This is a genomic window from Porphyrobacter sp. TH134, assembly GCF_002855495.1.
Classification (GTDB): Bacteria; Pseudomonadota; Alphaproteobacteria; order Sphingomonadales; family Sphingomonadaceae; genus Erythrobacter.
The window spans coordinates 1-56340 of record NZ_PKRO01000007.1 but is presented as its reverse complement, the minus strand read 5'-3'; the positions used below and the strand labels follow the sequence as shown (position 1 = coordinate 56340).

The window sequence follows — 56340 nt, the reverse complement described above, 5'->3', positions numbered from 1 at the left end:
CGATATCGACGTCGATTTCGAGCATGAGCGGCGCGAAGAGGTGATCCAGTACATCTACGCCAAATATGGCCGCCACCGCGCCGGGCTTTGCGCGACCGTGATCCATTACCGCCCGCGCATGGCGATCCGCGAGGTGGGCAAGGTGATGGGGCTGTCGGAGGATGTTACCAGCGCGCTCGCCCGCACAGTCTGGGGCGGGTGGGGGCGCGAGATTTCCGAGAAACACGCGGCGGAAACCGGGCTCGACATCACCGATCCGCACTTGCGGCGCGTGCTCAAACTCACCGAGCAGATGATTGGAATGCCCCGCCATTTGGGTCAGCATGTCGGCGGGTTCATCCTGACGGAAAGCCCGCTGATCGAGACCGTTCCGGTCGGCAATGGCGCGATGCCCGACCGCAGCTTCATCGAATGGGACAAGGACGATATCGAGGCGCTGGGCATCCTGAAAGTGGACGTGCTGGCGCTGGGCATGCTGACCTGCATCCGCAAGTGCCTCGATCTGCTGGGCGCGCATCATGGTCGCGCGCTGACGCTGGCCACGGTCCCGCGCGAAGACCCGGAAACCTACGCGATGCTGCGCAAGGGCGATTCGCTCGGCGTGTTCCAGGTCGAGAGCCGGGCGCAGATGAACATGCTGCCGCGCCTGCGCCCGAGGGAGTTCTACGATCTCGTCATTCAGGTCGCGATTGTGCGCCCCGGCCCGATCCAGGGCGACATGGTGCATCCCTACCTGAAGCGCCGCCGGGGCGCGGAGCCGGTGCAAATCCCCGCGCCTGCGCCTGAACACGGCCCACCGGACGAACTCACCAGCATCCTCGGGCGCACATTGGGTGTGCCGATCTTTCAGGAACAGGCGATGAAGATCGCGCTGGATGCGGCGCGGTTCAGCAGCCTCGAAGCCAACCGGCTCCGCAAGGCGATGGCCACTTTCCGCAGCCGGGGCATGGTCGACGAGCTTCAGGACATGATGGTCGAACGCATGGTCGCGCGCGGATATGATCGCGATTTCGCGCAGCGCTGCTTCAACCAGATCAGGGGCTTTGGCGAATATGGCTTTCCTGAAAGCCACGCGGCGAGCTTTGCCCAGCTGGTCTATGTGTCGAGCTGGCTGAAATGCCATTACCCGGCGGCCTTTGCTTGCGGCTTGCTCAATTCCCAGCCGATGGGCTTCTATGCCCCGGCGCAGATCGTGCGCGATGCGGCCGAGCATGGGGTGCGGGTGCTGCCGGTGGATGTGAACGCAAGTCATTGGGATTGCACGCTGGAGGGCGAGGGCGAGCCGCTGGCCCTGCGCCTCGGCCTGCGCCAGATCGACGGTTTGCCCGAACACGTCGCGGCCACTCTGCTGGCGGAGCGCGAGGAACGCGGGCAGTTCCGCGACATTGCCGATCTGCGCGCCCGCACCGGGCTCAGCCCTGCGCATATCGAGCGGCTCGCCAGCGCCGATGCCTTTACCTCGCTGAGCCTTTCGCGCAGGCAGGCACTGTGGGACGCCCGCAGCCTCATCGCCGCGCCTGACCTGCCGCTGTTCCGCGCGGCCGGGGTGCGCGAGGAGGGGGCGGAGCGGGCCGCCATTCGCCTGCCGACCATGCCGCTCTCCGAAGAAGTGGTGACCGATTACCAGACCACCCGCCTCAGTCTGAAAGCCCACCCGATGGCTTTCCTGCGTGCCGATCTTGCCGCGCGCGGTTTTGTCTGCGCGGCTGATCTGCGGACCCGCAAGTTCCGCTCGATGGTGCAGGTGGCCGGTGTGGTGCTGATCCGCCAGCGGCCCGGCAGCGCCAAGGGGGTGACCTTCATCACGCTGGAGGATGAAACCGGGGTCATCAACCTCGTGGTCTGGCCAGACCTCAAGGAAAAGCAGCGCAAGGTGGTGATGGGGGCGCGGCTGATGGAGGTGCGGGGAAGGGTGGAATATGACGACGAGGTAATCCATGTGATTGCCGCGCACATGACCGACGCGACACAGGCACTCCATGCGCTGTCCGACGACCTGCTCGACCCCCCGCTCGCCCGCGCGGACGAGGTCAACAAGCCGATGCCCGAGCGCGGCCCGCCGCTCCCGCGTGACATGATTGATGAGCTTGCACCCCGGCCCAATGTGACCGGTCATCCGCGCGATCACCGGATTTTGCCAAAATCGCGCGATTTTCATTAGAGACAGGCGATGCCCCGTTCCCGATCAAACAAACACTTCGCGGCCGCGCGCCGAGCGCTGTTCGCGCTGGTGCTGCTCATGGCGGGGATCGCCGGGTGGCAATGGCTGCAATCGCATCCCGAGCATAACCCTTGGGCGCCGCTCGATCTGCGCGACCCGCCGGGCTGGGCGACGCAGACCAAGCTGATCGCTTTGCGCAGCGACGTGGCGGAATGCCGCGCTGTGCTGGAGCGCAGCGATATCGCCTTCACCGCACTACCGCCGAGGGGAGAGGGCGCCTGCGCGCTGACTGACCGCACCTTGCTCGGTGATTATCCGCTTGCGCCTGATACGCCCGCGGTGACCTGCCCGGTTGCAGCGGCGCTGGCCCTTTGGCGGCGCGACAGCCTTGGCCCTGCCGCGCGCGACCTGCTCGGCAGCGATGTCGCCCGAATCGAGCATCTCGGCGCCTTCTCCTGCCGCCGGATGTACGGCGGTGCGGACGGGCCTTGGAGCGAGCACGCCACCGCCAATGCGATCGATATCGCTGCCTTTGTGCTGGAAGACGGACGGCGCATCAGTGTGTTGAAAGACTGGGACAGCGATGATCCGGAAGCAGCCTTCCTGCGCGCTGTGCGCGACGGCGCGTGCGGCAGCTTTGCTACCGTGCTTTCACCCGATTACAACGCCGCCCACGCCGATCATTTCCACTTCGACCAGGATGATCGCTGGTCTGGCGTGTGCCGCTGATCTAGGTCGCTTCGAGGGCGTAGCCGGCGGAACGGACCGTGCGAATGGGGTCTTTCGCGCCGTCTCCGCCAATGGCCTTGCGCAAGCGGCGGATATGGACGTCGACTGTGCGCAATTCGATATCGGACCCGGTGCCCCACACGCCGTCGAGTAGCTGGCCGCGGCTGAACACGCGGCCCGGGCTTTCCATGAAGAACTTCAGCAGGCGATATTCGGTCGGGCCGAGCTGAAGCGGGCGGCCCCGGCGCTGGACCCGGTGCGCCACCGGGTCGAGCTTGAGATCGCCGACTTCGATGGTTTCACCGGCGAGGGCCGGGCGGATACGGCGCATGACCGCAGCCACGCGGGCCAGCAATTCGCGGGGGGAAAACGGCTTGGTGAGGTAATCGTCCGCGCCCGTTTCCAGCCCGCGCACCCGGTCATCCTCCGCCTCGCGCGCGGTCAGCATGATGATCGGCACGTGGGCTGTTTCCTTGTCGCGGCGCAACCGGCGGCACACTTCGATCCCACTGGTGCCTTCGATCATCCAGTCGAGGATGATGAGATCGGGCGTTTCCTCGGCAGCCAGCACCAGGGCTTCATCACCGTCACCGGTGCAGCGCACGGCGTAGCCTTCGTTCTGGAAACGATATTCAAGCAGTTCGGACAGAGCCGGATCGTCTTCGACCAGCAAAAGTTTGGCAGCGGACATGCAGCTGATGCCTCCTCAAGCCCGCGCCGGCGGGCGGTGCCATGCGCTATGTGTCACTTGAGCGACAATTTGATGAAACTGTCCATGGCAAATTTTGCGCCACGCCTGATGTGCCCCCGCACGAGCGGTGGTTAGCGATCACCTTCAGGCGGATAGGCTCCCGTTGCCGCGAAGTGGACCATTTCGGCCACGTTGGTCGCATGGTCGCCGATGCGTTCGATATTGCGGGCAACGAACAGCAACTGCGCCGCGCTCGAAATGGTCGAAGGGTTTTCCACCATGTAGCTGACAAGGTTGCGGAAGATCGAGTTGTAGAAGCCATCGACCTTGGCATCGGTCGCGATCACTTCGCGCGCCAGATCAGGGTCGCGGGCGGCATAGGCAGTCAGCACGTCGTGAACCATTTCGCCTGCCAACTCGCCCATGGTGGGAAGCAGGGTCAGCGGTTCAAACCGGGCGCGGCCTTCGATCATGCCGGTGCGCTTGGCGATGTTCTTGGAATAATCGCCGATGCGCTCCAGCACGCCGGCAATTTTCAGGGCGGCGATCACTTCGCGCAGGTCATCCGCCATCGGGGCGCGCAGAGCGATGATCCGCACCGCCAGCTTGTCGACCTCCATTTCGAGCGCGTCCATGCGCTTGTCACGGGCCACCACCTGTTCGGCCAGCGCTTCATCGCCGCGCACCAATGCGTCGAGCGATTCGGCAATAGCGACCTCGGCGAGGCCGCCCATCTCCGCGATCAGCCCACGCAGCCGGGTGATGTCTTCGTCGAATGCCTTGACGGTATGTTCAGCCATCAGCCGTAACGTCCTGTAATATAGTCCTTCGTCCGTTCCTCGATGGGATTGGTGAAGATTTCCGAGGTGGGACCATACTCGACCATCTTGCCGAGGTGGAAAAATGCGGTGCGCTGGCTGACACGTGCGGCCTGCTGCATCGAGTGCGTGACGATCACAATGGCGTAGCGCCCTGAAAGGTCATCAATCAGTTCCTCGATCTTGGCGGTCGCAATCGGATCGAGCGCGCTGGCGGGTTCATCCATCAGGATCACTTCGGGGTCTACTGCGATCGCGCGCGCGATGCAAAGGCGCTGCTGCTGCCCGCCCGACAGGGCGGTGCCCGAATCGTCCAGCCGGTCCTTGACCTCGTCCCACAGACCCGCACGGGTCAGCGAACGTTCGACCACCACATCCAGATCGGCCTTCTTTTCGGCGAGCCCGTGGATCTTGGGGCCATAGGCGATGTTTTCGTAAATCGACTTGGGGAAGGGGTTGGGCTTCTGGAACACCATCCCCACGCGCGCGCGCAATTGGACCACGTCCATCCGGCTGCCGTGGATGTCCTCGCCATCCAACTCGATCAGGCCCGTCACCTTGGCTGCGCCGATGGTGTCATTCATGCGGTTGAAGCACCGCAGGAAGGTCGATTTCCCGCAGCCCGACGGGCCGATGAAGGCGGTGACATAATTGGGCGAGATGTCGATGGAGACCTCGTCGATCGCCTTCTTGTCGCCGTAGTAGACGCAGACGTCGCGCGCACGGATCTTCGCGCTTTCGTCAGTCATGTTGGGATGGATTACAGTCACCAGCGTTTCTCGAATTTGTTGCGGAGGTAGATGGCAAGGCCGTTCATCGTGAGCAGGAACACCAGCAGCACGATGATAGCCGCGCTGGTGCGTTCCACAAAGCCGCGGTCGATTTCATCCGACCACAGGAAGATCTGCATCGGCAGAACGGTGGCGGGCGACGCAAAACCTTCCGGCGGCGTGGCGACGAAGATGCGCATGCCGATCAGCAGCAGCGGCGCGGTTTCGCCCAGCGCGCGCGCCATGCCGATGATGGTTCCGGTCAGCATGCCCGGCAGCGCGAGCGGCAAGACGTGGTGGAACACCACCTGCACCGGCGATGCTCCGATGGCGAGAGCGCCGTCGCGGATCGACGGCGGCACGGCCTTGATCGCATTACGCCCCGAAATCACGATAACCGGCATGGTCATCAGTGCGAGGGTCATCCCGCCAATCAGCGGCGCGGATCTCAGGCCGGGAAACAGGGCGAGAAACACTGCCAGCCCCAGCAGGCCGAAAATGATCGAAGGCACGGCCGCAAGGTTGCTGATCGACACTTCGATGATGTCGGTCCAGCGGCCACGCGGCGCATATTCCTCAAGATAGAGCGCTGACAGCACACCGATGGGGAAGGCCAGCACCAGCGTGACCAGCATGGTCAGCATCGAACCCTTGAGCGCACCCCAGATGCCAACCGCCTGCGGGTTGGTGGCATCTGAACGGCTGAGAAAGCCCCAGTCCCAGTTGCGCGCGAGCTTGCCCTTGTCCGCCAATTGCTGGGCGAGCGCCTGCATCTCGGGCGCGCCTTCGCCTTCAAGGCCTGCCGCAAGCGCCGAGGTCGTGGGCAAATAGAACGTCTGGCTGCGGGTGATCAGATCGGGATTGTCAGCCAGCGCAGCGGCGACATCGCGCCATCCGTCAGGCGAAATCTGTGTGGCCGCGTCCTTGCCCAATTGCTCTTCGGCAAAGAAGTTCACGACATCGGGCAGGCCCTGCATTTCGAGCGTCTGCATCGCGCTGGGTGCGGTCAGTGACACCGCATCGCCGGTGACCCCGCTGGCGGGAAAATCGATGGTGACTTCAAGCTCGGCGCGCTGGAAACCGGCGATGCCGTTCAGCAGCATGTTGCTGAGCAGGAACACCAGCACCGCGACGGAGAAAATCACGGTGCTCATGCCGATGCGGCGGAAATTGCGCTCTGCCCGGTAACGCTTGGCGAGGCGACGCTCGAAGCTGGGCGTCCGGGTCGGGCCAATCGCCTGCGGCGTATCATCGGTGTGGGGAAGGGCGGAACTGCTCATTCGTAGGCCTCGCGGAAACGCTTGACGACGCGCAGGGCGATGAAATTGAGCGCGAGCGTCACCATGAACAGCACAAATCCGAGCGCATAGGCGCTGAGGGTGGCCGGGTGATCGGTGCTCTGTTCGCCGGTCAGCAGTTTGACGATCTGCACGGTGACGGTCGACATTGGTTCAAGTGGGTTGGCGGTCAGATTGGCCGCCGGGGACGCGGCCATCACCACAATCATCGTCTCGCCAATTGCGCGGCTGACGGCCAGCATCACGCCGGCAACAATGCCGGGCAGGGCGGCAGGAAACAGCACGCGGCGGATGGTTTCGGACTTGGTGGCGCCCATTGCCAGGCTGCCATCGCGCATGGCGCCCGGCACAGCCGCCATCGAATCGTCTGCCATTGACGATACAAACGGGATGATCATCACCCCCATCACGATGCCTGCTGCCAGCGCGCTTTCGGTCGAGGCGCTAGTGATGCCCACGGCGACTGCCGCATCGCGAATCATGGGGGCGAGGGTCAGTGCGGCAAAATAGCCATAAACCACTGTCGGCACCCCGGCGAGCAGTTCAAGCAGCGGCTTGATCCAGGTGCGCACGCGCGGGTCGGCATATTGGGTGAGATAGATGGCGCTCATCAGCCCCAGCGGGATCGCCACAATCATGGCAATGATAGCGCCGATAAAGATCGTCCCCCAGAACAGCGGGACGGCGCCATAACGGCTCGCATCGACCGCGTCCGGACTGGCCATCGTATCCGGCCCCCATTTGGTGCCGAACAGAAAATCGACCGGAGAAACGATCCCGAAAAATCGTACGGTTTCAAACACGAGGCTGACAAAGATGCCCAGCGTGGTGAGGATCGCCACCATCGATGCCAGAAGCAAAATCACCATGACGGTGCGCTCGACCCGCGTGCGCGCACCAAATTGCGGGCGCAGACGCAAGAACGCGAGCGCGCCGCCTGCGAGCGCGATCACCACCGTCACCAGCACGCCGATGGTGTTGTAACGGTTGATGGCATCGCGGAACGGCGCGATCAGCGGCTCGGCCTCGTCATTGAATACGCCCGGCGCCTGCCCCAGTGCGACCGCGCGCGCTTCGCCGATAAAGGCGTCACGCTCAAACCCGAAGGCGGGCAGACCCTCGGCGGCAGGCGAGGCGACAACAGATTGCAGCACCAGCTGCGGCGCGATCACTGACCAGGCCACCACAAAGGCGAGCACGGGGATCACCACCCACAAGGCAACATACCAGGCATGATAGACCGGACGTGACGCCGGGCGCAGGGCCGGATCGTTCGATGCAAAGCTCCACGCCTTGGCGCGGCCGGCCAACCAGCCCAGCAAGCCCAGGCCCAAAGCAATCAGGATCAGCGTGATCGGCGACATGAAAGAGACCTGGTTTCCCTGCAGGAGATGCGCTTTTGCGGTCAGGCCGCCGATTCTCTGGTGGAGACCGGCGGCACGGTGCGGCCTCTATGCCATGAAGCGCGCATGTTGAAGAAATAAGACACTGCTATGACAGTTGTTGCGTTTCTGACTGGGGAAAAGCATCACCGCGGAGGCCGCTGTCGGAAATATCCGACACCAAATCGGGCGCGGCCAAGGGCAGACGGACCACGACCCGCGTGCCCTTGCCAAGCTCGCTGGTGATATCGAGCCGCCCGCGATGCCGTTCGACAATATGTTTGACGATGGCAAGGCCAAGCCCCGTTCCGCCCGAGGCACGGCTGCGTCCGGGGTCGGTGCGATAAAACCGCCGGGTGAGATGCGGGATCTGTTCAGGGGCAATGCCTTCGCCCTGATCGGTCACAGCGATCCGCGCATGATCCCCTTGCACCAGATCGAGCACCACGCTGACAGGCGCATCGGCGGCGCCGTATTTCAAGGCATTGTCGACCAGATTGCGCACCACCTGTTCCAGCTGCTGGCGGTCGCCCAAGACGGTCGGCTCGGCGGTGATGTCCAGCGCCAGCCGCTCGATCCGGTGCTGCCCGGCGGCGTCGCATGCGGCGCGCTCGACCAATGAGGCAAGATCGATCCGTTCAGTGGGCAAATCGTGCTTTTCCGCCTCGACACGTGACAGGCTCATCAGGTCGCTGACCAGCGCTTGCAGGCGCTGCGCCTCGCGCTCGATAATGCCGAGAAACTTCTGCGCGGTCGGCGTGTCCAGCTTGCCGTCCCCTTCTTGCAGCGTTTCGACATAGCCGAGAATTGCCGCGAGCGGCGTGCGCAATTCATGGCTGGCATTCGCGACGAAGTCGGTATGCGCCCGGCTGATGTCGGCCTCGGCCGTCTGGTTGATGAATTCGAGCAGCGCCAGACGTTCATCGATCATCTGGCGGTTGATTTGCCAGATATCGCCGCGCCGCGCGAGGCCGCGAACGATGGCCTCACCCTGATTGCCCGTATTGAGCAGCGAGATGGCCTCTGGCTGGCGCAGCGCAACGCGCGTGTCCTGGCCGATAATGTGCGGCCCCAGCATCTTGCGCGCGGCATGATTGGCGATGGCGATGGTGTTACGCTCAGTCAGGACCATCGGCGTTGAGGTGCTTTCGATCAGATCGCGGATCGATTCGAGCGTCAGGCGCTGCTTGACCTTGGCTTTTGGGGGTTCTGGGGGGCGTCCGGCTGCCACGAGGAGCGAGCCGACCCACACTGTCAGCACCGCCAGAGCGATGACGGCTTCAGTGCCGAGCAGCAGCATCGCCAGAAAGGTCACTGCCGCAAGCAGCAGGCCGGCCACAGGGATGTTCTGGCTGCTGCCCATGGCCTGCGCATTACAGCCAAGCAGCGGGAGTGGGAAGTGCCGACAGCCGCGACTGCAAACGAAAACAGCCGCGACCGCAAACGAAAAAGGGCAGCAAAGCCGAAGCCTGCCGCCCTGTTTCAACCATCGCGAAGATGGTGACCCCTACGGGAATCGAACCCGTGTTTCAGCCGTGAAAGGGCCGCGTCCTAACCGCTAGACGAAGGGGCCGTCGCGATTGCGAGAGCGGCCAACTAGGGGGGTGAATCGGATCGGTCAACCCCCGTTCGTGAACCGGCCCAGAAATTTTTATCAGCACTGTCTCAATCGGCAAAGGCGGCGTCTTCAAGATGCAGTTCGGCCGCCGGGCGATTGCCCCAGTCGTCAAGCTTGACCCGGCCTGCGAGGTGGAACCGGCGGCCCTGATGGCGGTGGAGCAAGGTCTGCGCCATCTCTGTCTCGGCAGCGCGGAAGGCAATCGCCTTGAAGCTGCGCCCGTCATTGCCGGCCGCAACGATGCGCAGGTGATCCTTGCCCACAATATCGGCCTTGATGATTCGCACCGGCCCCACTGCAATACGCGGGGCTGGCCAGCCGACGCCGTATGGCCCGGCAGCCTCCAGCGTTTCTACCAGTTCAGGGGTCAGCCCGCCCGGTGCCAAAGCCAGATCGAGCAGCATCGCTGCGCCCGCGCGCGCGCGCTCGACATCGCGGGAGAGGCGAGTGTCGAGGAACTCGGCAAAATCGGCAAGGCGTGCAGATTCGATCGTGAGGCCAGCCGCCATGGCGTGCCCGCCGCCTGCAACCAGCAGCCCTGCCTCGCGCGCGGCGATGATGGCAGCGCCCAGATCAACGCCGCTGATCGAACGGCCTGAGCCTTTGCCCTGCACATCGTCGAGCGCGATCACCACGGCCGGCTTGCCGGTCTTCTCCTTGATGCGCCCGGCGACAATGCCGATCACACCCGGGTGCCAGCCATGGCCGGAGAGCACCTGCACGGCCATGTTGTGCTGCCCGGCCAGCTGCGCCTCGGCAGCCTCCTGCACTTCGGCTTCGATCGCACGGCGTTCCTCGTTCAGCTGGGAAAGCTGGGCGGCAATGGCGCGGGCTTCGTCGGGATCGGTGGTCGTCAGCAGCCGGACGCCCAAGGTCGATTCGCCGATCCGCCCGCCTGCGTTGATGCGCGGGCCGAGCGCAAAGCCCAGGTCACTGCATTGCGGCGCGCGGGTCAGGCGGCTTGCATCCATCAGCGCTGCCATCCCGATCCGGTCGCGGCGGGCCAGCACCTTGAGGCCCTGCGCCACGAAGGCGCGGTTGAGCCCGTGGAGGGCAGCGACATCAGCCACGGTACCGAGCGCCACAAGATCGAGCAGGCCCATCAGATCGGGCTCGCGGCGATGCGGCCCAAACCAGCCCTTGGCGCGCAAGCTGCGGACCAGCGCGACGCCCAGCAGAAAAGCCACCCCCACTGCTGCCAGATGGCCATGGGCAGCGCCAAGATCGCTTTCGTCCAACCGGTTGGGATTGACTAGCGCAGCGGCCGGCGGAAGTTCGGCGGCGCATTTGTGGTGGTCGACCACGATCACGTCCACACCGGCATCCCGCGCCATGCCCAAGGCTTCATAGGCCATAGCCCCGCAATCGACCGTGACGATCAACTGCGAGCCGCTATCGGCAAGGCGCACCAGCGCCTCGCCCGAGGGGCCATAGCCTTCGAGCAGCCGGTCGGGAATGTAATAGCCCGCGTCCAGCCCCAGCTGGCGCAGCAATTCCACTAGCAGCGCCGCGCTGGTGGCGCCGTCGACGTCGTAGTCGCCATAGATCGTCACCCGTTCGCCGCTCAGCACGGCTTGGCCGAGGCGCTCGGCAGCGCTGTCCATGTCGCGGAAAATTGACGGGTCGGGCAAAAAGCCGCGGATGGTGGGCTGGGCGTGGCGCGCCAGATCATCGGCAGCAACCCCGCGGGTCAACAGCAGTTGGTCGATGATCGAATGGTCCAGCCCATGCGCCGCGCCCGCCTCCAGCTCCATGTTACCGCCGCGCCAGCGCCACGCCTTGCCAGACAACGAAACGGCGACGCCGAGAACCGGCGCGAAGCCGGGCGAAGAAAGGGGTTGGGTGGCCATGCGGGCGTGATAGCCCAAAGCCCTGTCAGCCAACAGGTGCGCGGTGTTGACAATCGACAGGCGCGCGCGGCAGCCTCTCGCGCCATGAACCCGATGCCCGCGCGGCCGCGCCTCCTGATTGTTTGGCACAGCCGCACCGGCGCGAGCGCAGCGATGGCGCGGGCTGCGGCCGAAGGCGCAGGGGATGCTGCATGGCTGGTGGCTGCCCATGACACAGCGCCGGATATGCTGCTTGCGGCGGACGGCTATATCTTTTGCGGGCCAGAAAACCTTGGTGCGATGAGCGGACAGATGAAGGAGATGTTTGACCGTGCCTATTACCCGCTGCTCGGCCGGATCGAAGGGCGGGCTTATGCAACCCTGATTGCTGCCGGGTCTGACGGGGAAGGGGCCCAGCGCCAGATCGACCGGATTGTGACCGGATGGCGGCTGCGGCGCGTCGCTGATCCGGTGATCGTCAACCTTTTCGCGCAGTCGCCAGAAGCCATTGCTGCTGCAAAGGAAGTTCCCGCTGAAGAGTTGGCAAAATGCCGCGATATCGGTGCCGCGCTGGCCGAAGGGTTGCGGCTCGGCCTGTTCTGACGATTGCTCCAAAACGGGACGGGTTGCGCCTTTGGGGACTCGACGAGTTCCGGCAAACCCGCCAAATGTGAGCACGAAATTTGGCATCGTTCGGGCAGCTTACGAGGGGGGGCTGGACAATTTCACAGTCGCCGCGCGCTCAGCACGCCGAGCTGCACTTGCTGTTTGCGAAAGGTAAGCGACCGGATCGGCAAGCGATCAGGGCGTTTGCAGACCGCCTGCCGTCAGTGTGTATCAGTCACGATCCCGGATCCGATGACGCCGCACACACGGAAGCCTTGTGGCCAAGTCAGCAGCACTGGCTTGAACTTTTGTCCGACGGGCTGACCTTTGATCTCAGCGGGTTTGCGCCCGGAATGCCGAGCCCTTTCCCCGCCCTTGGCCACCGGTTCGATCTGCCCGCAATGCCCGCATCCGGCGATCACGAGGCGGTGACCTTGCGTCCCGGCCCGCATCTGGCGGCAGCTGGCAATATCATGCCGCTGATGCGCGCGATGCTGGGGCTTGCTTGCGATCTGGTGCGCCAGTTTGATGATCTGGTTGCGGTGAGCTGGGGGCCAGCGGGGACAGCCATCGGGCGGCGATTCTTCGAATCTGTCACCGCCGCCTGGCTTGATGGCGGGCCGTTTCCCGCACTGGGGCTGACCGCCTTCATCGAGACACCCGATCAGGCCATCGAAAGCACAGGCCTTGGCTTTTGGATCGGGCAAGAGCTCAGGATCGAGCCACCCTTGAGCGCGGATCGCGTCGCCGCCACGCGCCTTGGCATCCGCCTTGTCAACCATCTCGTGATGATTGGTGGCCTTACCGAGGACGACCGGATCGTCGCCGCCGATGGCACACGTCTCGCGCTACGGCCGTCGCGCAGCCGCGCAATGATCAGTGTGTGGCGCGAATAGATGCAGACATGGGGTCGCACCAATAATCTGCCGCGGATTGCGTTTCGCTCGGTCAATACCCGGGGCGCCGCGGGGTATGACCCGGGCCTACAGCGCCATCATCTGCTGCCCCGCCAATTGCTGTCCCAACGCTGCTTTGGGCGCATGTTTGCAGCCGTAGGACGGCAGCGGGTCGGATTTGATGACTTCCGGTGCAACGGATTGCTTCTGCCGGCAACCGAGGCGGCCTCGATCCAGACCGGGATGCCGCTGCATCGCGGGCCTCACCCTCGCTACAATGAAGTGGTGATGGCCCGCGTCGGGCGGATCGAGGCTCACTGGGCGCTCGCCCGTCCATTTGATGATGACGCCGCTCTGGCCGACGCGCTGCTCCGCTTGCGGCTACTGCAAGGCGCGCTGAGGCGGCAATTGCTCGCCGAACGCCGCCGGGTGCTGCTTAATCGCAACGACCCGCTCGGCGCCGGTTTCGACTTTGGTGAGCTGGACGCAATGGCAGAAATGCTCTGGTCCGCCGGGTAGCGATTATTCCGCGGCTTCCGCCATCGCACCCCATGAGGTGTAGCCCGAATTGGCGAGCAACTGGGCCTTGGCAGCGTGATATTCGCGCTCGAACCGGGCGACCAGATCCTCGACCGTGCCCACTTCCTTGATCGGGCCGATGCCCTGACCCGAACCCCAGATGTCCTTCCACGCCTTGGCCTTGGTGTTGCCGCCGCTGCCGAAGTTCATCTTGCTGGGATCGCTTTCGGGCAGGTTGTCCGGGTCCATCCCCGCCGCCTCAATCGATGAGCGCAGGTAGTTGCCGTGCACCCCGGTGAACAGGTTGGTGTAGACAATCCCCTCGGATGAGCCTTCGACGATGCCGTTCTTGTAGCCATCGGTCGCGTTGGCTTCCTTGGTGGCGATGAAGGCGCTTCCCGCGTAGGCGAAATCGGCGCGCAGGGCTTGTGCGGCGAGGATCGTCGCCCCGTGCCCGACCGCGCCCGACAGCGCGACGAGGCCATCGAACCACTCGCGGATTTCCTGCATCAGCGCGAAGGGCGACAGCGCGCCCGCATGGCCGCCTGCGCCCGCGGCCACCGGAATAAGGCCCGTCGCGCCCTTTTCGATCGCCTTGCGCGCGAAGCGGTTGTTGATGACGTCGTGCATCGTCACGCCGCCCCAGTTGCGCACGGCAGTGTAGATGTCTTCGCGCGCACCCAGCGAGGTGATGACCATCGGCACCTGCCACTTCTCGCAGGTCGCCATGTCGGCATCGACGCGGTCGTTGGTCTTGTGGACGATCTGGTTGACCGCGAAAGGCGCGGCGGGGCGATCGGGATTGGCGCGGTTATGGGCGGCCAGTTCTTCGGTGATCTGGTGGAGCCACTCGTCCAGCTGCGATTGCGGGCGCGCGTTCAATGCCGGGAAGCTGCCGATGATCCCCGCCTTGCACTGCGCGATCACCAGCTCCGGCCCGGAAACGATGAACAGCGGCGATCCGATCAGGGGGAGGCGCAGGCGATCGAACGGGGCGGGAAGCGGCATCGGTTTCTCCTTAAAACGTGTTCGGCTTTAACCCGCGTCTCTAACGCCAGTTCCGGACCTGCCAAGCGTGATTTTGACGGGCGTGCCGCAGCTTAATCCAGCAAATGCTCCAGCCCGTAAAACCGCGCGGCTGTGCCTGCATAAAGTGCGGCTTTCTCCTCGGCGCTGGCCGAGCGGGTGAGGCGCTTGAAAGCGTTCCACAGCACCGCGTAATCCGCGCCCCAATAATCGACTGGGTAATTGCTTTCAAACATCGCGCGCTCCGGCCCGAAAGCCTCGATGCAGGTTTCGATGTAGGGCCGCCACAGGGCGGCAAGGTGCTCCGAGGTGTGGCCCGCCGCGGGGCCATTTTCGGGCAAGGCGCAAAAGGCCATCGCCAGGCCGCCGAGTTTCACGACGACGTTTTCGCAAGCAGCCAGTTCGTGGATATTGCGCCGCCACACATCGAACCGTTCGTGCAGGCGCCCCGCGTAGGCTCCGATCCCGACGGGCGTGCCGCAATGGTCGAGGCAAATCGGTTGATCGGGGAAGGCGCGCGCCAGATCGATCACATCGGGCAGTTGCGGCTCCAGCACCCAGGCATCGAAGGTCATCGCGCGCTGGCCCAGCTGGGCAAAGCCCGCACGGAAGGTGCTGTCGCGGTAGAGCCCCTCGGGGTGATGGAATGGCGGGCCCAGAACGCCTGCATCAGCGTCCCATGCGCCCGCATGCCGAATACCCTTGAACCGCCCGGGGGCCGCCGCAGCGAGCGCGTCCAGCACGGCACCCGCCTCGCTCCCCAGCATCAGGTTGGCGTGGCCGACGATCCCTGCGCAATAGCGCGACGCGCCATACAGCCCGCTTGCCGATTGGGCAGCAACGCCATTGACGAATTCCACCTCGCCCACCGGCTTCAGCGCATCGCCATAGGCCCCGTTGTAGAAGGCCCCGCACTCCATGAAGACCGTGCCGACGATATTGTGCCCGGTCGAAAGATGCGCATGGAGCTGGTCAAAGGTGTAGTGCGCATTGTCCACCAGCGCCGCGATGAAGGAGTGGTGGGGCTGGGGGAACATGCCGATCATGGGGCGCAGGTCCCACAGGTGATGATGCGGATCGATGATCGGCAGATCGGGTTCGAGGATGGCTTCCGTCATGGTCTGTCTCTCTCCCTAAGCGATCACGCGCGTATACAAATGCCAGGTCGCGTGCCCCAGCACCGGCAGCGCCACCAGCAGCCCCAAGAACCCGGGCAGCATCGCCACGAACAACAGTGCCGCGATAATCGCCGCCCAGCCCAGCATGACGGCAAAATTGGTCCAAACTGCCTTGAGGCTGGCAATAATTGCGGTGAGAAAATCGACCTTGCGCTCCACCAGCAAAGGCAGGCTGATGACGGTCATGGCGTAGAAGGCAAAAGCCATGGCGGCGCCAACGGCGCTTCCCACCGCCAGCATGGCGATGCCCGAAGGCGTAAGGAAGGCCGTCAACATTTCCCCATTGGCACTGGCGCCCATGCCACTTTCGGCCATGAAGACGGCAAAGATCGCATGTGCAACGATCATCCAGAACGCAAAAGCGACAAACACGATCACCCCCATGGAGAGGATCTGATCGTCGCCGTGCCCTTTCAATGCGCCCAGCACAGTCCGCCAGCCGACCGCTTCACCGGCTGCTCTGCGCCGGCTCGCTTCGTACAGGCCCACGGCGACAAACGGCGCGACCAGCGGGAAGCCTGCGATTGCCGGGATCAACCATGTCAGCTCGCCGCCCGAAACGGTGAACCATCCGATCGCCAACCCGGCCACCACATAAAAGCCACCGAAAAACAGGCCGAACTGCGGCATGGCGAGAAAGTCGCGCCAGCCTGCCCGAAGCGCCTGCGCCAGATCACCCCAAGCCAGATCGCTGCGGATCTGCGGCGCTAATGGCGCGGCAGCCACGAACAGGCTTTCCTCCCGAGTTTCCATCGCTGGCCATTTCTCCCTGTCAGCGAAACTGCGCGCAAATGCGGCGCCGCGCAAGGCCGAGGGCTATCAGGTCGGGGGAGTGGCCACAGCCGCATTGGCGGCCGATAGCACCGCCCGCACGCTGGCCGTGGCGATATCCTCGTCGATCCCGCAGCCCCAGATGGTGCGCCCGTCAGGCGCGCGGCATTCGAGATAGGCGGCCGCCCGCGCATCGGTGCCAGCGCCCAGCGCATGCTCGGTGTAATCCACGACCTCCAGCTTGACCCCAAAGGCTTCGTGCAGCGTGCCCATGACGCTGGAGATAAGGCCATTGCCGCGGCCTGACACGCTTTGCTCGGTGCCTTCGACGGCGATGGTGCCAGCAAAGATGCGGGTGCCATCGGCCGCGCGGCTTTCCTCATAGCGGACAAGCTGGAAGTGCTTCGGACTGATCTTGACGTGGTAAGCCTTGCGGAAGGCATCCCAGATATCTGCGGCGTTCAATTCCCGGCCAAGATCGTCCGCCATCGCCTGCACGTGGCGGGAGAAATCGGCTTGCATCTTCTTGGGCAGCTTGAGGCCCTGATCCTTCTCCAGCACCCAGGCGAACCCGCCCTTACCGGACTGCGAATTGACCCGGATTACCGCTTCATAGGAACGCCCGAGATCAGCCGGATCAATCGGCAGATAGGGTACACGCCACTGCTCGTCATTCTGCGTTTCGCGCGCTTCGAAGCCCTTCTTGATCGCGTCCTGATGGCTGCCGCTGAATGCGGTGTAGACCAGTTCGCCGCCGTAGGGGTGGCGCTGATGGACGGGCAGGTCGTTGCAATAGGTAACTGTTTCGATCACCCGGTCGATATCGGAAAAGTCGAGCTGCGGGTCGATCCCTTGCGTGTAGAGATTGAGCGCCATGGTCACGAGGCAGCAATTGCCGGTGCGCTCACCATTGCCGAACAGGCAGCCTTCGACGCGGTCAGCGCCTGCCATCAACCCCAGTTCCGCCGCCGCAACGCCGGTGCCGCGATCATTGTGGGTGTGAAGGCTCAGGACCGCGCTTTCCCGATTGGGCAGGTGGCGGCCAAAATACTCGATCTGGTCGGCGTAGATATTGGGCGTCGCTGCCTCGATCGTGGCGGGCAGGTTGAGGATGATCGGGTGTTCAGGGGTGGGAGCAAGCACCTCCATCACCGCTTCGCAAACCTCGATGCTGAAATCCAGTTCGGCGGTGGAGAAGGTTTCCGGCGAGTATTGGAAGTGCCAGTCCGTGCCCGGATACTTCGCCGCTTCATCACGCATCACCTTGGCGCCGGCCACGGCGATGGCTTTGACCTCGTCCTTCGACATGCGGAACACGATGTCGCGCCATGCGGGGCTTACCGCATTGTAAAGATGGACGATGGCCGCGCGCGCGCCTTTGAGGCTGGCGAAGGAGGTGCGGATCAGGTCTTCGCGGCTTTGGGTCAGCACCTGCACGATGACATCATCGGGGACCGCATCGGACGTCACAAGGCCGGAGATGAAATCGAACTCGGTCGCGCCGGCGCTGGGAAAACCGACCTCGATTTCCTTGACGCCGATTTCCACCAGCATGTCGAAAAAACGGCGTTTCTTCACCGCGTCCATCGGGTCGATGATGGACTGGTTTCCATCGCGCAGATCGGTCGAAAGCCAGCGCGGGGCCTTTCCGATCAGGCGCGAAGGCCATTGCCGGTCCGGAAGATTGATCTGGCCGAACGGACGATACTTGGCGGAAGGCTGCTTGAGCATGGGCATAGAATGGGGCTCGTCGCGAGAAGGAATGGGAAGCTGCGGCACGTTACCCTTGGGAGCAGTGCCGCGCTATCCGATTGCGCGCGGCGGCCTACGCCCAAGGGCGCATAAGTCGAAGCAGCGTCAGTTCGTATCCCGTCATGCGCGTGGTCTATGCCGATAATTGCGCAGAGCGCAAGCCGGGAATGTTGCTTGTTTCAATCGTGAAAGGTCACCCGCACCGCGCGTCGCGGATGATGCTTTGGGCATCAAGCATGATCGACAGGCGCGGATTGGTGGGATCGGGGTTGACGGTACTGGCGCTGCCAAAGGCGACAAAGCGCAGATTGTCGGTCCGCCCAAGCATCTTGGCAATGTCGGCGCGGGTGGTCTTGTCGGCAAGCTTACCGATGAACGGCCCCATCAGCGGCGCGCCGCAGGTTTTGGAAGCGGGGTCGGTGAGTGTGCCTCGCGCAAACGGGCCGGGCGCGGCGCCGGGCTGGGGCTGCGCAATTTGCGGCGTCGCGGTGGCATTGGGCGCGGGAGCCTCTCCGGCCGCTGGCGTTGCCGCTGCGCCGATGCGGGAGGCAAAATCTTCGGCCTCGTTGGTCGGTTTCTCAGGCTGCGATCCGCAGGCTGCGAGCGCAAAAGCGGCAAGGCAGAGACCAAGGCCAGCGGAGCGGATCATCGCGGTAACTCCCCATGAAGGTTGCAGCGCCCCTTAACCGAAACGAAATGACAACCGCGTGACAATCGGTTGACCCTAGCGATGGCGAAGGCGATCGCCTGTCAGCTGGTCGATCCGGGTCACGCCCATCAGTCGCATGCCGCGTTCCAGCTCGTCCTTGAGGATGCCCAGCGCGCGTTCGACGCCTGCTTGCCCCGCCGCAGCCAGCGCATAAAGGTAGAGCCGCCCGCCCGATGCCGCGGTTGCGCCCGAGCAAAGCGCCTTCATCACATGGGTTCCGCGTCTGACGCCGCCATCGCAGATGATCTCGATTTGCCCGCCGACCGCATCGACGATTTCAGGCAGTTGGTCGAACGGTGCGCGGCTGCCGTCCAATTGCCGCCCGCCGTGATTGGAGATCATGATGGCATCAGCGCCGATCTCGACAGCGCGGCGGGCGTCAGCGGCGCTCATCACGCCCTTCAAGACGAAAGTGCCGCCCCACTGCTCGCGGATACGGGCAGCGGTGCTCCAATCCATCGAAGTGTCGAGCATCGTGTTGAAATATTCAGCAATGCTCACCGCCTTGCCGCTGCCTTCGGTGACATGGGTATCGAGGTTGGGCAGGCGAAATTTCTCGCGGAAAAGATAATCAAGCGTCCAGCGCGGGCGGGTGGCAAAGCTCATGATGCTGGCCGGGGTGAATCGCGGCGGGGTGGTGAAGCCGCTGCGCAGGCAGCGTTCGCGCTTGCCTGAAACAATGGTGTCGACCGTCAGTGCCAGCGCATCGAACTTGGCTGCCTGGCACCGCTCAATCATGTGGGTGTTCAGCCCCTTGTCCTTGTGGACATAAAGCTGGAACAGCTTGGGCCCGCTGGTCAGGGCAGCGATCTCTTCGATGCTGCGGGTCGCAAGGCTCGAAATGCCGAACCACAGCCCGAATTGTTCGGCGGCCTTGGCCACCGCAGTTTCGCCCTGCCAGTGAAACGCGCGTTGCACTGCTGTGGGGGATAGCATCAGCGGCAGCGCGGACCTGCGGCCAAGGATCGTACATGATGTGTCGATGTCGGCGACGCCCGCAAGGACATCGGGGACCAGGTCGACGCTTCCAAAAGCGGCGGTGTTGCGGGCCTTGGTCTGCTCGTCATCGGCAGCACCATCGATGTAGTCGAAGACCGGAAAGGGCAGCCGTGCCCGAGCCAGCTTTCGGAAATCATCGATATTGTGGCAATCAGTCAGGCGCATGATGCGTGCTGTCCTGACTGATTGCCTTGGCCAAGTCGAGAGTGTCTTACTGCTTCTCGAACGCCACGCTGATATCGAGCTCGACTTCGTCGCTGACCACGGGGATTCCGTAGTTCACGCCAAAATCCGAACGCTTGATGGTCGTCTCCGCTTCGAAGCCGATGGTTTCCTTCTTGTTGAACGGATTAACCCCGGCGCCGGTGAATTCCGCCTCGAAGGTGACCGGTTTGGTGACCCCGTTGAGCGTCAGGTCGCCGGTGATCGTCGCGGTCATGCCGTCGGCCTTGACCGAGGTCGACACAAAGCGAGCAGCTTGGGGCGCGGGGCCGAAGAAATCGGGCTTGGCGCCGTCCTTGCCGGCCCGCAGCAGGTGGTCGGTCAGGCCCTTGCTGGCCGTGGTGACGCTGGCGACCGGAATGGCGACATCGACTGTAGATGCGTCAAGATTGGCCGGATCCAGCGTGAGTGTGCCTGCGACATCGCCAAAGATACCGAAATAATCATTGAATCCGAAGTGGTTGACTTCGAACGCGATCAGCGAGTGGCCGGGATCTGCGCTATAGGTCCCGGCTGTCACGCGCGCTGCATCCTTCGCGCCGGGCACCTGCGGGGCGTCTTGCGCAAAGATGGCAGGCGCAGCAGCAATGCCGCCCGTAACGGCGAGCAGGGTAGCGGCGGCAGCAATGGCAAATCGGTTCATCAAAGGTCGTCTCCTGTGGGTTTGTCTGCCAACCTTTGAGAACCGATAATTGTTCCGCCACTCCTGCGGTCAGTTTTTCGCCTTGTCGACCAGCTTGTTCGCCGCGATCCACGGCATCATGGCGCGCAGCTTTTCGCCGGTCTGCTCGATGGGGTGCGCGGCAGCCTGCTTGCGCGCGGCCTTGAGCTCGGGCTGGCCGGCGCGGTTATCGAGCACGAAGTTCTTCACGAAGCGGCCCGACTGAATGTCGGCCAGCACGCGCTTCATTTCGGCCTTGGTTTCTGCCGTGATGATGCGCGGGCCGGTGGTGATGTCGCCATATTCGGCGGTGTTCGAGATCGAATAGCGCATGTTGGCGATGCCGCCTTCATAGAGCAGATCGACGATCAGCTTGGTTTCGTGGAGGCACTCGAAATAGGCCATTTCGGGGGCGTAACCGGCTTCGACCAGGGTTTCGAACCCGGCCTGGATCAGGTGGGTGATCCCGCCGCACAGCACGGCCTGCTCGCCGAACAGATCGGTTTCGCATTCCTCACGGAAGTTGGTCTCGATGATCCCGCTGCGTCCGCCGCCGACGGCGCTGGCATAGGCGAGGGCGACATCATGCGCCGCGCCGCTTGCGTCCTGGTGGATTGCGATGAGGCACGGCACGCCGCCGCCCTTCACATATTCGCTGCGCACCGTGTGGCCGGGGCCCTTGGGCGCGATCATGATCACGTCGATATCGGCAGGCGGCTCGATCAGGCCGAAGTGGACGTTGAGGCCGTGGGCGAAAGCGAGCGCAGAGCCGGGCTTCATGTGGCCCTTCAGATCATTCTCCCAGATCGCGGCCTGATGCTCGTCCGGCGCGAGGATCATCACCAGATCGGCCCACTGCGCGGCCGCCGTGTTGGTGAGCACCTTGAACCCGGCGGCTTCGACCTTCTTGGCGGTCGCCGAACCTTCGCGCAGGGCGATGGCGACTTCGGCCACGCCGCTGTCGCGCAGGTTCTGCGCATGGGCGTGGCCCTGCGAGCCATAGCCGACAATCGCGACCTTCTTGGGCTTGATCAGATTGAGATCGGCATCGGCGTCGTAGTAGACTTTCATTTCTTCTTCTTTCCACGTCTTCCCAGCGAAAGCTGGGATCTAGGGCGCCACGTGCGGCCCTTGTTGCTTGAGGTGCCAGCTTTCGCTGGCACGACGAAAATTCTTTAAGCCCCCTGAGGGCCGCGCAGCATCCCGACTACGCCGGTGCGTCCCACTTCAACCAGCCCCAGCTCGCGCATCAGAGCAATGAAACTGTCAACTTTTTCCGGCGGGCCGGTGATTTCGAAGATGAAGCTTTCGGTGGTGGTGTCCACGGGACGCGCGCGAAAAATGTCGGCCAGGCGCAGGGCCTCGACCCGCTTTTCGCCCGTGCCGGTGACCTTGATCAGTGCAAGCTCGCGTTCCACGTGCGGGCCAGCGGTGGTGAGGTCGGTGACCTTGTGCACCGGCACGAGCCGTTCCAGCTGCGCCTCGATCTGGTCGATCACCGACGGGGGGCCGTTGGTGACGATGGTGATGCGGCTGACGGCGTGATCTTCGGTAATGTCGGCCACGGTCAGGCTGTCGATGTTATAGCCGCGTGCAGTAAACAGCCCGGTGATCTTGGCGAGGATGCCCGGTTCATTGTCGACCATGACAGCAAGGACATGGCGTTCGGAGGCCGCTTCGGTGATTTTCATTGCATGGTTTCCCGTCAAGCGGCGGTCTTAGACCAGCGCCTTGGCCTCGTCGTCCATCGTCCCGTCGACCTTGTCGCCGTAGAGCAGCATATCGGTATGCGCCGCGCCCGAAGGGATCATCGGCAGGCAGTTGGCATCCTGCGCGACGAGGCAATCGACAATGACCGGCCCCGGATGGTCGAGCATCCGCATGATCCCGTCGTCCAGATCGCGCTCCTCGGTGATACGGATGCCCTTCCAGCCATAGGCTTCGGCCAGCTTCACGAAATCGGGGAGGCTGTCGGAATAGGAGTTCGAATAGCGGCTTTCATAGGTCAGTTCCTGCCACTGGCGGACCATGCCCATGTATTCGTTGTTGAGGATGAAGATCTTGACCGGCAGGCGATACTGGCTCGCCGTGCCGAGTTCCTGGATGTTCATCTGGATACTCGCCTCGCCCGCGATGTCGATCACCAGCGCGTCGGGAAAGCCCAATTGCGCGCCGATGGCGGCGGGCAGGCCATAACCCATCGTGCCAAGGCCGCCCGAGGTGAGCCACTTGTTGGGGTCTTCAAAGCCGAAATACTGCGCCGCCCACATCTGGTGCTGGCCGACTTCGGTGGTGATGATCGGATTGCGGCGGTGGGTGAGGGCGTGCAGCCGCTCCACCGCCTTTTGCGGCATGATCATGCCCGGATGCTTCACCGAGCGTTCGGGATAAGCGAGGCATTCGCGCGCCCGCCAACCGGCAATCCGCGCCTTCCATTCGCCAAGGTTTGTCGCCTGACGGGTGCCCCACGCCTCGATCATCTGCGCCAGCACCGTGCCGCAATCCCCGAGGATGCCCATGTCGACCGGCACGACCTTGTTGATCGAGGAGCGGTCGATATCGATGTGGATCTTCTTGGAATCGGGCGAGAAAGCATCGAGCCTTCCGGTCACGCGGTCATCAAACCGCGCGCCGATGCAGACCATCACGTCGCACTGGTTCATCGCCATATTGGCTTCGTAAGTGCCGTGCATCCCCAGCATTCCGAGCCAGTCGGGATGGGTGCTGGGAAATGCGCCAAGGCCCATCAGCGTCGAGGTGACCGGCGCGCCGGTGATGTCCTGAAGCTGACGCAGCAGGCGGCTTGCCTCCGGCCCGGAATTGATGACCCCGCCGCCGGTGTAGAAGATCGGGCGCTGGGCCTGTGCGATCAGTTCGACCGCCTCGATAATCTGTTCCGGCGGCGCGACTGTCTGCGGTGCATAACGATGCGCGCCTGCGCGGGTCAAAGCGCGGCGCTCGGACGGGACGGCGATTTGCACGTTCTTGGGGATATCGATCACCACGGGGCCGGGCCTGCCGGTGGTGGCGATCAGGAAGGCTTCCTTGATCGTCGCGGCCAGATCAGCCGGATCTTTGACCAGATAATTGTGCTTGGTGCAGTGGCGCGTGATGCCGATGGTATCGGCTTCCTGAAAGGCGTCGGTTCCGATCAGCGCGGTGGGGACCTGGCCGGTGATGACGACAAGCGGGATCGAATCCATCCACGCGTCCGCAATCCCGGTGATGGCGTTGGTTGCGCCGGGGCCAGAGGTGACCAGCACCACGCCGGGCTTGCCCGTGGCGCGGGCATATCCTTCGGCCGCATGGGCCGCACCTGCTTCGTGCCGGACAAGAATGTGGCGGATTCGTTCATCGCCGAACAGCTCGTCATAGATGGGAAGCACGGCGCCGCCGGGATAGCCGAACACGAATTCGACGCCTTGCTCGATCAGGCCTTCGACAAGGATCGCGGCGCCGCTTTTGGCACCATTGCCGGTCGAGGCGGGCGAGGGCGGGGCAGAAGCCGGCTTGCCGGGCACGGGACACTCCATCTGGTCAGGTCACGCGGCGAGGGAAAGCGGCGTGGAACGGCAGGAACAAAACAAACCGGCCCGACGCACGCTCACGCGCATCGGACCGACTGCCATCGCCGCTATCGGTTACAATCTGATAAGTCAACCCCTATTTGCGTAATAATAATGCAAAATGGCTTTCTATATCGATAGAATCATAATCCCATGTCGGATGGGTGCGGGGCCATTCTGGCGGTGGTTGGCGCCGGAACCAGGTGAACTGGCGCTTGGCATAGTTGCGGGTCGCCTGTTGTGCGTTGGCGATCATCGTCTCGCGGTTCATGGTGCCGGCCAGAAAGGCGGCGATTTCGGGAGCGCCGATCGCTCGCATGACCGGCAGATCAGCGTCGAGCCCCCGCGCCAGCAACGCTTCCACCTCGCCCAGCGCACCGGCATCCAGCATGGCTTCGAAGCGGGCATCGCAGCGCTCGTAGAGCCACGCCCGCTCAGGCTCGATAATCAATGGGTAAAGCGTGACCTCCTCCCCGATCCCGCCAGCCTTGGCGAGCTGCCAGTCGGCCAAGGTCACGCCGGTTGAACGCTTGACCTCCAGCGCGCGGGCAATGCGCTGACGGTCGCCCGGATCAAGCGCTGCGGCGCGCAGGGGGTCTTCGAGCTGAAGGAGCTTGTAGGCCGCATCTTCGGGCAGGCTCCGCACAGCGGCACGCACCGCAGGCTCGATTTCGGGGATCGGCGCAATCCCTTCCAGCAGCACCTTGAGATAAAGCCCGGTGCCCCCGACCAGGATCGGAACCGCGCCGGTGGCATGGCAAGCGGCTATCTCGGCCTTGGCCCGCGCGGCCCATGCGGCGGCCGAACAGGCCTGTGCGCCGTCCCATGCGCCGAACAGGCGGTGTTCGATGCCGCCCATCTCGGCCACCGTCGGCCGCGCGGACAGAACGGACAGATCGGCATAGACTTGCGCGCTGTCGGCGTTGATGATGACCGCGCGCCGCCCTGCCGCTGCAAGCCGGTTTGCGAGTGCGACGGCAACCGCGCTCTTGCCGCTGGCGGTTGGCCCTGCGATGAGCGCGAGCGGATTTTCAGGAGTGACAGACATGCTCATTGCGCGGCTGATAGCAGAGACGGGCATAAGTGAAACGCGTCTCGATGCGCTGGCGGCGCAACTGGCGGGTGCCGGAGTGCCGCTGACGACCGCTGCGATGCCGGAAGAGGGCGGGGACGCGGGCGAGGGCGTGCTTGAATTGCAAGTCGGAGGCGATGATCCGGCGGCCCTTCTTGACGCGATCGATGCCGTATTCGCGCCGGATGCAACGTTGGTGAGCTCTGGCCCGATCACCATTCCGCAGCTGTTTGTATCGGACATGGATTCGACCATGATCGATCAGGAATGCATTGACGAACTGGCCGATTATGCGGGCCTGAAACCGCAAATCGCTGCCATCACCGAGCGCGCAATGCAGGGCGAGCTGGATTTCGAGGCGGCGTTGCGAGAACGCGTGGCCCTGCTTGCGGGGTTGGAGGAAGGCGCCATCCACGCCTGTTTGAGCGACCGCATCACCGCGACACCCGGTGCCCGGACGCTGGTGGCAACGCTGGCGGCGCTGGGGGCGCGCACTGTCCTGGTGACCGGCGGCTTTCACCATTTTGCCGACCCTGTCGCCGAAATGCTGGGGTTTCACCGGGTAGTCGGCAACCGGCTCGCTGTCGCAAGCGGCAAGCTCACCGGGGGGCTCGTAGGCCCGATTACCGACAGCGCGGTCAAGGCGGCGGTGCTGCGCGAGGAATTGGGGGTGCTGGGCAAGGGGGCGCACAGTCTGGCCACCGGTGACGGGGCCAACGACATTCCGATGATCGAGGCGGCGCATTACGGCTTTGCTTACCGCGCCAAGCCCAAGGCCCGCGCGGCAGCCAATGGCCGGGTCGATCGCGGCGATCTCACGGCAGTGCTGCGCTTGCTCGGGGTGCCGCGGGCGGAATGGCAGCACGGCTGAACCGGGCGGCGCATCGGCCAGCCGAAAAAAGAGTTTCAAATGGTGAACCGAATCGGCTATTAACACTGGTGTAAGCAAGCCGGGCTATCATCAGCCCTTCTTGAAGGACCGCATACCAATGACCCGATCCAGCCGCGCCGCCGACTATAGCCAGATGTTCGCTGCCGACGGAACCATTCTGCGTCACCCTGACCGTGTGCCGCCGCGCTATCGCCCGCTGCGTGCGGTGCGCAACTTTCAGGCGCTGATGAAGGACAAGGAAGACACCAGCCTCGTCTTCAAGATCTTCGAATCGCTGCCCTCAGGCGATTTTCTGGAACGGGTGCGCAAGCTCGCGCTGTCGGAGCGCGGCGAAATGCTGCGCGCGACCGAGCCGAGCCTGCCCGAAATCCTTGATGACCATGCGGCCCTGCGCCGCACGCCCAAGGGTAGCCTTGCCCATGCCTATTGCGACTTCATGGAAGCCGAGGGTCTCAGCGCTGCTGGCCTGGTGGCGGAAGCCGAACGCCTCGGGCGGCCCAAATACCCCGATCTGGTCGAATGGTTCATCAACCGGTCGCGCGATACGCATGATCTGTTCCATATCCTGACCGGCTATGGCCGCGATGCACTGGGCGAACAATGCGTGCTGTTGTTCACCCACGGCCAGTCACCCAGCCAAGGCCATCTGCTGATTGGCTATGCAGGGGCGGCCAACATCAAAAAGATGGCCAAGGGCAGCGCGGCCCCGGTCTTCGGCGCGGTGCGGCAGGCGCATCGCACGGGCAAAGGTGCACCGCAGCTGATGGCGCAACCCATCCGCGAGCTGCTCGCACGCCCGCTGGACGACGTCCGCGCCGAACTCAGGATCCCGCAGCCGACGCAGTACCGCGAATGCCACCGCATCTGGCGGGCTGAAGGCCTTGATCCCTACAACATGCTTGCCAGCACCAAGCCGGCCGAGCCCGAATTGCTTGCAGCCTGAGGAGCGGCACTGATGGCCGTTATCGATCTTCCGCTGGTGGCCCCTGATCGCAAGGTTTCAGGCTTGCGTCCGCTCAAGGTGCTCCACCATTTCGGCAAGCTGGTCGAGGACAAGGAGGACACCGAACAGGTGTTCCACATCATCGAAGCGACCAAGGGCAAGCGCAGCTTTGCGCAGGCGCGCGCATTCATTCAATCGCCCGAAGGACAGCGGTTCCTGACCGAGGACGTGGATATCCCGGCCATGCTCGACGATCACGCCCGCTGGGCCGATTGCGGGCCCAACACGGTGGCGGCGCATTACATCGCGTTCATGAAGCGCGAAGGCCTGTCAGCGGCGGGCCTTGTGGCCGAAAGCCATCGCTGGGCGCCGCCAGAACGGCTGCCGCGTGACCAGACCCAATGGTATTTCGACCGGCAGCGTGACACGCATGATCTGTTCCACGTGCTGACCGGCTATGGCCGTGATGCGCTGGGCGAGGTGAGCTTGCTGGGCTTCACCTACCAGCAGAACCACAACACCGGCATCCTGTTCATTGCCTATGCAGGGGCGCGGCAGATCAAGAAGGTGAGCCGCACGGCTGCGCCGATCTATGCCGCGATCAAGGAGGGCCGCAGGCTTGGCCGGGTCGCCGCCAAGATCTCGCATCAGGACATTGCTGCCTTGATGCGCGAAGATATTGGCGCAGCGCGGGCGCGGCTGAATATCGGCCAGCCCGATGTGTATCGCCGCTGCCTCGCGATCCTCGAAAGCGAAGGCACGATGCGCGAGGCGCTGACGCTTGGCGGGGCCGGTAACGAGGTTGAGGCGCAGGCGGCCTAGGCCGCCGTTACGCCTCCATCCATTCGTCGAAGAACCGCTGGTTTGCCGCCCGCAATTCGGCCAGCGGCACGCCCAGCACCGTATCGCCCCCTACCGTGCCGATCCGCTGAAAGCCGATCTGCGCCGTATCCGCATCGCGGGTGCCCTTGGCGAGCGCTTCGTTGAGCGCCGCGACATCGGGAACGGTGACGAGATAGCGGCCCTGATCCTCGCCGAACCACCACTGCGCAGGCGTGTAATCGGGATTGCCCGCGAGGTCCGCTTCCGCGCCGATTCCGCCGGCCAGTGCCATTTCTGCGAGCGCTACGGCGAGGCCGCCGTCGGACAGGTCATGCACGGCATTGACCAGCCCATCGGCGATCAACTCGTGTATGATTTCGCCCGCGGTGCGTTCCACCACCAGATCGGTCGGCGGGGTGCGCCCGGCCTCCATGCCCTTGACCACGCGCAGCCACAGCGACTGGCCGAGGTGCGAGCGGGTGGGATCGGGCTTGGCCCAGAATTCCGGGCCGACGAGGTAGATCGCATCGCCCGCCTGCTTGAAGTGCATCGTCATCATCTTGGAAAGGTCGGTGATGATGCCGACCCCGCCGATGGCCGGGGTGGGGAGGATCGCTGAGCCGCCGCCGGTCGCCTTGCTCTCATTGTAGAGGCTGACGTTGCCGCTCACGATCGGGAAATCGAGCGCGCGGCACGCGTCGCCCATGCCATCCAATGCGTGGACAATCTGCGCCATGATTTCCGGGCGCTGCGGGTTTGCGAAGTTGAGGCAATTGGTCACCGCCAGCGGCCGCGCGCCCACGGCGCACAGGTTGCGATAGGCCTCGGCAATGGCCTGCTTGCCGCCTTCATAGGGATCGGCAAAGACATAGCGCGGGGTGCAATCGGTGGTGATCGCCAGCGCCTTTCCGGTGCCGTGCACCCGCACCACACCGGCATCGCCGCCGGTCTGGAGCGTGTCGCCGCCGACCTGCGAATCGTACTGCTCGGCAATCCAGCGGCGCGAGGCGAGGTCAGGCGAGCCCATCATCGTCAGCAGATCAGCCGCAATATCGTCGCTGGCAGGCACTTCGGCCAGCGGCTTTACCCCGGCCCATGCCTTGTATTCTTCCTTCGACAGGTAAGGCCTGTCATACAGCGGCGCGTCAGCGGCGAGCGGCCCGAGCGGGATATCGCACACCACCTCGCCATTGAATTCGAGCACCATGTGGCCCGTATCGGTGACTTCACCGATCACCGCGAAATCCAGCTCCCACTTGCGGAAGATCGCTTCGGCCATGGCTTCCTTGCCGGGCTTCAGGACCATGAGCATCCGCTCCTGGCTTTCGCTCAGCATCATTTCGTAGGGCGTCATGCCGGTTTCGCGGCAAGGCACCTTGTTCATGTCGAGCCGGATGCCCGCCTTGCCATTGGTCGCCATTTCAACGCTGGAGGAGGTCAGGCCCGCGGCGCCCATGTCCTGAATGGCGACGATCGCATCGGTCGCCATCAGTTCAAGGCAGGCTTCGATCAGCAGCTTTTCGGTGAAGGGATCGCCGACCTGCACCGTGGGGCGCTTGGCCTCGGCATCCTCGCCGAAATCGGCCGAGGCCATCGTGGCGCCGTGAATGCCGTCACGTCCGGTCTTGGAGCCGACATAGACGATCGGATTGCCGAGGCCGGTTGCGGCTGAATAGAAGATCTTGTCCTGATCCGCTACGCCCACGGTCATGGCGTTCACAAGGATGTTGCCGTCATAGGCGGGGTGGAAATTGGTTTCGCCCGCCACAGTCGGCACGCCGACGCAGTTGCCATAGCCGCCGATGCCGGCGACTACGCCCTGCACCAGATGCTTCATCTTGGGGTGTTCGGGCCTCCCGAAGCGCAGCGCATTGGCGTTGGCCATCGGGCGCGCGCCCATGGTGAAGACGTCGCGCAGGATGCCGCCCACGCCGGTCGCCGCGCCCTGATAGGGCTCAATGTAACTAGGGTGGTTGTGGCTCTCCATCTTGAAGATCGCCGCTTGGCCATCGCCGATGTCGATCACGCCTGCGTTCTCGCCCGGGCCGCAGATCACCCACGGGGCCTCGGTCGGCAGCTTCTTCAGGTGCAGGCGCGAGGATTTGTAGCTGCAATGCTCCGACCACATCACCGAGAAGATACCGAGTTCAACCAGATTCGGCTCGCGGCCGAGCGCGGACAGGACGCGGTCATATTCTTCGGGCGAAAGGCCGTGCTGTTCGACGATTTCAGGGGTGATGGTGGTCATGGGCGGGGACTCCTTGGCGCAGCCCCCTAGATTACTGGAGCGCGAAGGCCAAGTTGCCGCGTTTGCGGAACCAGCGATTCTCCCCCACCCAGGCGGCCAATCCCGTCAGAATCGCAAAGGCGGTGAGCGCCTGAAGATAGAGGAACGGGCCCGCGCTAGCCGGATGGGGCGCAAACCAGTTGGCAGCTTGCAACACCAGCATCACCCCGGCCAGCACCATCGGCGGCCCCGCAGGGCCGCGCGTGCGGCGCAGGTAAAAGGCAAGGGCACCTGCCGTCAGCCCCAGCTCAAGCGGGATTGCCGCCCAGGGATAATCCCAGAGGCCAAGCCCGAGATTGGGCGGCGTGCCGTCAATGGTAAGATCGGGCACGTGCACGGTCCAGTCGAGCAGCCAATGCGACAGCACCACCAGTCCAGCCAGCACGCCCAGCCTCAGGCTATGCTGCCAGATCGCCACCACGCCGAGCATGGCACCGGCCCAGATCGCCGTCCCGATCAGGCTGTGGGTGTAGGGCATGTGGTAAAGATCGAAGGGCACCATCACGCTGGCCGCAGGATCGATCCGCATCGCCTCCACACCCAGCAATGCGAGCGTGAAGAACCCCCAATCGACCAATTGTGCCGCCACGAACATCGTGCCCAGCCGCGGCCGTTCAGGCGCGACAGCAGCGGCGATCAAGGCAGGAGCAAAGTGGCCGATGAACATGGTAGCCGCGCGCGTCTTTCAGCCTAGGCCGCGGGGGCGAAGCGCAAGACCGCCCACGTCGCCGCCGCACTGGCGGCGCCGGTCGCAAATGCTCCCCACAGGATGTCGAGCACGCTGACATGAGTCGCCCAGACCTTGAACACGGCCTGCGAGGTGAGGTCGAAGGTGGCGTAACACAGCGCGCCCAGCGAAATGCCGTTCAGCAGTGCGGCCTGCACTGTGCCGCTATCGATACCGGGCCGGATTGCGAACCAGGTCATCCCGGCCAGATAGATGAAATAGAACGCGGCCGCCGCGCCCACGTTGAAGTCCTTGGCCATGATCTCCCCGATCACCGGCTTGTAGAGATTGCCCGACGCCCAGCGCAGCCAGATGGCATCCAATGCCCCGAATACGAGCGCCGCGACGCCATAGGCGATGATCCACTTGAGCATATTGCGTGCATTTCCTGTTGTGGGTGATCCCGCCCGTCACACCCAGCCTTGACCGCGCCCGCGTGCCTCGTCAATGCTTGCGCGCATGGACGAGGGCACAGCAGCACCGGCGAAAGCCGGGCAAGACATCACGGGCATGAGTTTCGAACAGGCGCTCAGCGCGCTGGAAGGGATCGTGCAGCAGCTCGAACGCGGCGATGTACCGCTCGATCAGTCGATCAATCTGTATGAACGCGGGGAGGCTTTGCGCGCCGCCTGCCAGCAGCGGCTCGATGCGGCGCAGGCGCGGATCGAACGGATCGTCACAGCCGCTGATGGCCGGGCGGTCGGCACGCAGCCGTTTGACGCGGAAGGCTGAGGCGATGCTGGCAGAAACCCAAAGTAACTTGCTGCATGATGCCATCGGCAACGTGCAATCGGAAATCGATTCGCTGTTCGACGCGCTGTTGCCGGTGCCGGACGATACCAGCGCACGGCTTGTCGAAGCGATGCGCTATGCCGCAATCGGCGGCGGCAAGCGGGTGCGCCCGCTGCTGGTATGCAGCACCGCCAGCCTGTTCGGCGTATCGCGCGATGCCGCCATGCGGGCAGGCGCGGCGATTGAAGCGATCCACGTCTATTCACTGATCCACGATGATTTGCCCTGCATGGACAATGACGATCTGCGTCACGGCAAGCCGACCCTGCACCGGGTCTATGACGAGGCAACCGCCGTGCTGGCAGGCGATGCGCTGCACGCTCTGGCGTTTGAAATCCTGGCGGACGATGCCACCAGCGAAGACCCCTTCACCCGCAGCGAACTGATTCTGACGCTGGGCAAGGCTTCGGGCATGCACGGCATGGCCGGCGGGCAGATGATGGATATGGTCGCCGATGAAGAAGGCGTGACCTATGACCTTCACACCATCACCCGGCTGCAACAGCTGAAAACCGGCGCGCTGCTGGCTGCCAGTGTCGAGATGGGCGCGATCCTCGGCAAGGTCGCGCCGCAGGGCCGGGCGCATCTGCGCGCCTATGCCCGCGATATCGGGCTTGCCTTTCAGATCGCCGACGATCTGCTCGATGTCGAAGGTGATGTGGGCAAGGCCGGCAAGGCGCTGCGCAAGGATAATGAACAGGGCAAGCAGACTTTCGTGACCCTGATGGGCGCGGAAAAGGCGCGCGAACAGGCGCGTGCACTGGTCGATCAGGCGGTGCTGCGGCTCGCGTCCTATGGGACGGAGGCAGACATCCTGCGCGCACTCGCCCGCTATATCGTCGAGCGTGACCGATAACTTCGCCCGGAAGGGGAGACACAACATGACACGCCGCATCGGGATCTATCCCGGCACCTTCGATCCCATCACGCTGGGCCATGCCGACATCATTCGGCGCGGTGCCAAGCTGGTCGATCACCTGATTATCGGCGTCACCACCAACATCGCCAAATCGCCGATGTTCACAGATGCCGAACGGATGGCCATGGTCGTGCGCGAGGCGGCCGGGCTGGGCCTCGATAATGTCGAGGTCGTCGGGTTCAATGCCTTGCTGATGGACTTTGCCGAGGCGCAAGGGGCGTCGGTGGTCATCCGCGGCATTCGCGGCGTGACCGATTTTGAATACGAGTACCAGCTCACCGGCATGAACCGGCAGCTTAACGACCGGATCGAAACCATCTTCCTGATGGCAGATGTCAGCTTGCAACCCATCGCCAGCAGACTGGTCAAGGAAATCGCACTTTATGGCGGCGACATCGCCAAGTTCGTGAGTCCGGCGGTGTGCGAGGACGTTGTTGCACGGGTCCGCGAGCAAGGCCTGAAGAAGGGGGCTTGAAGACGGGCGGCTGAGCCGCAACGCTACTAGCAAGGCTGCGATCCTGTCTTCTGCCCGATCATTCATTGAAACGTCAGGCGGGCAGGGCTACACGGCCTCGAAAATCCGGATGGAACCATGATCACCACCAAGCTTGCGCCTGCCCTAGCTGCCCTGATGCTGTTTGCCGCTCCCTTCGCGGCGCAGGCCCAGCAGCAGCGCGATGACACTCCGCCGACCGCCTTCGGCGAAGAAGCTGAAAAGCCGGAAGAGGACGAAAAACCGGCCGCGCCGCGGATGTATGCGCCGATCAATTATGATCCCGCGGTTGATCCCGAAACCGTGTGGGTGCTCGACCTGTCGAATGGTCAGCGGGTGAAGGCCCGGCTGATGGCCGATTGGGCGCCAGCCCATGTTGAACGGGTCAAGGCTCTTACGCGCGCAGGCTTTTACAACGGCGTGGTATTCCACCGTGTCATTGACGGGTTCATGGCCCAAGGCGGCGATCCGACCGGAACCGGGCAGGGCGGCAGCGAGCTTCCCGATCTCAAGGCCGAGTTCAACCCGATGCCCCACGTGCGCGGCACGTTGTCGATGGCCCGCGCCGCCGATGATGACAGCGCCAACAGCCAGTTCTTCATCGTGTTCTACCCGCGCTTCAGCCTCGACAAGAAATACACCAATTTCGGCCGGGTGATCGAGAACATGGAAGCCGTCGACGCGATCCAGCGGGGCGAGCCGCCGGCGCAGCCGACCTACATCGTGCAGGCTTCAATCGGCAGTGACAATATGCCGCCCCCGCCGCCGCCTGCACCTGCCGCTGATGCGCCGATTTCGGCCGATATGCTGAACGCGCCAATCCCCTAAGGCCCTTTCGCGGCTCTCGCCAAGGCGCTAGGGGCGCGGGGCATGAAGGTAGACCTGTTCGATTTCGAATTGCCGCCGGAGCGGATTGCCCTGCGTCCGGTGCGTCCCCGCGATGCGGCCCGGATGCTTGTGGTGCGAGGAGCGGATGCGCCCTTCGCTGATATGGGCGTGCGCGATTTGCCCGGTCTGCTGAGCCCGGGCGATGTGCTGGTCTTCAACGACACGCGCGTTATCCCGGCCCAGCTCGAAGGCCGCCGTGCCGATGGCGAGGCAAAGCTCGGCGCAACGCTCCACAAACGGCTCGATCTGCGCCGCTGGCAGGCTTTCATCCGCAATGCCAAGCGGTTGAAAATTGGCGACCAGATCATTTTCGGCGGCGGCGTGACCGCGCTCGCCGAAGAACGCTTCGATGACGGCTCAATCACGCTGTTCTTCGAAGGCGACGAGCCGGTCGAAGTCCTGCTGGACCGTGCCGGCACGATGCCGCTGCCGCCCTATATCGCCAGCAAACGCGGCGTGGATGCGCAGGATCTGGAAGACTACCAGACCATGTTTGCGGCAGAGAAGGGCGCGGTTGCGGCCCCCACGGCCTCGCTGCATTTTACCCAAAGGCTGGTCGATGCGATCGACGCTGCCGGGATTGGCCGGGCGATGCTGACGCTGCATGTCGGCGCGGGCACGTTCCTTCCGGTCAAAGCCGACGATACCGACAATCACCAGATGCATGCCGAATTCGGGCGCATTTCGGCAGAGACCGCGGCGCAACTCAACGAAGCACGCGCCAGAGGTGGCCGGATCATCGCTGTCGGCACCACCTCGCTACGACTTCTGGAAAGCGCCGTGGACGCGGACGGGGTCATTCACCCCTTTGCCGGAGACACCGCGATCTTCATCACGCCGGGCTACAAACTGCGCGCTGTCGACGGGTTGATGACCAATTTCCACCTGCCCAAATCGACCCTGATGATGCTGGTGAGCGCGTTGATGGGGCGCGAGCGGATGATGGCGGCCTATGCCCATGCCATTGCGAACGAGTATCGCTTCTATTCCTATGGTGACTCCTCGTTGCTGCTCCCGTAATCGGGTGGAATGCATGACCCGATATTGTCGATCCGCGGCCTGACCAAAACCTACAAGAACGGCCCGCGGGCGCTCGATTCGGTTGATCTTGATATCTACCGCGGGGAGATATTCGCGCTGCTTGGGCCGAACGGTGCGGGCAAGACCACGTTGATTGGTGCTGTTTGCGGGTTGGTGCGGCCAACCGGCGGCACAATGCATGCGTTCGGGCACGATCTGTCGCGCGACTGGCGCAGTGCGCGTGCGCGGATCGGGCTGGTGCCGCAAGAGCTTGCCACTGACATGTTTGAAACCGTGAGCCGCGCGGTGGCCTATTCCCAGGGCCTGTTCGGCAAGCCATCCGACCCGGCGCGGATCGAGGAAATCCTGCGCTCGCTTTCGCTGTGGGACAAGAAGGACGCGCAAATCCGCGCGCTTTCAGGCGGGATGAAGCGCCGCGTGCTGATCGCCAAGGCGCTGGCGCATGATCCCGAACTGCTGTTCCTCGATGAACCCACCGCCGGCGTTGACGTGGAACTGCGCAAGGACATGTGGCAGCAGATCGCGGCGCTGAAAGAGCGCGGCGTGACGATCATCCTCACCACCCACTATATCGAGGAAGCCGAGGAAATGGCTGACCGTGTCGGGATCATCCGGGGCGGCCGGATCCTGATGGTGGACGAAAAGCGCGCGATGATGGAGCGCCTTGGCACCACCGAAGCGGTGATCGCACTGGCTGCACCGCTGGCGGCCCTTCCGCCTACCATTGCTGCCTTCCCGGTGGAGATCGCGAGCGGCGGAATGCAGCTCATCTATCGCGGCGGCGGCACCAGTTCAGGGGAGAAGGGCGGGGGCCGGGCGCAGGTCGCGCAAATGACGCAGGCGCTGACCCGCGCCGGGATTGAATATACCAGCCTCGACATCCACGATTCGTCGCTGGAAGATATCTTCGTCACTCTGCTTGGCGAGAAGGAGGCGGCGTGATGCACTTCAACCTTCGCAGCGCGCTTGCGATCTACCGCCGCGAAATGGCCCGCGCGTTCCGCACCGCGTTCCAGTCGATCATATCTCCGGTGCTGACCACATCGCTCTATTTCGTGGTGTTCGGCTCTGTCATCGGCGCGCGGATGGAGCCGATTGGCGGGGTGCCCTACGGCGCCTTTATCATCCCCGGCCTGCTGATGCTGACCTTGCTGGGAGAGACCACCAGCAATGCCAGCTTCGGCATTTATATGCCCCGCTTCACCGGCACCATTTACGAGCTGCTGTCCGCCCCGGTCGGGGTGGCCGAAACGCTGGCGGGATTTGTCGGCGCGGCCATGACCAAAGGCCTGATCCTGGCGGCAATCATTCTCGCCACGGCGACCTTTTTTGTCGATTACGAAATCAGGTATCCGCTGCTCGCCGCGCTCTACATCATGCTGGTCGCCTCCAGCTTTGCGCTGTTTGGTTTCATCCTCGGGATTTGGGCGGATTCGTTCGAGAAGCTGGGGATCATCCCGCTGCTGATTCTCACCCCGCTCACCTTTCTGGGGGGCACATTCTATTCGATCCGCGAACTGCCTGCGCCGTGGGATGCGGTTGCGTTGGCCAATCCGATCGCCTTTCTGGTGAGCGGGCTGCGCTACAGCTTCTACGGCGTTTCGGATGTGCCGATTGCCGTATCGCTGGGGCTGACGCTTGGGTTTCTTACCGTCTGCGTCATTGTTATCGCAGTCATTTTCCGCACAGGATGGCGTCTGCGCGAGTGAACGCGGGCGCCCGACCAAAGGCGTTGATCGGACAGGAAACACCGCCGGGCGGACATTAACGAAAACCTGTCTGTTCGTTCATTGCGCAGACAGTGCACGCTTCCTACATGCCTCCTCCACCCGCCGCGCCCCTTGCGGCAGGACAAAAAAGGATAAGCAGTATGAAGAAAATCGCTTTCACCACGCTGGCAGCGATGGGTGCGATCGCTCTTCCGGCGGCCGCTCAGGCGCAGACCGCTACTCAGGGCCCCGAGCTTTATGTCGGCGCATCGGCCGGTATCCACGATCTCGGGATCGGCCTGCCTGATGATGACGGCGGCATCTACGGCGTGGTTGCCGGTGTGGACGTGCCGGTCGGCGAAACCTTCTTCGTCGGTGCGGAAGGCAACTACCACTTCGGCGATGGCGCGATCGACGAAGAATACGGCGTTGCAGCCCGTGTCGGCGCGCGCGTCGGTGAGCGCGGCAAGGTGTTCGTGCGTGGCGGCTATCAGGAAGTCAACTTCGACGTCCAGAACCTCGTCGGCATCAACCCGCCGGCCGGTTTTGACACCACCGATGGCGACTATCTGGTCGGCGCCGGCGTCGAATTCGGTCTGGGCGACAGCCCCGTCCGTTTCCGCGCCGGGATCGATACCATTGCATTCGATTCGACCCGTGCGACTGCGGGCGTGATCTTCGGCTTCTAAGCCACTGATTGACGTCTGACTATTCGGCCGGAGCAGCACCGCGCTGCTCCGGCCTTTTTATCATCCGCCTGCGCTGGTGACAGCGCGGCGCAGGATCGCTAGGGGCGCTGGCGCAATGACCGCCCCTCGTTTCTCCTTCACCCTCCACGCCACCAGCGGCAAGGCGCGCACCGGCACCATTGCCATGCAACGCGGCGACATTCGCACGCCCGCCTTCATGCCCGTTGGCACTGCCGCCACCGTCAAGGCGATGAAGCCCGAAGCCGTGCGCGGCACAGGCGCCGACATCATCCTGGGCAATACCTATCACCTGATGCTGCGTCCCGGGGCAGAGCGGGTGGCGAGGCTTGGGGGCTTGCACAAATTCATGAACTGGCCGCGCCCGATCCTGACTGACAGCGGCGGCTATCAGGTGATGAGCCTGTCCGAATTGCGCAAGCTGACCGAGCACGGCGTCGAATTCCGCAGCCATATCGATGGCTCGAAACACATGATTACGCCGGAACGCTCGATGGAGATCCAGCGCCTGCTCGGCAGCGACATTGTGATGGCCTTCGACGAGTGCCCGCGCGCAGACCGTCCGCGTGACGAGATCGCTGCCTCGATGGAACTCTCGATGCGCTGGGCAAGGCGCAGCCGCGAAGGCTTTGACGTGGGCGAAGAACACGCCGCCCGCGCGGCGCTGTTCGGGATCCAGCAAGGCGCGCTGCATGAAGACTTGCGCCGGATCAGCGCGGACAAACTCACCGATATCGGCTTCGATGGCTATGCGGTTGGCGGCCTCGCCGTGGGCGAGGGGCAGGAGGCGATGTTCGGCGTGCTCGATTATGCACCCGACATGCTCCCGGTGGACCGCCCGCGTTACCTGATGGGCGTGGGCAAGCCCGATGATCTGGTCGGCGCGGTGGAACGCGGGATCGACATGTTCGATTGCGTGCTCCCCACCCGGTCAGGGCGCAATGGGCAGGCCTTTACCTGGAACGGCCCGCTGAATTTGCGCAACGCCCGCTTTGCCGAAGACACCGGACCGCTGGATGAGCGTTGCCAGTGTCCGGTCTGCACGACCTATTCGCGCGCCTATATCCATCATCTGGTCAAGTCGGGTGAAATGCTCGGCGCAATGCTGGTGACCGAGCACAATCTCAGCTTCTATCAGGCCTTGATGCAGGGGATGCGCGATGCCATTGCGGGGGCGCGTTTTGCCGATTTTGCCGCCGCGTTCCGCCGCGATTACCTTGGAAGTGCCTGATTAATGTCCGATTCTGCCGTAAAAGACCCCGAGACTTGCGAGACCATGATCGAGGTCCGTGCCGGGGTCGATGCGCTCGACCTTGAATTGGTGGCGTTGCTGGCCAAGCGCTTCGGCTTCATGCGCGCTGCGGCGCGGATCAAGCCTTCGCGCGATGCGGTGCGAGACGAAGCCCGCAAGGCCAGTGTCATCGCCGCGGCGGTGGCAGAGGCCGAGGCCTGCGGTATTCCCACCGAAGTCATCGCCGATATCTGGGAGCGGCTTGTCGAAGGCTCGATCGCCTACGAACTCGCCGAATGGGACCGCACGCGCGGCTGATCCGAAGCGATCCTATCCCAACAAAGAAGGGCGGCCCCGCAAGGCCGCCCTTTTTGTATTGGCCATCGGCAAGCCGATCAGCGCGAATAGAATTCCACCACCAGGTTCGGTTCCATCGTGACCGGGTAGGGCACTTCGTCGAGCTTGGGCACGCGGGTGAAGGTGATCTTGTCGTTGCCATCGGGCTGGACGTAATCAGGAATATCACGCTCGGCGAGGCCCTGGGCTTCGATCACGAGCGCCATTTCCTTGGCCTTGCTGCCGAGGCTGACAACATCGCCGACGTTCACGCGGCGCGAGGCGATGTTGCACTTCACACCGTTCACGTAGATGTGACCGTGGCTGACGACCTGACGGGCCGAGAAGATGGTCGGCGCGAACTTGGCGCGGTACACGACCATGTCCAGACGCTGTTCGAGCAGGCCGATGAGGTTCTGGCTGGTATCGCCCTTCATGCGCGATGCTTCGGCGTAGGTGCGCTTGAACTGCTTTTCGGTGACGTCGCCGTAATAGCCCTTGAGCTTCTGCTTGGCACGCAGCTGCAAGCCGTAATCGCTCATCTTGCCCTTGCGACGCTGACCGTGCTGGCCGGGGCCGTAGGAACGCTTGTTCACCGGGGAATTGGGGCGGCCCCAGATGTTCTCGCCCATCCGGCGGTCAAGCTTGTACTTGGCGCTTTTGCGCTTCGACATACGTCTTCCTTCAAATTGCTGGGCCGCCCCCATTGGGCAGCCATCAAACCCGGCATCGCACCATCACGCCTGTTTGCATGATGCGGCCACTGCTTCACCGGGGTGCAGGGCCAATTGCGAAGGCGCGCGCATAGCGCGTGCTCGCGATATGTCAACATTGATGGATGCGGGATGCAATCACAAAGGGGCGTAACCTTGCCACTGCGGATAGATCAATGACTGATCGATCCCGGACCTTGCCCCGGCGCCCCTGTTGTTCTGCCTTTCTGTCTTTGCAAGCGCAGTGGCTTTAACCCATTGGGATTCGGTCAGACAGATGCTGCGGGCACGTGTGGCAAGGCTGGGGTGGGGATCGTAGCACAAAACACGCTCACCATTATGTCGGGCCAGCTCGATCCGTGCCTCTTCGGAAACAACGGTTCTTTTTCTCTCGAGCCGCACATCGTCCGGACCAATGGCGATCAACGGAAGGGCGGCAGCGGCGATAAAAAGCAACATTGGTGTTCCTTTCTAGACGTACGGCGCACCTCCGCGCCGTGCTAGCTAGGTAACATCAAATGTCTTGAAATTGCGAGTAAATCTGCGGTTGCATAGCGCGACTGAGTCAAGCCGGCGCGTATCCTTCGGGTCGCGGCGCTGCAACGGGCGGGAGCAGGTTTGTTGCTGCTCAATCGCGAATCTTGCGGCCAAGCGTGGTGAGAACCCCGCGCAAGGTGCGCACTTCCAGATGGTTCCAGCCCGGTTTCGTCAGCACGCCGCGCAGCGTCCGGCGCGTCGCTTCGGCGCGGCCTTCTGGCAGGAAATAATCGCGCGGTTCCAGCATCTTCTCGAAGTGAGCGATCAGCCCTTCGAGCTCCTCTTGCGGGGCGGGGGGCAGGGTATCTTCCAGCGTGGGCTGGACCAGCACCGGATCGACGCCGGCCATTTCGCGCCCGATCCGCGACCATTCATAGGCCACCAGGATCACCGCCTGCGCCAGATTGAGCGAGCCGAATTCGGGATTGATCGGGATGGTCAGGATATTGCGGGCCAGCGCAACATCTTCGGTTTCAAGGCCGGAGCGTTCAGGGCCAAAGATGATCGCGTGACGCCCGGCCTGGGTATGCACCAGCCGTCCGGCCTCATCCGCGCCGATCACCGGCTTGGTGACCCCGCGCTTTCGCACCGTGGTGGCGTGGACATGGGCGCAATCGGCGACCGCTTCGGCCGTGGTGTCATAAACCTTGGCCTGTTCCAGCACGATGTCTGCGCCTGATGCCGCAGGGCCGGCCGAGGGATTGGGCCAGCCGTCACGCGGCGCAACCAGCCGCAGTTCCGTCAGCCCGAAATTGAGCATGGCGCGCGCGGCCTTGCCGATGTTTTCGCCCAGCTGCGGGCGCACCAGCACCATCACCGGCTTGTTGATGTCGGCCATGTTCTGCTTATTCTTTCGCGGCTTGCTGGACAGTGCTGGCAAATTCTTCGAAGTCGCGCGCCTCGGAGAAGTCGCGGTACACGCTGGCAAACCGGATATAGGCGACAGAATCTATCTGGCGCAGACCCTCCATCACCAATTCCCCGATATGCGAGGACGGCACTTCTGCCTCGCCCGAGGTTTCAACCTGCCGCTGAATCCCGCTGATCAGCTGATCAAGCCGTTCTTGATCGATCCCGCGCTTGCGACTGGCAAGCGCGACGGATTGTTCCAGCTTGGACCGGTCGAAGGGTTCGCGACGCCCCTGTTCTCCATTGGCGCCGGATTTGACGACCACGACCTCGCGCAACTGCACCCGCTCAAACGTCGTGAAGCGCGCCCCGCAGGACGAACACTGCCGCCGCCGCCGGATCGAGGCATTGTCCTCGGTCGGGCGGCTGTCTTTTACCTGAGTATCGTCATGGGCACAAAAAGGGCAACGCATTCAGTCTGTTATTTCTTTATTCTCTGATACAGCGCAAAGCCCGCACCTGCCAGCAATCCGATCGGCCACGACACAACTGGCAGGACGATTCCGGCAACGGCGCCAATCGCGGCGCCGGTCAACACCGGCTTGGTCGAAGGATGGTTGATCCCTTCCTTCGCCATGCCGGTCACTTCGGCCTTTACGTCTTCAACCCAGTCAGGGCCTTGGCGCGGGTCTTGATCGTTCATCGGATCGTTCCTTACATGCCGGGATAGACGGGGAAGGCCGCGCACAGCGCGCTGACCCGCTGGCGCACGCTCTCTTCGATCTGCGCATCGCCCTCGGGACCATTTTTGGACAGCCCTTCAATCACTTCGGCGATCAGCTTTCCAATCGTTCGGAACTCGCTGGGGCCAAAGCCACGGGTGGTTCCGGCAGGCGTACCCAAGCGGATGCCGCTGGTCACGAAGGGCGAACGCGTATCGAAGGGGATGCCGTTCTTGTTGCAGGTCAGCCAGGCGCGATCGAGGCCCTTTTCGGCGTCCTTGCCGGTCACATCCTTGGCCGTCAGATCGACCAGCATCGAGTGGTTGTCGGTCCCGCCGCTGACGATACGTAGGCCGTTTTCTTCAAGGCTTACCGCCAGGGCGCGGGCGTTTTCGACGATCCGGTGGGCATAGGCGCTGAATTCGGGCGCGAGCGCTTCCTTGAAAGCGACCGCCTTGGCCGCGACGATGTGCATCAGCGGGCCGCCTTGAAGGCCGGGGAACACCGCCATGTTCAAAGGCTTGGTGAACTTCTCGTCATTCCACAGGATGATGCCCGAACGCGGGCCGCGCAAGCTCTTGTGGGTGGTCGATGTGACGATATCGCAGTGCGGGAAGGGCGAGGGGTGCGCGCCGCCCGCAACGAGGCCGGAGATATGGCTCATATCGCACAGCAGGATTGCGCCCACTTCGTCCGCGATGGCGCGGAAGGCGGGGAAATCCCAGGTGCGCGAATAGGCGGTGCCGCCGCAGATGATGATCTTGGGCTTGTGTTCCCGGGCCTTGGCGGCGACTTCGTCCAGATCGACCATCTCGGTCTCACGGTTCACGCCGTAGGAAACCGGGTTGAACCACTTGCCGCTCATATTGACGGGCGAACCATGGGTGAGGTGGCCACCCGAGTTCAGGTCGAGCCCCATAAAGGTGTCGCCCGGATTGAGCAGGGCAAGGAACACCGCCTGGTTCATCTGGCTGCCGCTGTTCGGCTGAACATTGGCAAAGTTGCAGCCGAACAACTGCTTGGCGCGTTCAATGGCCAGCGTTTCGACCACATCGGCATAGTCGCAGCCGCCGTAGTAACGCTTGCCCGGGTAGCCTTCGGCATACTTGTTGGTGAAGACACTGCCCGCCGCTTCGAGCACGGCGCGGCTTGCGATATTCTCGGACGCGATCAACTCGATCTTGTCGCGCTGACGGGCAAGCTCTTTGCCCACGGCGGCTGCGATTTCGGGATCGGCATGCGCAAGGTCATCATGCCAGAACCCGTCCATAGACTGAACGGCTGAACGGGCGGCGAAATCAATCGGGGCTGTGCTCATTGGTGGGTCTCTATGTGATCGGGCAGGAACGGAGGCCGACTAAGTTTTGCGACGCGGCGCTGGTGGCGTCCCGCCGGATCGCCGGCATCGGCGAATTCGGTATCAAGAAAAGTGGCGATGCAGGATTTGGCCATCTCGATCCCTACGAGACGCGCGCCCATTGCGATGCAATTGGCGTCATTATGTTCGCGCGCAAGGGCGGCGGAGAGCGGCTCGCTGACCAGAGCGCAGCGCACCTGCGGGTGGCGATTGACGCTGATCGAGATACCGATCCCGCTGCCGCACAGGGCCACACCAAATTCGGCCGATCCTTCGGCGATGATTTCCGCCAGACGATAGCCGTAATCCGGATAATCGACGCTGACGCCCGGTTCCGGACCAAGGTCGGCAACCTCGTGACCTTCTTCGATGAGCCATTCGGCAAGGTCAGCCTTCAATTCGGCGGCGGCGTGGTCTGAGGCGATGGCGATGCGCATGGCGCTGCCATAGTCTCTATACGCGAGATTCTCCACCCCTTGGCGGTCTCTTTTCGACCGGCAGCGCAGGTTTTGCTTTACGGGGCGGAAAGGGCCTTGATGGTACCTGCCAGATGATGAAGCAGCCAGCCCCCCACCTGACCGCCGAACAATGGCTGGCGCGCGTTTTTGCTGATGGGCGACCGCGCCACGTGGGCACGGGGTGGCTGAGCGGGGTTCTGGGCATCGTCCTCGGCCTGCTGGCGCTGCTGGCGGTGCTATGTCTGCACTTTCCCGAATATCTGACGCTCCCCGAACTGCGGAGCCATTATCCGCTGGAATGGGTGAGGCTTGCGATTGATATCGGCCTGTTGGCGGCGATGGCGCTGGCGGCTGTCTCGATGGTTTTGCGCCGCAAGAAAGCGCTGGGTGTAGCTGGACTTGTCCTGGCAGGGGCGGCCCTGGGGTTGGGCGCGGGCGGGGTGGAGATCCCGCGCGGGCAGGTGAGCGCTGTCTATCTCGGCCTCGACTGGTTCGTGCTGGGCGTGCTGACCACGGCGGCGGTATTCGTGCCGCTTGAGCGAGCCTTCCCGCTCCGTTCCGGGCAAGGCGCGTTCCGGCGGGGCTGGCTGACCGACACGCAGTACTTCTTTGCCAGCCACGTGCTGGCGCAGGTGATGAGCGTTGCTGTGCTGGCGCCAGCGGTGGCGATGGGCGAGGCTCTCGCAGTCCCATCAGCGCAGACCGCGGTGCAGAGCCTGCCTGTGGCCGTGCAGTTCGCCCTTGCGGTACTGGTGGCGGACTTGGCGCAATATGGCATCCACCGGGCGTTCCATGCCATCCCGTTCCTGTGGCGGTTCCATAAGGTCCACCACTCGGTCGAGGTGATGGACTGGCTGGCGGGATCGCGGTTGCATCTGGTCGATGTGATCGTGACGCGCGGGCTGGTGCTCTTGCCGCTGGTGGTGCTCGGCTTCGATCAGGTGGCAATCTACGCTTACCTGGCGCTGGTAAGTTTCCAGGCGGTGTTCATCCACGCAAACTTCGCGCCGCGCGCGCGGTGGCTGGAGCGCTGGGTTGCCATGCCGCGCTTCCACCACTGGCACCACGGTGCGGAGGCCGAAGCGCGCGACGTGAACTTCGCGGTGCATCTGCCGATGATCGACCTCTGGTTCGGGACGTACCACATGCCGGAAGGGCGCTGGCCTGCGGGCTACGGGATCACGGGCGAGCGCGCGCCGGAAGGCTGGGCGCCGCAGCTGGTGTGGCCATTCAGGCGCGGCGCATGAAAAACCCCGCCGGAGCGGGGTTTCTCTGACTTACTGATCGAGGAACGAGCGCATCTTGCGCGACCGGCTCGGGTGTTTCAGCTTCCGCAAAGCCTTCGCCTCGATCTGGCGGATGCGTTCGCGGGTGACCGAGAACTGCTGTCCGACCTCTTCCAGTGTGTGATCGGTGTTCATCCCGATGCCGAAGCGCATCCGCAGCACGCGTTCTTCACGCGGCGTCAGAGACGCGAGCACGCGTGTGACGGTTTCCTTGAGGTTCGCCTGGATCGCGGCATCCACCGGGATGATCGCGTTCTTGTCCTCGATGAAATCGCCCAGGTGGCTGTCTTCTTCGTCCCCGATGGGCGTTTCGAGGGAGATCGGCTCCTTGGCGATCTTCATCACCTTGCGAACCTTTTCGAGCGGCATTGACAGACGCTGCGCCATTTCCTCAGGGGTCGGCTCGCGGCCTTCCTCGTGCAGGAACTGGCGGCTTGTGCGCACCAGCTTGTTGATCGTCTCGATCATGTGAACCGGAATACGGATGGTGCGCGCCTGATCGGCAATGCTCCGGGTGATCGCCTGCCGGATCCACCACGTCGCATAGGTGCTGAACTTATAGCCGCGGCGGTATTCGAACTTGTCGACCGCCTTCATCAACCCGATGTTGCCTTCCTGAATAAGGTCAAGGAATTGCAGGCCGCGGTTGGTATATTTTTTGGCGATCGAGATCACCAGACGCAGGTTCGCCTCGACCATTTCCTTCTTGGCGATGCGCGCCTCGCGCTCGCCCTTCTGGACCATGTTGACGATGCGGCGGAACTCGGGGAGGCTCATGCCGGTTTGCGCGGCAATGTCCGCGATTTCGCTGCGGATGCGCTCGATCGGGTCTTCCTCGCGCTCGAGGAAGGCGGCCCACTTCTTGTCCTTCTTGGCGCGCTCCTTGATCCAGGCGTCGTCCATCTCGTTGCCCATATAGGCGTTGAGGAAGTCGACGCGCTTGACCTTGTGACGCTCGGCCAGACGCAGCATCTGCCCGCCCAGCGTCGTCAGCCGACGGTTGAAGGCATAGAGATTGTCGACCAGAAATTCGATCTTGGTCGCGTGGAACTGGACGCTTTCGACCTCGGCAGTGAGGTCTTCGCGCAGTTGTTCGTACTTCTTTTCCTTAGCGGCCGGGAAATCATTGCCCACCGCCAGCGTATCGACGCGCTCGCCCTGCAGCTTTTCGAAGGCGTTGAACAGCGCGGTGATGCGCGCGAACCGCTCCAGCGCTTCGGGCTTCAGCGCTGCTTCCATCTGGGCGAGGGAGAGGGTGTTGTCCTCCTCCTCTTCTTCTTCGCGCTTCGGGCGGCCTTCACCGTCCTCGTCTTCGTCGTCCTCGCTTACCTCTTCTTCCGGCTCATCATCCTCGCGGATGGTCGGGCCGGCGGTGGCTTCGGAGATTTCGTCGTCATCGTCATCTTCGGCGCCCTCCGCCATCTTTTCGGCCGGAGGCTCCTTGGAAAGCATGGCGTCAAGATCGAGGATCTCGCGCAGCTGCATGTCGCCGTTGTTCAGCGCTTCGGACCACTGGATGATCGCGTGGAAGGTGATCGGGCTTTCGCACAGCCCCATGATCATCATGTCGCGGCCGGCCTCGATCCGCTTGGCGATGGCGATTTCGCCTTCGCGGCTCAGCAGTTCAACCGCGCCCATTTCGCGCAGGTACATACGCACCGGATCATCGGTGCGTTCGCCGGTTACCAGCTTGCGATTGCCAGCGCGGGCATCCTTGGCCGGGCCCTTTTTCTCGCCGTCGTCGTCATCATCATCGTCATCATCGGCGACGACATCATCGCTATCGGCCTCGTCACCGTCGGCTTCGGCCTCGGCGTCTTCATCGCTCTCGACGATCTGAACGCCCATTTCGCTCAAGGCGGTCTGGATGTCTTCGATCTGATCGGGGCTCATTTCGCCAGAAGGCAGCGCTTCGTTCAGCTCGTCATAGGTGACATAGCCGCGCTTTTTGGCCTTGCTGATCAGTTTCTTGATCGACGAATCGTTAAGATCGATCAGCGGGGCATCTTCCTTCTCGGCCATATTTCCGTATCAATCCGTGTTCCGGTGACCTGCCGTCTTGCGCAATGCGGCTGCGGTCACCCGTTGATCCCAAGCCCGCCGGTTAGACGGTATCCTCACCCGTTGCCAGCGCGCCCGCTTTGCGGCGCCCAAAGGCCTTGAGGCGTTCTTCGACTGCAATGAGCTGTGCGCGCAGTCTGGTTTGTTCCGCAAACGATCCTTCAGGATCGCTGTCGAAACGAGCTATCGTGGCCGCAAGCGCAGCCTCCAGCGCTGGCCGTTCGACCAGCAGCGACACAGCTTCAGCCAGTTCCTCACACGCAGCGCCGGGATCGTTGCCTTCATCAAGAAAGGCGTAGCGGATATCTGCCGGCGGGGCAGGTTGGCCTTGAACGACGCATATGGCGCTTGGCGCGGACGAATCAAGCGTTTCTGCAAGTTCGAACAGCGATTCGATCAATTGGGCGGCATCGGGATTGTGCCGGGCGAGGCTGGAGAGCGCCTCGGCATGGCGGGCGATCTCTTGCGGGAAGCGCGCAAGGCCGGCCAGAACGGCGGTCAGCAAGCTCTGCCGCTGGCCGCCTGCCATCAATCCCGACAGCTGCATGCGCGCGCCTTCGGACAAGCCGGGCGGCGGTGTTGGCTTGCCGCGCCACCCGCTGCCCGGGCCGGAGCGCTGGCCGGGTTGAAACGCAGGCCGTGGGGGACGCGGCGGGTAGGCAAAGGCAGAAAACCGGTCGGACAATTCACGCCGGTAAAGGCTTTTGATCTCGGCATCGGCAATTGTATCGACATGCGCCATCAGCCGGGCCTTCAGCCCCGCCTTGGCTTCGGGCGTGGCAAGGGGCTGGGCATCGCGCTCAAACTCCCAGAGCGTGTCGATCAGGCTGGCAGGCTCGGCCAGCAACCGCTCCATCGCCGCCTTGCCCTGCGCCTTGATCAGATCATCGGGATCGAGACCCGCTGGCAAACGCACAATGCCAAGCGAGCGCATCGGCGAGAGCAGCGGCAGCGCCCGCGCCATCGCCCGCATTGCCGCCCTTTGCCCTGCCGCATCGCCATCGAAACACAGCACCGGCGCATCGACCATGCGCCACAGCAGTTCGAGCTGCATTTCAGTAAGCGCCGTGCCCAGCGGAGCGACCGCATCGGCAATCCCCGCATTGGCGAGCGCGATCACGTCCATGTAGCCTTCGACCACCACCACGCGGCCCGATTGGCGCGCGGCAGGCGCGGCGCGGTGGAGGTTGTAGAGCGTGCGCCCCTTGTCGAACAGATCGGTATCGGGCGAGTTCAGATACTTGGCGACGCCCTCGCGCTTGTCGAGAATGCGGCCACCGAAGGCGATCACGCGCCCGCGCGCGTCCTGGATCGGCAGCATGACGCGGCCGCGGAAGCGGTCGTACCGCTCACCCTGTTCGTTGGCGGCGCGCATCCCGGCGCCTTCGAGCATATCTTCGCCGAATTGTGCCAGCGCCCGGGGCAGGGCCTGCCGGTCATCGGGCGCCCACCCAAAACCGAATTCCGCCATGATCTGCGGCGAAAACCCGCGCCGCTGCAAATATTCGCGCGCCGCCCCGCCGCTCGGCCCAGCAAGGCTGGTCACGAAAAACTTTTGCGCTGCCTCGGTCACGTCGATCAGGCTGGCGTGCGCCTCGGCCTTTTTGGCCATGGCCGGATCGGGGGCGGGGACCTCCATCCCTGCTGCCGCGGCAAGCTCCTTAACCGCGTCCATGAATTGCAGACCCTGTTGGTCCACCATCCAGCTGATTGCATCACCATGCGCGCCGCAGCCAAAGCAGTGATAGAATTGCTTCTGGTCGTTGACGTAGAAGCTCGGCGTCTTTTCCTCATGGAACGGGCAGCACCCTTTCCATTCCCGCCCCGCGCGGGTCAGCTTGACGCTGCGCTGGACAAGCGAAGATAGCGTGATTCGCGCGCGCAGCTCGTCCTTCCATTGCGGGGTTATGGCCATGGGCCTCTACTGCCCCTCATCCCCGTTCGTGTCGAGACGCGCGGCAAAGGGTCTGTGCACCCCGTGTGGAAACAAACCCGTTCGTGCTGAGCTTGTCGAAGCACCGCACTTCACTTCGGGGTAAAGGACGGCCCTTCGGCAGGCTCAGGGCGAACGGAATTGAGTGTGCGTTACGAAAGTGCCGCCTTCACCAGCGTGCTCGCCAGCTTGCCATCCAGCACCGCGCCGTGCCGCGCCTTCAGCTCGGCCATGACGGCGCCCATGTCCTTCATGCTTGATGCGCCGGTTTCGGCCTTGATCGCATTGATGGCGGCGGCCGTTTCCGCTTCGCTCAGCATTTGCGGCAGGAACTCCTCGATCACTGCAAGTTCGGCGCGTTCGACCGCGGCCAGCTCCTCGCGCCCGCCGCTGACATACATCTCAATCGATTCGCGGCGCTGTTTGGCCATCTTCTGGAGAACGCTGACCACCAACTCGTCGTCCGGCGTGGGCTTGGCGCTGGTGCGTTCCTCGATATCGCGGTCCTTGATCTTGGCGCTGATCTGGCGGAGCGCGGCGGTGCGGTCTTTTTCGCCGGCCTTCATCGCAGTGATGGTGGCGGCCTTGATATCGTCACGGATCATCGGAGTTTCCTGTGGATTGAGCTGTTGCGCGCGCCCCTAACGCAAATCAGTCGCCACGCCTAGGTTGACGCGGGGGGTGCATGGGCCTAGCGGGCAAAACTTAGCAACATCGCTGGCATAACAATCCAACGGAGCGCCCCATGGCCGACCCCGCAACTTTCCGCGCGCAACCTTCCGGCGCGACCGGCTGCCTTGTTCTGGCCGATGGCACTGTGGTGTGGGGCCGGGGCTTCGGCGCGAGCGGTGCGGCCGTGGGCGAGGTGTGCTTCAACACCGCGATGACCGGCTATCAGGAGGTGATGACCGATCCCTCCTACGCCGCGCAGATCGTCACCTTCACTTTCCCGCATATCGGCAATGTCGGCGCCAATGGCGAGGATGTGGAGAGCAAGGTCGAGGGCGCGGTCGGTTGCATCGTGCGCGAGGATGTGACCGAGCCTTCGAGCTTCCGCTCGATCGAGAAATTCGCCGACTGGATGGTGCGCAACGGCAAGATCGGCCTCAGCGGCGTCGATACCCGCGCGCTGACCCGCCGCATCCGACAGACCGGCGCGCCAAACGCGGTAATTGCCCATGCGCCCGACGGTGAGTTCGATATCCCCGCGCTGGTGAAACGCGCGCAAGAATGGGCGGGTCTGGAAGGCATGGACCTCGCAGTGCGCGTGACCCGCGACAAGCATGAGGGCTGGGAAGGCGGCTACTGGATGCTGGGCAAGGGGTATGGCCGCGCTGCGTTTGATGCGAAGCCGCACGTGGTCGCGATCGATTACGGCGCAAAGGACAATATCTTCCGCAATCTGGTGAAGGCCGGGGCGCGGGTGACGGTGGTGCCGGCCAAGACCTCGTTTGACGAGGTGATGGCGCTGGCTCCTGACGGCGTGTTCCTGAGCAACGGCCCCGGCGATCCGGCGGCGACGGGTGAATACGCGGTGCCGGTGATTGCGGCGCTGCTGGAGGCCGATGTTCCGCTGTTCGGTATCTGTCTGGGCCACCAGCTGCTCGCGCTCGCCGCGGGCGCGAAGACGATCAAGATGCACCAGGGCCACCGCGGCGCGAACCACCCCGTCCAGCGCGTCGGCGAGGGCTGGGGCGAGACTACCGGCCTCGTCGAGATCACCTCGATGAACCACGGCTTTGCGGTGGATGCGGCGACCTTGCCCGAGGGGGTGGAGCAGACACATGTGTCGCTGTTCGACGGGACGAATTGCGGGATCGCGATCAAGGGCAAGCGGGCGTTCGCGGTGCAGTATCACCCCGAGGCCTCGCCGGGGCCGCAGGATAGCTTCTACCTGTTCGAGAAGTTTGTCGGGGGGCTGTGATGGCGCGGCCAACATACTCCCTTCCCCTTGGGGAAGGGCTGGGGATGGGGGCTCGGCGGTGAGGGGGCAGGGCTTCGTATTGGGCGTGGAGCACCCATCCCCAACCCCTTCCCTGAAGGGAAGGGGCTTATTGGTTGCGCGCGATTGCGATTTCCTCGGCGATCACCGTCAGCACGCCGTCGATATTGCCCAGGACCTCGTTGTTCCAGAAACGGATTACGCGGTAGCCGTGGGCTTCGATGATGCGGGTGCGGTTCGCGTCAGTCAGGCTGTCGGCGTGCTACCCGCCATCGAGCTCGATGGCGAGGCGCAAGGACCGGCAGGCGAAGTCGGCGATGAAGGTGCCGATGGGAAACTGCCGGGTGAACTTCGCGCCTTCGAACCGGCTTGCCTTCAGATGCAGCCACAGGCGCTGTTCCGCGTCGGTCGCATTGTTGCGCAGGTTCCGCGCGAGGCCTGTCAGTTTCTTTTCCGCCATTCTCGAACCCCCATCCCCAACCCCTTCCCCATGGGGAAGGGGCTATATAGTGCGAAAGCCGCCTAAATGCCCAAAAGAACCGACATTTCCTCGATCCTCGTCATTGGCGCTGGCCCGATCATCATCGGCCAGGCCTGCGAGTTCGATTACTCCGGCACGCAGGCGATCAAGGCGTTGAAGGAGGAGGGCTACCGCGTCATCCTCGTCAACTCCAACCCGGCGACGATCATGACCGATCCCGAGTTTGCGGACGCGACCTATATCGAGCCGATCACGCCTGATATCGTCGCCAAGATCATCGCCAAGGAACGGCCCGACGCGCTGCTCCCCACGATGGGCGGGCAGACGGCGCTGAACTGCGCGCTGGCGCTGGATGCGGATGGTACGCTGGCGAAATACGGCGTGGAGATGATCGGGGCCAAGGCCGACGCGATCGACAAGGCGGAAAACCGCCAGCGGTTCCGTGATGCGATGACCTCCATCGGGCTGGAAAGCGCGCGCTCGGGCGTGGCGAACACGCTCGAAGAAGCGCGCGTGATCCTCGAACGCACCGGCCTGCCGTCAATCATCCGCCCGTCCTTCACGCTTGGCGGCACCGGCGGCGGGATTGCCTATAACAAGGCGGAATTCGAGCAGATCGTGCGCGAAGGGCTCGATGCCTCGCCCACCACCGAAGTGCTGATCGAGGAATCGCTGCTCGGGTGGAAAGAGTTCGAGATGGAGGTGGTGCGCGACCGCAAGGATAACGCGATCATCATCTGCGCGATCGAAAACGTCGATCCGATGGGCGTCCACACCGGCGACAGCATCACCGTCGCCCCGGCGTTGACGCTGACCGACAAGGAATACCAGATCATGCGCAACGCGAGCATTGCTTGCCTGCGTGAGATCGGGGTGGAGACGGGCGGCTCCAACGTGCAGTTCGCGGTCAATCCCAAGGACGGCCGGTTGATCGTTATCGAGATGAACCCGCGTGTGTCGCGTTCATCCGCGCTGGCGTCCAAGGCCACCGGCTTCCCCATCGCCCGCGTCGCGGCCAAGCTGGCGGTTGGCTACACGCTCGATGAACTCACCAACGAGATCACCGGCGCAACGCCGGCAAGCTTCGAACCGACCATCGATTACGTGGTGACCAAGATCCCGCGCTTCGCCTTCGAAAAGTTCAAGGGCGCGGCCACCGATCTTTCGACCGCGATGAAATCGGTCGGCGAAGTCATGGCGATTGGCCGCAACTTCCAGGAATCGATGCAGAAGGCCCTGCGCGGGCTCGAAACCGGTCTGGACGGGTTCAACCGCGTGCCCGAGCTGGAAGGCCAGCCGCGCGATGTGATCAACGCTGCCCTGTCGCGCCGCACGCCTGACCGGCTGCTCAAGGTCGGCCAGGCTTTCCGCGAAGGCATGAGCGTGGAGGAGATCGCCGCCGTCACCTTCTACGACCCATGGTTCCTGCGCCAAATCGAAGCGATTATCGCGGCCGAAGCCGAGGTGCAGAAAGACGGCTTGCCCCGCGATGCTGCCGGGCTACGCCGGCTCAAAGCGATGGGCTTTTCTGACAAGCGCCTCGCCACTCTCGCCGTGCGCTCCGTCGGCGTGGCGGGCGGCATGGGCGAAACGCAGGCCAAGCGTTCGGGCCTGCTGCACGATGCGCTCGTCGCCATGGCGGGCGCCACGAGCGCTGCCGAAGTGCGCGCACTGCGCCACAAGCTCGGCGTGTTCCCGGTGTTCAAGCGCATCGACAGCTGCGCGGCCGAGTTCGAGGCGATCACGCCTTATATGTATTCGACCTACGAAGCCCCCAGCTTTGGCGATCCGGAATGCGAGGCCATGCCGTCCGACCGCAAGAAGATCGTCATCCTCGGCGGCGGGCCGAACCGGATCGGGCAGGGGATCGAGTTCGATTACTGCTGCGTCCACGCCTGTTTCGCGCTCGCCGAGCAAGGCTTCGAGACGATCATGGTCAACTGCAACCCCGAAACCGTCTCGACCGATTACGACACCTCCGACCGCCTCTATTTCGAGCCGCTGACGGCTGAAGACGTGCTCGAAATCCTGCGGGTGGAACAGCAGAATGGCGAGCTGGTTGGCGTGATCGTGCAGTTCGGCGGGCAGACCCCGCTGAAGCTGGCGCAAGCGCTGGAGGATGCGGGCATTCCGATCCTCGGCACTTCGCCCGATGCGATCGATCTGGCCGAAGACCGTGAACGCTTCGCCAAGCTGGTCAGCAAGCTGAAGCTCAAGCAGCCCGACAACGGCATCGCCCGCAGTCGCGACGAAGCCGCCGCCGTCGCCGCGCGGATCGGTTATCCGGTGCTGCTGCGCCCGTCCTACGTGCTGGGGGGCCGCGCGATGGAGATCGTCGACAGCGAAGCCCAGCTCGACAATTACATCGCCACCGCGGTGAATGTGTCGGGCGACAGCCCGGTGCTGATCGACCAATACCTGCGCGATGCGATTGAATGCGATGTCGATGCGCTGTGCGATGGCGATGAAGTGCGCATCGCAGGCGTGATGCAGCACATCGAAGAAGCGGGCGTCCATTCAGGCGACTCTGCCTGTACGCTGCCGCCATATTCGCTCGGGCCGGACATCATCGCCGAAATGGAGCGTCAGGCCGAAGCGCTCGCCCATGCGCTGGGCGTGGTCGGGCTGATGAACATCCAGTTCGCGGTGAAGGATGGCGTGGTTTACCTGATCGAGGTCAACCCGCGCGCCAGCCGCACGGTGCCGTTTGTGGCCAAGGCCATCGGCCAGCCCGTGGCCAAGATTGCTGCGCGGGTCATGGCGGGCGAAAAGCTAGCCGCTTTCCCGCCGTTCAAGCGCGACCTGCCGTATATGGCGGTCAAGGAAGCGGTGTTCCCGTTTGCGCGCTTCCCCGGCGCGGACCCGGTGCTCAGCCCGGAAATGAAGTCCACCGGCGAAGTGATGGGGATCGACTCCACCTTCGAAGCCGCCTTCCTGAAATCCCAGCTGGGCGCCGGCATGGTGCCGCCGCAGTCGGGCACGGTGTTCGTATCGGTCAAGAATACCGACAAGGCGACGATCCTGCCCGCAGTGCGCCAGCTGATCGAGCACGGTTTCCGCGTGATTGCCACCGGGGGCACGCAAAGTTACCTTGCCGAACAAGGCCTTGCCGTTGAGCGGGTGAACAAGGTTGCCGAGGGCCAGCCCCATATCGTTGACCGGATCATCGATGGGGACATCGCGCTGATCTTCAACACCACCGAAGGCTGGCAATCCCTTTCGGACAGCAAATCGATCCGTCAGGCAGCGCTGGCAAACAAGGTACCCTACTACACCACCGCGGCGGCAAGTGTGGCCGCAGCGGCGGCGATTTCGGCAATCCGGCCAGACCAGCTTGAAGTCCGGTCGATGCAGGACTATTATGGGGGTTGATTGCTGCGCTTCCCCCCGACATCGAAAGTGCCTGATGCCGCAATGAGTTTACGGCAGCAGGCGCCTTCGCTCCAGTGTTTGGGGGCAGGGCGGGGGGCATAGAAAGAAAGAACGAAAAGATGGCGACGATGGAAAAGGTTCCGATGCTGGCCGAGGGGTATGAGCGGTTGACCGCCGACCTCAAAGTGCTGCGCGAAGAACGCCCGAAAATCGTCGAGGCCATCGAAGAAGCCCGCGCGCATGGCGATCTTTCGGAAAATGCCGAATACCACGCCGCCAAGGAACGTCAGGGCCAGGTCGAAGCCATGATCGGCGAGATCGAGCACATGGTCAGCCGCGCGCAGATCATCGATCCCGCGACACTTTCGGGTGACCGGATCGTGTTTGGCGCAACCGTGACGCTGCTTGACGAAAACGACAAGCCGATCCGCTATCAGATCGTCGGTCAGACTGAAGCTGACGCGAACAAGGGCCGCATCTCCTACAGCTCGCCGCTCGCGCGCGCGCTGATCGGCAAGCAGGTCGGCGATGATATCGAAGTGACCGTGCCGTCGGGCGAACGGTTTTATCACGTCGAGAAGATCGAGTTTATCTGAGGCATGGGGATGCCGCCCGTCAGGCCTCTGGCCGAGCGGCGTGTGGCAACGCATTTTCTTGATGCGGGCGCGGTCAGCATGGCCGACGCTATCCCCTTCGCCCCCGGCACGCCGAGCCGCCAGCGCGCCTTTGAACGGCTTAAGGGCGCCGATGTGCTCAGGACCGACGGGCAGGGCAGATGGTGGCTTGACGAGGAGCGCTGGTCATCCCGCCGCTTTGATCGCCGGACGCGAGTGGTGATGGCGATGCTGGCGGTGGCCGCCGCAGGGGCATTTGCGGCGCTGCGTTGAGGTGGCTTTGGGACTGGGTTAGACCCCGATAGGCCCTCTCTAGACCCCCTTTAGCCCCCGCCAGATCCGTGTTTCATGTGAAACACATGGACCCGGTTATGCCAGCTGCTTTTCCATCGCATAATTGTGGATCGCAACCTCGCTCTCGCCAAAAGGTATTGTGAAATCGCGGCGCTGGAGCAGCGCGTAACCCGCCCGCGCAAACACCGGACGGGCAAGCTCGCTCGCCTCGGTGAACAGCCGCGTCACGCCCTGCGCGCGCGCCGCTTTCTCTGCCGCTTCGAGCAGCCGCAGGCCAAGCCCCTGTCCGGTGTGGTCGGGGTGACAATAGAGCATGTCGAGATGCCCACCAGCTTCGAGCATGGTAAAGGCAAGCGGCGTGTCATCCAGCCCCACCGCGACGAGGATTACGTCGCCTCGCGCCGCTGAATCCAGACACCGTTGCACCGAGTAGCGCGCAGACCATGCCGCCACCTGCTCAGGCGAATAGGCCCCTAGTGCGGTGGTACGGATGGCAGCCAAGGTTAGGGCGGCAATCGCCTCTGCGTCACCTGCGCGGTAGGGCCGGATGACCGCCGCCACCGGATTGTCAATGGACACCCAGTGTTACGAGCTAAGGCGACACCCAGTGTTACGAGGTGTCTCGTTGTGACCGTGCGATGATTTCAGGGGCGGGGAGCAT

General features: G+C 63.5%; 55 protein-coding genes, 1 tRNA gene and 1 pseudogene (1 of these 57 only partly in view). 23 read left to right on the top strand and 34 right to left on the bottom strand.

The features are described from left to right. Both C0V72_RS05100 and C0V72_RS05095 read left to right on the top strand, forming a co-directional pair. Positions 1–2161, top strand: the 3' portion of a protein-coding gene (locus C0V72_RS05100) for an error-prone DNA polymerase (protein ID WP_101792148.1). It extends 1403 nt beyond the left edge of the window; 2161 of the gene's 3564 nt are visible here — the last part of the coding sequence; the start codon falls outside the window, past its left edge; its stop codon occupies positions 2159–2161. Positions 2162–2170: 9 nt separating this feature from the next. Then, entirely contained in the window at positions 2171–2890 is a 720-nt protein-coding gene (locus C0V72_RS05095) for an extensin-like domain-containing protein (RefSeq protein ID WP_101792147.1), read from the top strand. A gap of 1 nt (position 2891) precedes the next feature. Here the strand turns inward: C0V72_RS05095 and phoB are convergent, their stop codons facing one another. The 8 genes from phoB to recJ form a co-directional block, all read right to left on the bottom strand. Further along, on the bottom strand, positions 2892–3581 hold the full coding sequence (phoB, locus tag C0V72_RS05090; protein ID WP_101792146.1) for a phosphate regulon transcriptional regulator PhoB: 690 nt from the start codon (positions 3579–3581) through the stop codon (positions 2892–2894). Between the two features lie 131 nt (positions 3582–3712). After that, positions 3713–4381, bottom strand: a complete 669-nt coding sequence (gene phoU / locus C0V72_RS05085) for a phosphate signaling complex protein PhoU (RefSeq protein ID WP_172438913.1) — start codon at positions 4379–4381, stop codon at positions 3713–3715. Beyond that, positions 4381–5148 (bottom strand): phosphate ABC transporter ATP-binding protein PstB, encoded by a 768-nt coding sequence (gene pstB / locus C0V72_RS05080; protein WP_101792144.1) that lies wholly within the window; start codon positions 5146–5148, stop codon positions 4381–4383. Before pstB ends, phoU begins: the two co-directional genes overlap by 1 nt. Positions 5149–5165: 17 nt before the next feature. Continuing rightward, positions 5166–6449: a phosphate ABC transporter permease PstA gene (gene pstA, locus C0V72_RS05075; protein ID WP_101792143.1), complete on the bottom strand. Its 1284-nt coding sequence runs from the start codon at positions 6447–6449 to the stop codon at positions 5166–5168. After that, positions 6446–7831, bottom strand: a complete 1386-nt coding sequence (gene pstC / locus C0V72_RS05070) for a phosphate ABC transporter permease subunit PstC (RefSeq protein ID WP_101792142.1) — start codon at positions 7829–7831, stop codon at positions 6446–6448. Before pstC ends, pstA begins: the two co-directional genes overlap by 4 nt. A 127-nt stretch (positions 7832–7958) precedes the next feature. Beyond that, a complete protein-coding gene (locus tag C0V72_RS05065) occupies positions 7959–9212 on the bottom strand; it encodes a sensor histidine kinase (protein ID WP_101792141.1) in 1254 nt (417 codons plus the stop codon). Positions 9213–9347: 135 nt separating this feature from the next. Continuing rightward, a tRNA-Glu gene (locus C0V72_RS05060) sits at positions 9348–9422 on the bottom strand. 92 nt (positions 9423–9514) lie between these two features. Beyond that, positions 9515–11317 carry a single-stranded-DNA-specific exonuclease RecJ gene (gene recJ, locus C0V72_RS05055; protein ID WP_101792140.1) on the bottom strand — a complete coding sequence of 601 codons (1803 nt, stop codon included), beginning with the start codon at positions 11315–11317 and terminating at the stop codon, positions 9515–9517. Between the two features lie 93 nt (positions 11318–11410). On the opposite strand from recJ, the gene C0V72_RS05050 reads away from it, so the two are divergent. The 3 genes from C0V72_RS05050 to C0V72_RS05040 all read left to right on the top strand — a co-directional run bounded on the left by C0V72_RS05050 (position 11411) and on the right by C0V72_RS05040 (position 13317). Continuing rightward, positions 11411–11899 (top strand): flavodoxin family protein, encoded by a 489-nt coding sequence (locus tag C0V72_RS05050; protein WP_101792195.1) that lies wholly within the window; start codon positions 11411–11413, stop codon positions 11897–11899. Between the two features lie 356 nt (positions 11900–12255). Beyond that, positions 12256–12798 carry a hypothetical protein gene (locus C0V72_RS05045; protein ID WP_143704528.1) on the top strand — a complete coding sequence of 181 codons (543 nt, stop codon included), beginning with the start codon at positions 12256–12258 and terminating at the stop codon, positions 12796–12798. Further along, the gene (locus C0V72_RS05040) at positions 12799–13317 is read left to right on the top strand and encodes an AHH domain-containing protein (RefSeq protein ID WP_101792138.1); all 519 of its coding nucleotides are present in this window, start codon (positions 12799–12801) and stop codon (positions 13315–13317) included. 3 nt (positions 13318–13320) lie between these two features. Here the strand turns inward: C0V72_RS05040 and C0V72_RS05035 are convergent, their stop codons facing one another. The 11 genes from C0V72_RS05035 to miaA form a co-directional block, all read right to left on the bottom strand. Further along, positions 13321–14325 (bottom strand): NAD(P)H-dependent flavin oxidoreductase, encoded by a 1005-nt coding sequence (locus tag C0V72_RS05035; RefSeq protein ID WP_101792137.1) that lies wholly within the window; start codon positions 14323–14325, stop codon positions 13321–13323. Positions 14326–14417: 92 nt separating this feature from the next. Next, positions 14418–15461, bottom strand: a complete 1044-nt coding sequence (locus C0V72_RS05030) for an amidohydrolase family protein (RefSeq protein ID WP_101792136.1) — start codon at positions 15459–15461, stop codon at positions 14418–14420. Between the two features lie 15 nt (positions 15462–15476). After that, the gene (locus C0V72_RS05025) at positions 15477–16274 is read right to left on the bottom strand and encodes a DUF2189 domain-containing protein (RefSeq protein WP_101792135.1); all 798 of its coding nucleotides are present in this window, start codon (positions 16272–16274) and stop codon (positions 15477–15479) included. A gap of 66 nt (positions 16275–16340) precedes the next feature. Continuing rightward, on the bottom strand, positions 16341–18029 hold the full coding sequence (gene leuA / locus C0V72_RS05020; RefSeq protein ID WP_101792134.1) for a 2-isopropylmalate synthase: 1689 nt from the start codon (positions 18027–18029) through the stop codon (positions 16341–16343). A gap of 208 nt (positions 18030–18237) precedes the next feature. After that, on the bottom strand, positions 18238–18693 hold the full coding sequence (locus C0V72_RS05015) for a hypothetical protein (protein ID WP_101792133.1): 456 nt from the start codon (positions 18691–18693) through the stop codon (positions 18238–18240). A gap of 75 nt (positions 18694–18768) precedes the next feature. After that, a complete protein-coding gene (locus C0V72_RS05010) occupies positions 18769–19917 on the bottom strand; it encodes an alpha-hydroxy acid oxidase (protein WP_101792132.1) in 1149 nt (382 codons plus the stop codon). Positions 19918–19963: 46 nt separating this feature from the next. Beyond that, positions 19964–20617 (bottom strand): YceI family protein, encoded by a 654-nt coding sequence (locus C0V72_RS05005; protein WP_101792131.1) that lies wholly within the window; start codon positions 20615–20617, stop codon positions 19964–19966. A gap of 69 nt (positions 20618–20686) precedes the next feature. Beyond that, a complete protein-coding gene (gene ilvC / locus C0V72_RS05000) occupies positions 20687–21706 on the bottom strand; it encodes a ketol-acid reductoisomerase (RefSeq protein WP_101792130.1) in 1020 nt (339 codons plus the stop codon). 104 nt (positions 21707–21810) lie between these two features. After that, positions 21811–22326 (bottom strand): acetolactate synthase small subunit, encoded by a 516-nt coding sequence (ilvN, locus tag C0V72_RS04995; RefSeq protein ID WP_101792129.1) that lies wholly within the window; start codon positions 22324–22326, stop codon positions 21811–21813. A 27-nt stretch (positions 22327–22353) separates the two neighbouring features. Continuing rightward, a complete protein-coding gene (gene ilvB, locus C0V72_RS04990) occupies positions 22354–24156 on the bottom strand; it encodes a biosynthetic-type acetolactate synthase large subunit (protein WP_101792194.1) in 1803 nt (600 codons plus the stop codon). 142 nt (positions 24157–24298) lie between these two features. Beyond that, positions 24299–25249: a tRNA (adenosine(37)-N6)-dimethylallyltransferase MiaA gene (gene miaA, locus C0V72_RS04985; RefSeq protein WP_101792128.1), complete on the bottom strand. Its 951-nt coding sequence runs from the start codon at positions 25247–25249 to the stop codon at positions 24299–24301. Here miaA and serB point away from each other — a divergent pair. The 3 genes from serB to C0V72_RS04970 all read left to right on the top strand — a co-directional run bounded on the left by serB (position 25248) and on the right by C0V72_RS04970 (position 27930). After that, entirely contained in the window at positions 25248–26144 is an 897-nt protein-coding gene (serB, locus tag C0V72_RS04980; RefSeq protein ID WP_101792127.1) for a phosphoserine phosphatase SerB, read from the top strand. The two genes, miaA and serB, sit on opposite strands and share 2 nt — an antisense overlap. 118 nt (positions 26145–26262) lie before the next feature. Further along, a complete protein-coding gene (locus C0V72_RS04975; RefSeq protein ID WP_172438912.1) occupies positions 26263–27108 on the top strand; it encodes a Coq4 family protein in 846 nt (281 codons plus the stop codon). 12 nt (positions 27109–27120) lie between these two features. Next, positions 27121–27930: a Coq4 family protein gene (locus C0V72_RS04970; RefSeq protein ID WP_101792126.1), complete on the top strand. Its 810-nt coding sequence runs from the start codon at positions 27121–27123 to the stop codon at positions 27928–27930. Between the two features lie 7 nt (positions 27931–27937). On the opposite strand, the gene purL is transcribed toward C0V72_RS04970, so the two are convergent. The 3 genes from purL to C0V72_RS04955 are packed head-to-tail and all read right to left on the bottom strand — an operon-like array spanning position 27938 to position 31318. Continuing rightward, complete coding sequence (purL, locus tag C0V72_RS04965) at positions 27938–30178, bottom strand: phosphoribosylformylglycinamidine synthase subunit PurL (RefSeq protein ID WP_101792125.1); 2241 nt, start codon at positions 30176–30178, stop codon at positions 27938–27940. A gap of 31 nt (positions 30179–30209) precedes the next feature. Continuing rightward, a complete protein-coding gene (locus C0V72_RS04960) occupies positions 30210–30857 on the bottom strand; it encodes a hypothetical protein (protein WP_324761519.1) in 648 nt (215 codons plus the stop codon). 50 nt (positions 30858–30907) lie between these two features. Then, positions 30908–31318: a DUF2177 family protein gene (locus C0V72_RS04955; protein ID WP_101792123.1), complete on the bottom strand. Its 411-nt coding sequence runs from the start codon at positions 31316–31318 to the stop codon at positions 30908–30910. 85 nt (positions 31319–31403) lie between these two features. Between C0V72_RS04955 and C0V72_RS04950 the strand changes: the two genes are divergently transcribed. From C0V72_RS04950 to C0V72_RS04905, 10 genes are all read left to right on the top strand, one after another. Then, positions 31404–31676, top strand: a complete 273-nt coding sequence (locus C0V72_RS04950) for an exodeoxyribonuclease VII small subunit (RefSeq protein ID WP_101792192.1) — start codon at positions 31404–31406, stop codon at positions 31674–31676. Positions 31677–31680: 4 nt separating this feature from the next. Beyond that, complete coding sequence (locus C0V72_RS04945) at positions 31681–32592, top strand: polyprenyl synthetase family protein (RefSeq protein ID WP_101792122.1); 912 nt, start codon at positions 31681–31683, stop codon at positions 32590–32592. A gap of 25 nt (positions 32593–32617) precedes the next feature. Then, positions 32618–33130, top strand: a complete 513-nt coding sequence (gene coaD / locus C0V72_RS04940; protein WP_101792121.1) for a pantetheine-phosphate adenylyltransferase — start codon at positions 32618–32620, stop codon at positions 33128–33130. Between the two features lie 117 nt (positions 33131–33247). Next, positions 33248–33976 carry a peptidylprolyl isomerase gene (locus C0V72_RS04935; RefSeq protein ID WP_101792120.1) on the top strand — a complete coding sequence of 243 codons (729 nt, stop codon included), beginning with the start codon at positions 33248–33250 and terminating at the stop codon, positions 33974–33976. A 42-nt stretch (positions 33977–34018) separates the two neighbouring features. Further along, complete coding sequence (gene queA / locus C0V72_RS04930; protein ID WP_101792119.1) at positions 34019–35056, top strand: tRNA preQ1(34) S-adenosylmethionine ribosyltransferase-isomerase QueA; 1038 nt, start codon at positions 34019–34021, stop codon at positions 35054–35056. A 9-nt stretch (positions 35057–35065) separates the two neighbouring features. Then, entirely contained in the window at positions 35066–36019 is a 954-nt protein-coding gene (locus C0V72_RS04925; RefSeq protein ID WP_101792118.1) for an ABC transporter ATP-binding protein, read from the top strand. Continuing rightward, on the top strand, positions 36019–36786 hold the full coding sequence (locus tag C0V72_RS04920) for an ABC transporter permease (protein WP_172438911.1): 768 nt from the start codon (positions 36019–36021) through the stop codon (positions 36784–36786). Before C0V72_RS04925 ends, C0V72_RS04920 begins: the two co-directional genes overlap by 1 nt. A 161-nt stretch (positions 36787–36947) precedes the next feature. Continuing rightward, the gene (locus tag C0V72_RS04915; RefSeq protein ID WP_172438910.1) at positions 36948–37475 is read left to right on the top strand and encodes an outer membrane beta-barrel protein; all 528 of its coding nucleotides are present in this window, start codon (positions 36948–36950) and stop codon (positions 37473–37475) included. Positions 37476–37590: 115 nt separating this feature from the next. Beyond that, complete coding sequence (tgt, locus tag C0V72_RS04910) at positions 37591–38724, top strand: tRNA guanosine(34) transglycosylase Tgt (protein ID WP_101792115.1); 1134 nt, start codon at positions 37591–37593, stop codon at positions 38722–38724. A 3-nt stretch (positions 38725–38727) separates the two neighbouring features. Continuing rightward, positions 38728–39042: a chorismate mutase gene (locus C0V72_RS04905; RefSeq protein ID WP_101792114.1), complete on the top strand. Its 315-nt coding sequence runs from the start codon at positions 38728–38730 to the stop codon at positions 39040–39042. Between the two features lie 77 nt (positions 39043–39119). Here the strand turns inward: C0V72_RS04905 and rpsD are convergent, their stop codons facing one another. The 7 genes from rpsD to C0V72_RS04875 form a co-directional block, all read right to left on the bottom strand. Continuing rightward, on the bottom strand, positions 39120–39734 hold the full coding sequence (rpsD, locus tag C0V72_RS04900) for a 30S ribosomal protein S4 (RefSeq protein WP_101792113.1): 615 nt from the start codon (positions 39732–39734) through the stop codon (positions 39120–39122). A gap of 177 nt (positions 39735–39911) precedes the next feature. Continuing rightward, complete coding sequence (locus C0V72_RS16170; protein WP_143704527.1) at positions 39912–40232, bottom strand: hypothetical protein; 321 nt, start codon at positions 40230–40232, stop codon at positions 39912–39914. Between the two features lie 169 nt (positions 40233–40401). Next, positions 40402–41148: an RNA methyltransferase gene (locus C0V72_RS04895; RefSeq protein ID WP_101792112.1), complete on the bottom strand. Its 747-nt coding sequence runs from the start codon at positions 41146–41148 to the stop codon at positions 40402–40404. 7 nt (positions 41149–41155) lie between these two features. Further along, positions 41156–41632 (bottom strand): transcriptional regulator NrdR, encoded by a 477-nt coding sequence (gene nrdR / locus C0V72_RS04890; protein WP_101792111.1) that lies wholly within the window; start codon positions 41630–41632, stop codon positions 41156–41158. An 8-nt stretch (positions 41633–41640) separates the two neighbouring features. Beyond that, positions 41641–41862: a hypothetical protein gene (locus C0V72_RS04885; RefSeq protein ID WP_101792110.1), complete on the bottom strand. Its 222-nt coding sequence runs from the start codon at positions 41860–41862 to the stop codon at positions 41641–41643. A gap of 11 nt (positions 41863–41873) precedes the next feature. Continuing rightward, on the bottom strand, positions 41874–43199 hold the full coding sequence (glyA, locus tag C0V72_RS04880) for a serine hydroxymethyltransferase (RefSeq protein ID WP_324761518.1): 1326 nt from the start codon (positions 43197–43199) through the stop codon (positions 41874–41876). Beyond that, the gene (locus tag C0V72_RS04875) at positions 43196–43675 is read right to left on the bottom strand and encodes an RpiB/LacA/LacB family sugar-phosphate isomerase (protein ID WP_101792108.1); all 480 of its coding nucleotides are present in this window, start codon (positions 43673–43675) and stop codon (positions 43196–43198) included. The genes glyA and C0V72_RS04875 overlap by 4 nt, the downstream gene beginning before the upstream one ends. 116 nt (positions 43676–43791) lie before the next feature. On the opposite strand from C0V72_RS04875, the gene C0V72_RS04870 reads away from it, so the two are divergent. After that, entirely contained in the window at positions 43792–44943 is a 1152-nt protein-coding gene (locus tag C0V72_RS04870) for a sterol desaturase family protein (RefSeq protein WP_172438909.1), read from the top strand. Positions 44944–44973: 30 nt separating this feature from the next. Here the strand turns inward: C0V72_RS04870 and rpoD are convergent, their stop codons facing one another. The 3 genes from rpoD to C0V72_RS04855 form a co-directional block, all read right to left on the bottom strand. Further along, a complete protein-coding gene (gene rpoD, locus C0V72_RS04865; RefSeq protein WP_101792106.1) occupies positions 44974–47004 on the bottom strand; it encodes an RNA polymerase sigma factor RpoD in 2031 nt (676 codons plus the stop codon). 82 nt (positions 47005–47086) lie between these two features. Then, complete coding sequence (dnaG, locus tag C0V72_RS04860; RefSeq protein WP_101792105.1) at positions 47087–48958, bottom strand: DNA primase; 1872 nt, start codon at positions 48956–48958, stop codon at positions 47087–47089. A gap of 170 nt (positions 48959–49128) precedes the next feature. Beyond that, positions 49129–49581, bottom strand: a complete 453-nt coding sequence (locus tag C0V72_RS04855) for a GatB/YqeY domain-containing protein (protein WP_101792104.1) — start codon at positions 49579–49581, stop codon at positions 49129–49131. A gap of 140 nt (positions 49582–49721) precedes the next feature. Between C0V72_RS04855 and carA the strand changes: the two genes are divergently transcribed. Continuing rightward, positions 49722–50900: a glutamine-hydrolyzing carbamoyl-phosphate synthase small subunit gene (gene carA, locus C0V72_RS04850; protein WP_101792103.1), complete on the top strand. Its 1179-nt coding sequence runs from the start codon at positions 49722–49724 to the stop codon at positions 50898–50900. Positions 50901–51027: 127 nt separating this feature from the next. On the opposite strand, the pseudogene C0V72_RS16340 reads toward carA, so the two are convergent. After that, a pseudogene (locus C0V72_RS16340) lies at positions 51028–51378 on the bottom strand (endonuclease domain-containing protein). A 66-nt stretch (positions 51379–51444) separates the two neighbouring features. On the opposite strand from C0V72_RS16340, the gene carB reads away from it, so the two are divergent. The 3 genes from carB to C0V72_RS04825 all read left to right on the top strand — a co-directional run bounded on the left by carB (position 51445) and on the right by C0V72_RS04825 (position 55658). Next, the gene (gene carB / locus C0V72_RS04835; protein WP_101792102.1) at positions 51445–54771 is read left to right on the top strand and encodes a carbamoyl-phosphate synthase large subunit; all 3327 of its coding nucleotides are present in this window, start codon (positions 51445–51447) and stop codon (positions 54769–54771) included. Positions 54772–54890: 119 nt separating this feature from the next. Further along, complete coding sequence (gene greA, locus C0V72_RS04830; protein ID WP_101792101.1) at positions 54891–55367, top strand: transcription elongation factor GreA; 477 nt, start codon at positions 54891–54893, stop codon at positions 55365–55367. A 3-nt stretch (positions 55368–55370) separates the two neighbouring features. Next, the gene (locus C0V72_RS04825; protein ID WP_101792100.1) at positions 55371–55658 is read left to right on the top strand and encodes a hypothetical protein; all 288 of its coding nucleotides are present in this window, start codon (positions 55371–55373) and stop codon (positions 55656–55658) included. Positions 55659–55754: 96 nt separating this feature from the next. Here C0V72_RS04825 and C0V72_RS04820 read toward each other — a convergent pair whose 3' ends face one another. Beyond that, complete coding sequence (locus C0V72_RS04820) at positions 55755–56258, bottom strand: GNAT family N-acetyltransferase (RefSeq protein ID WP_233999783.1); 504 nt, start codon at positions 56256–56258, stop codon at positions 55755–55757. Positions 56259–56340 lie beyond the last annotated feature (82 nt).

Excerpts from the sequence above, each read along its gene's own strand:
- dnaG (WP_101792105.1), bottom strand. The coding sequence starts at position 48,958 with ATGGCCATAACCCCGCAATGGAAGGACGAGCTGCGCGCGCGAATCACG.
- carB (WP_101792102.1), top strand. The coding sequence starts at position 51,445 with ATGCCCAAAAGAACCGACATTTCCTCGATCCTCGTCATTGGCGCTGGC.
- ilvC (WP_101792130.1), bottom strand. The coding sequence starts at position 21,706 with ATGAAAGTCTACTACGACGCCGATGCCGATCTCAATCTGATCAAGCCC.
- leuA (WP_101792134.1), bottom strand. The coding sequence starts at position 18,029 with ATGCCCATGCTCAAGCAGCCTTCCGCCAAGTATCGTCCGTTCGGCCAG.
- C0V72_RS05040 (WP_101792138.1), top strand. The coding sequence starts at position 12,799 with ATGCAGACATGGGGTCGCACCAATAATCTGCCGCGGATTGCGTTTCGC.
- miaA (WP_101792128.1), bottom strand. The coding sequence starts at position 25,249 with ATGTCTGTCACTCCTGAAAATCCGCTCGCGCTCATCGCAGGGCCAACC.
- queA (WP_101792119.1), top strand. The coding sequence starts at position 34,019 with ATGAAGGTAGACCTGTTCGATTTCGAATTGCCGCCGGAGCGGATTGCC.
- tgt (WP_101792115.1), top strand. The coding sequence starts at position 37,591 with ATGACCGCCCCTCGTTTCTCCTTCACCCTCCACGCCACCAGCGGCAAG.
- pstC (WP_101792142.1), bottom strand. The coding sequence starts at position 7,831 with ATGTCGCCGATCACGCTGATCCTGATTGCTTTGGGCCTGGGCTTGCTG.
- C0V72_RS04925 (WP_101792118.1), top strand. The coding sequence starts at position 35,066 with ATGCATGACCCGATATTGTCGATCCGCGGCCTGACCAAAACCTACAAG.
- C0V72_RS05065 (WP_101792141.1), bottom strand. The coding sequence starts at position 9,212 with ATGGGCAGCAGCCAGAACATCCCTGTGGCCGGCCTGCTGCTTGCGGCA.
- C0V72_RS04950 (WP_101792192.1), top strand. The coding sequence starts at position 31,404 with ATGGACGAGGGCACAGCAGCACCGGCGAAAGCCGGGCAAGACATCACG.
- C0V72_RS05095 (WP_101792147.1), top strand. The coding sequence starts at position 2,171 with ATGCCCCGTTCCCGATCAAACAAACACTTCGCGGCCGCGCGCCGAGCG.
- carA (WP_101792103.1), top strand. The coding sequence starts at position 49,722 with ATGGCCGACCCCGCAACTTTCCGCGCGCAACCTTCCGGCGCGACCGGC.
- nrdR (WP_101792111.1), bottom strand. The coding sequence starts at position 41,632 with ATGCGTTGCCCTTTTTGTGCCCATGACGATACTCAGGTAAAAGACAGC.
- ilvN (WP_101792129.1), bottom strand. The coding sequence starts at position 22,326 with ATGAAAATCACCGAAGCGGCCTCCGAACGCCATGTCCTTGCTGTCATG.
- C0V72_RS04970 (WP_101792126.1), top strand. The coding sequence starts at position 27,121 with ATGGCCGTTATCGATCTTCCGCTGGTGGCCCCTGATCGCAAGGTTTCA.
- phoB (WP_101792146.1), bottom strand. The coding sequence starts at position 3,581 with ATGTCCGCTGCCAAACTTTTGCTGGTCGAAGACGATCCGGCTCTGTCC.
- C0V72_RS04935 (WP_101792120.1), top strand. The coding sequence starts at position 33,248 with ATGATCACCACCAAGCTTGCGCCTGCCCTAGCTGCCCTGATGCTGTTT.
- C0V72_RS16170 (WP_143704527.1), bottom strand. The coding sequence starts at position 40,232 with ATGTTGCTTTTTATCGCCGCTGCCGCCCTTCCGTTGATCGCCATTGGT.
- C0V72_RS04895 (WP_101792112.1), bottom strand. The coding sequence starts at position 41,148 with ATGGCCGACATCAACAAGCCGGTGATGGTGCTGGTGCGCCCGCAGCTG.
- C0V72_RS05035 (WP_101792137.1), bottom strand. The coding sequence starts at position 14,325 with ATGCCGCTTCCCGCCCCGTTCGATCGCCTGCGCCTCCCCCTGATCGGA.
- coaD (WP_101792121.1), top strand. The coding sequence starts at position 32,618 with ATGACACGCCGCATCGGGATCTATCCCGGCACCTTCGATCCCATCACG.
- C0V72_RS05015 (WP_101792133.1), bottom strand. The coding sequence starts at position 18,693 with ATGATCCGCTCCGCTGGCCTTGGTCTCTGCCTTGCCGCTTTTGCGCTC.
- pstA (WP_101792143.1), bottom strand. The coding sequence starts at position 6,449 with ATGAGCAGTTCCGCCCTTCCCCACACCGATGATACGCCGCAGGCGATT.
- phoU (WP_172438913.1), bottom strand. The coding sequence starts at position 4,381 with ATGGCTGAACATACCGTCAAGGCATTCGACGAAGACATCACCCGGCTG.
- rpoD (WP_101792106.1), bottom strand. The coding sequence starts at position 47,004 with ATGGCCGAGAAGGAAGATGCCCCGCTGATCGATCTTAACGATTCGTCG.
- C0V72_RS04870 (WP_172438909.1), top strand. The coding sequence starts at position 43,792 with ATGAAGCAGCCAGCCCCCCACCTGACCGCCGAACAATGGCTGGCGCGC.
- C0V72_RS04955 (WP_101792123.1), bottom strand. The coding sequence starts at position 31,318 with ATGCTCAAGTGGATCATCGCCTATGGCGTCGCGGCGCTCGTATTCGGG.
- C0V72_RS04915 (WP_172438910.1), top strand. The coding sequence starts at position 36,948 with ATGAAGAAAATCGCTTTCACCACGCTGGCAGCGATGGGTGCGATCGCT.
- C0V72_RS04875 (WP_101792108.1), bottom strand. The coding sequence starts at position 43,675 with ATGCGCATCGCCATCGCCTCAGACCACGCCGCCGCCGAATTGAAGGCT.
- serB (WP_101792127.1), top strand. The coding sequence starts at position 25,248 with ATGCTCATTGCGCGGCTGATAGCAGAGACGGGCATAAGTGAAACGCGT.
- glyA (WP_324761518.1), bottom strand. The coding sequence starts at position 43,199 with ATGAGCACAGCCCCGATTGATTTCGCCGCCCGTTCAGCCGTTCAGTCT.
- purL (WP_101792125.1), bottom strand. The coding sequence starts at position 30,178 with ATGACCACCATCACCCCTGAAATCGTCGAACAGCACGGCCTTTCGCCC.
- C0V72_RS04825 (WP_101792100.1), top strand. The coding sequence starts at position 55,371 with ATGGGGATGCCGCCCGTCAGGCCTCTGGCCGAGCGGCGTGTGGCAACG.
- C0V72_RS04855 (WP_101792104.1), bottom strand. The coding sequence starts at position 49,581 with ATGATCCGTGACGATATCAAGGCCGCCACCATCACTGCGATGAAGGCC.
- C0V72_RS04885 (WP_101792110.1), bottom strand. The coding sequence starts at position 41,862 with ATGAACGATCAAGACCCGCGCCAAGGCCCTGACTGGGTTGAAGACGTA.
- C0V72_RS04945 (WP_101792122.1), top strand. The coding sequence starts at position 31,681 with ATGCTGGCAGAAACCCAAAGTAACTTGCTGCATGATGCCATCGGCAAC.
- C0V72_RS05030 (WP_101792136.1), bottom strand. The coding sequence starts at position 15,461 with ATGACGGAAGCCATCCTCGAACCCGATCTGCCGATCATCGATCCGCAT.
- C0V72_RS05045 (WP_143704528.1), top strand. The coding sequence starts at position 12,256 with ATGCCGAGCCCTTTCCCCGCCCTTGGCCACCGGTTCGATCTGCCCGCA.
- pstB (WP_101792144.1), bottom strand. The coding sequence starts at position 5,148 with ATGACTGACGAAAGCGCGAAGATCCGTGCGCGCGACGTCTGCGTCTAC.
- greA (WP_101792101.1), top strand. The coding sequence starts at position 54,891 with ATGGCGACGATGGAAAAGGTTCCGATGCTGGCCGAGGGGTATGAGCGG.
- C0V72_RS05025 (WP_101792135.1), bottom strand. The coding sequence starts at position 16,274 with ATGGAAACTCGGGAGGAAAGCCTGTTCGTGGCTGCCGCGCCATTAGCG.
- C0V72_RS04920 (WP_172438911.1), top strand. The coding sequence starts at position 36,019 with ATGCACTTCAACCTTCGCAGCGCGCTTGCGATCTACCGCCGCGAAATG.
- C0V72_RS05010 (WP_101792132.1), bottom strand. The coding sequence starts at position 19,917 with ATGCGCCTGACTGATTGCCACAATATCGATGATTTCCGAAAGCTGGCT.
- C0V72_RS05050 (WP_101792195.1), top strand. The coding sequence starts at position 11,411 with ATGCCCGCGCGGCCGCGCCTCCTGATTGTTTGGCACAGCCGCACCGGC.
- C0V72_RS05005 (WP_101792131.1), bottom strand. The coding sequence starts at position 20,617 with ATGAACCGATTTGCCATTGCTGCCGCCGCTACCCTGCTCGCCGTTACG.
- C0V72_RS04975 (WP_172438912.1), top strand. The coding sequence starts at position 26,263 with ATGACCCGATCCAGCCGCGCCGCCGACTATAGCCAGATGTTCGCTGCC.
- C0V72_RS04905 (WP_101792114.1), top strand. The coding sequence starts at position 38,728 with ATGTCCGATTCTGCCGTAAAAGACCCCGAGACTTGCGAGACCATGATC.
- rpsD (WP_101792113.1), bottom strand. The coding sequence starts at position 39,734 with ATGTCGAAGCGCAAAAGCGCCAAGTACAAGCTTGACCGCCGGATGGGC.
- recJ (WP_101792140.1), bottom strand. The coding sequence starts at position 11,317 with ATGGCCACCCAACCCCTTTCTTCGCCCGGCTTCGCGCCGGTTCTCGGC.